General features: G+C 40.2%; 45 protein-coding genes and 1 riboswitch (2 of these 46 only partly in view). Of the genes, 30 read left to right on the top strand and 15 right to left on the bottom strand.

Annotated elements, in window-relative coordinates; translation table 11 throughout:
• The 7 genes from murG to lpxC form a co-directional block, all read left to right on the top strand.
• Positions 1 to 178, top strand: partial view of an undecaprenyldiphospho-muramoylpentapeptide beta-N-acetylglucosaminyltransferase gene (murG, locus tag AC1M9H_RS03130; protein WP_481612739.1) — the 3' portion only. It extends 920 nt beyond the left edge of the window; only the last 178 of its 1,098 coding nucleotides appear in the window; its start codon lies off the left edge, out of view; it ends in the stop codon at positions 176 to 178.
• Positions 179 to 193: 15 nt separating this feature from the next.
• Positions 194 to 1,642, top strand: coding sequence for a UDP-N-acetylmuramate--L-alanine ligase (gene murC / locus AC1M9H_RS03125; RefSeq protein ID WP_481608661.1), 1,449 nt, complete (start codon positions 194 to 196; stop codon positions 1,640 to 1,642).
• 55 nt (positions 1,643 to 1,697) lie between these two features.
• Positions 1,698 to 2,627, top strand: coding sequence for a D-alanine--D-alanine ligase (locus tag AC1M9H_RS03120; protein ID WP_481591844.1), 930 nt, complete (start codon positions 1,698 to 1,700; stop codon positions 2,625 to 2,627).
• Positions 2,628 to 2,630: 3 nt separating this feature from the next.
• On the top strand, positions 2,631 to 3,485 hold the full coding sequence (locus AC1M9H_RS03115) for a cell division protein FtsQ/DivIB (protein WP_035265833.1): 855 nt from the start codon (positions 2,631 to 2,633) through the stop codon (positions 3,483 to 3,485).
• 61 nt (positions 3,486 to 3,546) lie between these two features.
• Positions 3,547 to 4,809: a cell division protein FtsA gene (gene ftsA / locus AC1M9H_RS03110; protein WP_035265831.1), complete on the top strand. Its 1,263-nt coding sequence runs from the start codon at positions 3,547 to 3,549 to the stop codon at positions 4,807 to 4,809.
• A 163-nt stretch (positions 4,810 to 4,972) separates the two neighbouring features.
• Positions 4,973 to 6,151 carry a cell division protein FtsZ gene (gene ftsZ, locus AC1M9H_RS03105; RefSeq protein WP_035265829.1) on the top strand — a complete coding sequence of 393 codons (1,179 nt, stop codon included), beginning with the start codon at positions 4,973 to 4,975 and terminating at the stop codon, positions 6,149 to 6,151.
• A 123-nt stretch (positions 6,152 to 6,274) separates the two neighbouring features.
• Positions 6,275 to 7,177 (top strand): UDP-3-O-acyl-N-acetylglucosamine deacetylase, encoded by a 903-nt coding sequence (gene lpxC / locus AC1M9H_RS03100; protein WP_481612738.1) that lies wholly within the window; start codon positions 6,275 to 6,277, stop codon positions 7,175 to 7,177.
• Positions 7,178 to 7,274: 97 nt separating this feature from the next.
• Here the strand turns inward: lpxC and AC1M9H_RS03095 are convergent, their stop codons facing one another.
• Positions 7,275 to 7,718 (bottom strand): DciA family protein, encoded by a 444-nt coding sequence (locus tag AC1M9H_RS03095; protein WP_035265826.1) that lies wholly within the window; start codon positions 7,716 to 7,718, stop codon positions 7,275 to 7,277.
• 107 nt (positions 7,719 to 7,825) lie between these two features.
• Between AC1M9H_RS03095 and AC1M9H_RS03090 the strand changes: the two genes are divergently transcribed.
• The 9 genes from AC1M9H_RS03090 (at position 7,826) to recJ (ending at position 20,462) form a co-directional block, all read left to right on the top strand.
• On the top strand, positions 7,826 to 8,533 hold the full coding sequence (locus AC1M9H_RS03090; RefSeq protein ID WP_481612737.1) for a M23 family metallopeptidase: 708 nt from the start codon (positions 7,826 to 7,828) through the stop codon (positions 8,531 to 8,533).
• Positions 8,534 to 8,835: 302 nt separating this feature from the next.
• Positions 8,836 to 11,538: a pyruvate dehydrogenase (acetyl-transferring), homodimeric type gene (aceE, locus tag AC1M9H_RS03085; protein WP_092766512.1), complete on the top strand. Its 2,703-nt coding sequence runs from the start codon at positions 8,836 to 8,838 to the stop codon at positions 11,536 to 11,538.
• 2 nt (positions 11,539 to 11,540) lie between these two features.
• A complete protein-coding gene (locus tag AC1M9H_RS03080; protein WP_481612736.1) occupies positions 11,541 to 13,520 on the top strand; it encodes a 2-oxo acid dehydrogenase subunit E2 in 1,980 nt (659 codons plus the stop codon).
• Between the two features lie 88 nt (positions 13,521 to 13,608).
• Positions 13,609 to 13,751: riboswitch (yybP-ykoY riboswitch) on the top strand.
• A 75-nt stretch (positions 13,752 to 13,826) separates the two neighbouring features.
• Positions 13,827 to 14,402 (top strand): TMEM165/GDT1 family protein, encoded by a 576-nt coding sequence (locus AC1M9H_RS03075; RefSeq protein WP_481612735.1) that lies wholly within the window; start codon positions 13,827 to 13,829, stop codon positions 14,400 to 14,402.
• 214 nt (positions 14,403 to 14,616) lie between these two features.
• Entirely contained in the window at positions 14,617 to 14,982 is a 366-nt protein-coding gene (locus tag AC1M9H_RS03070) for a YkgJ family cysteine cluster protein (RefSeq protein WP_481612734.1), read from the top strand.
• Positions 14,983 to 15,159: 177 nt separating this feature from the next.
• Positions 15,160 to 16,626 carry an IMP dehydrogenase gene (gene guaB / locus AC1M9H_RS03065; protein WP_035265814.1) on the top strand — a complete coding sequence of 489 codons (1,467 nt, stop codon included), beginning with the start codon at positions 15,160 to 15,162 and terminating at the stop codon, positions 16,624 to 16,626.
• Positions 16,627 to 16,751: 125 nt separating this feature from the next.
• On the top strand, positions 16,752 to 18,086 hold the full coding sequence (gene glmM, locus AC1M9H_RS03060) for a phosphoglucosamine mutase (RefSeq protein WP_035265813.1): 1,335 nt from the start codon (positions 16,752 to 16,754) through the stop codon (positions 18,084 to 18,086).
• Between the two features lie 15 nt (positions 18,087 to 18,101).
• Positions 18,102 to 18,758, top strand: a complete 657-nt coding sequence (gene pdxH / locus AC1M9H_RS03055; RefSeq protein ID WP_481612733.1) for a pyridoxamine 5'-phosphate oxidase — start codon at positions 18,102 to 18,104, stop codon at positions 18,756 to 18,758.
• The gene (gene recJ, locus AC1M9H_RS03050) at positions 18,759 to 20,462 is read left to right on the top strand and encodes a single-stranded-DNA-specific exonuclease RecJ (protein ID WP_481612732.1); all 1,704 of its coding nucleotides are present in this window, start codon (positions 18,759 to 18,761) and stop codon (positions 20,460 to 20,462) included.
• A 38-nt stretch (positions 20,463 to 20,500) separates the two neighbouring features.
• Here the strand turns inward: recJ and AC1M9H_RS03045 are convergent, their stop codons facing one another.
• The 3 genes from AC1M9H_RS03045 to AC1M9H_RS03035 form a co-directional block, all read right to left on the bottom strand.
• Positions 20,501 to 21,262, bottom strand: a complete 762-nt coding sequence (locus AC1M9H_RS03045; protein ID WP_481612731.1) for a putative porin — start codon at positions 21,260 to 21,262, stop codon at positions 20,501 to 20,503.
• 173 nt (positions 21,263 to 21,435) lie between these two features.
• Positions 21,436 to 22,218 carry a putative porin gene (locus AC1M9H_RS03040; RefSeq protein ID WP_035265806.1) on the bottom strand — a complete coding sequence of 261 codons (783 nt, stop codon included), beginning with the start codon at positions 22,216 to 22,218 and terminating at the stop codon, positions 21,436 to 21,438.
• Between the two features lie 289 nt (positions 22,219 to 22,507).
• The gene (locus tag AC1M9H_RS03035) at positions 22,508 to 23,359 is read right to left on the bottom strand and encodes a putative porin (protein ID WP_481612730.1); all 852 of its coding nucleotides are present in this window, start codon (positions 23,357 to 23,359) and stop codon (positions 22,508 to 22,510) included.
• 177 nt (positions 23,360 to 23,536) lie between these two features.
• Between AC1M9H_RS03035 and prfB the strand changes: the two genes are divergently transcribed.
• The 5 genes from prfB (at position 23,537) to AC1M9H_RS03010 (ending at position 28,347) form a co-directional block, all read left to right on the top strand.
• Positions 23,537 to 24,632, top strand: a protein-coding gene (prfB, locus tag AC1M9H_RS03030) for a peptide chain release factor 2 (RefSeq protein WP_481591851.1) whose coding sequence is annotated in 2 segments (ribosomal slippage) — positions 23,537 to 23,608 and positions 23,610 to 24,632 — 1,095 coding nt in all. Because the reading frame shifts where the segments join, the coding sequence is not laid out codon by codon here.
• Positions 24,633 to 24,848: 216 nt separating this feature from the next.
• A complete protein-coding gene (locus AC1M9H_RS03025; protein ID WP_035265803.1) occupies positions 24,849 to 25,151 on the top strand; it encodes an ArsR/SmtB family transcription factor in 303 nt (100 codons plus the stop codon).
• Between the two features lie 26 nt (positions 25,152 to 25,177).
• Positions 25,178 to 26,242, top strand: coding sequence for an alkene reductase (locus AC1M9H_RS03020; protein WP_481612729.1), 1,065 nt, complete (start codon positions 25,178 to 25,180; stop codon positions 26,240 to 26,242).
• Positions 26,243 to 26,340: 98 nt separating this feature from the next.
• A complete protein-coding gene (locus tag AC1M9H_RS03015) occupies positions 26,341 to 27,621 on the top strand; it encodes a 3-deoxy-D-manno-octulosonic acid transferase (protein ID WP_481612728.1) in 1,281 nt (426 codons plus the stop codon).
• A 12-nt stretch (positions 27,622 to 27,633) separates the two neighbouring features.
• Entirely contained in the window at positions 27,634 to 28,347 is a 714-nt protein-coding gene (locus tag AC1M9H_RS03010) for a 16S rRNA (uracil(1498)-N(3))-methyltransferase (RefSeq protein ID WP_481612727.1), read from the top strand.
• Here the strand turns inward: AC1M9H_RS03010 and AC1M9H_RS03005 are convergent.
• The gene (locus tag AC1M9H_RS03005; protein WP_481586863.1) at positions 28,321 to 29,304 is read right to left on the bottom strand and encodes a mechanosensitive ion channel family protein; all 984 of its coding nucleotides are present in this window, start codon (positions 29,302 to 29,304) and stop codon (positions 28,321 to 28,323) included. The genes AC1M9H_RS03010 and AC1M9H_RS03005 overlap by 27 nt on opposite strands.
• Before the next feature lie 454 nt (positions 29,305 to 29,758).
• Between AC1M9H_RS03005 and acs the strand changes: the two genes are divergently transcribed.
• Both acs and AC1M9H_RS02995 read left to right on the top strand, forming a co-directional pair.
• Complete coding sequence (acs, locus tag AC1M9H_RS03000; protein WP_035265794.1) at positions 29,759 to 31,702, top strand: acetate--CoA ligase; 1,944 nt, start codon at positions 29,759 to 29,761, stop codon at positions 31,700 to 31,702.
• 149 nt (positions 31,703 to 31,851) lie between these two features.
• On the top strand, positions 31,852 to 33,033 hold the full coding sequence (locus AC1M9H_RS02995; protein WP_035265792.1) for an acyl-CoA dehydrogenase family protein: 1,182 nt from the start codon (positions 31,852 to 31,854) through the stop codon (positions 33,031 to 33,033).
• A 44-nt stretch (positions 33,034 to 33,077) separates the two neighbouring features.
• On the opposite strand, the gene AC1M9H_RS02990 is transcribed toward AC1M9H_RS02995, so the two are convergent.
• From AC1M9H_RS02990 to msuE, 4 genes are all read right to left on the bottom strand, one after another.
• The gene (locus tag AC1M9H_RS02990; protein WP_481586860.1) at positions 33,078 to 33,692 is read right to left on the bottom strand and encodes a riboflavin synthase subunit alpha; all 615 of its coding nucleotides are present in this window, start codon (positions 33,690 to 33,692) and stop codon (positions 33,078 to 33,080) included.
• A gap of 69 nt (positions 33,693 to 33,761) precedes the next feature.
• Entirely contained in the window at positions 33,762 to 34,919 is a 1,158-nt protein-coding gene (locus AC1M9H_RS02985) for an MFS transporter (RefSeq protein ID WP_481612787.1), read from the bottom strand.
• 308 nt (positions 34,920 to 35,227) lie between these two features.
• Positions 35,228 to 36,337 (bottom strand): dimethylsulfone monooxygenase SfnG, encoded by a 1,110-nt coding sequence (gene sfnG / locus AC1M9H_RS02980; protein ID WP_035265790.1) that lies wholly within the window; start codon positions 36,335 to 36,337, stop codon positions 35,228 to 35,230.
• Positions 36,338 to 36,366: 29 nt separating this feature from the next.
• A complete protein-coding gene (msuE, locus tag AC1M9H_RS02975; RefSeq protein WP_481594495.1) occupies positions 36,367 to 37,104 on the bottom strand; it encodes an FMN reductase in 738 nt (245 codons plus the stop codon).
• Between the two features lie 376 nt (positions 37,105 to 37,480).
• Between msuE and AC1M9H_RS02970 the strand changes: the two genes are divergently transcribed.
• On the top strand, positions 37,481 to 38,131 hold the full coding sequence (locus tag AC1M9H_RS02970; protein ID WP_035265788.1) for a response regulator: 651 nt from the start codon (positions 37,481 to 37,483) through the stop codon (positions 38,129 to 38,131).
• A gap of 61 nt (positions 38,132 to 38,192) precedes the next feature.
• On the opposite strand, the gene AC1M9H_RS02965 is transcribed toward AC1M9H_RS02970, so the two are convergent.
• Complete coding sequence (locus AC1M9H_RS02965; protein WP_481612726.1) at positions 38,193 to 38,960, bottom strand: hypothetical protein; 768 nt, start codon at positions 38,958 to 38,960, stop codon at positions 38,193 to 38,195.
• Positions 38,961 to 39,385: 425 nt separating this feature from the next.
• Positions 39,386 to 42,877, bottom strand: coding sequence for a hybrid sensor histidine kinase/response regulator (locus AC1M9H_RS02960; RefSeq protein WP_481586858.1), 3,492 nt, complete (start codon positions 42,875 to 42,877; stop codon positions 39,386 to 39,388).
• A 183-nt stretch (positions 42,878 to 43,060) separates the two neighbouring features.
• Here AC1M9H_RS02960 and AC1M9H_RS02955 point away from each other — a divergent pair, with 183 nt between their 5' ends.
• The 4 genes from AC1M9H_RS02955 to betT all read left to right on the top strand — a co-directional run bounded on the left by AC1M9H_RS02955 (position 43,061) and on the right by betT (position 48,124).
• Positions 43,061 to 43,393, top strand: coding sequence for a DUF485 domain-containing protein (locus tag AC1M9H_RS02955; RefSeq protein WP_035265779.1), 333 nt, complete (start codon positions 43,061 to 43,063; stop codon positions 43,391 to 43,393).
• A gap of 1 nt (position 43,394) precedes the next feature.
• Positions 43,395 to 45,101 carry a cation acetate symporter gene (locus AC1M9H_RS02950; RefSeq protein WP_180028478.1) on the top strand — a complete coding sequence of 569 codons (1,707 nt, stop codon included), beginning with the start codon at positions 43,395 to 43,397 and terminating at the stop codon, positions 45,099 to 45,101.
• A gap of 137 nt (positions 45,102 to 45,238) precedes the next feature.
• A complete protein-coding gene (locus tag AC1M9H_RS02945) occupies positions 45,239 to 45,928 on the top strand; it encodes an ion channel (protein WP_481608657.1) in 690 nt (229 codons plus the stop codon).
• 225 nt (positions 45,929 to 46,153) lie between these two features.
• Positions 46,154 to 48,124 carry a choline BCCT transporter BetT gene (gene betT / locus AC1M9H_RS02940; RefSeq protein ID WP_481612725.1) on the top strand — a complete coding sequence of 657 codons (1,971 nt, stop codon included), beginning with the start codon at positions 46,154 to 46,156 and terminating at the stop codon, positions 48,122 to 48,124.
• 63 nt (positions 48,125 to 48,187) lie between these two features.
• On the opposite strand, the gene omp33-36 is transcribed toward betT, so the two are convergent.
• Positions 48,188 to 49,123, bottom strand: coding sequence for a porin Omp33-36 (gene omp33-36 / locus AC1M9H_RS02935; RefSeq protein WP_481591857.1), 936 nt, complete (start codon positions 49,121 to 49,123; stop codon positions 48,188 to 48,190).
• An 821-nt stretch (positions 49,124 to 49,944) separates the two neighbouring features.
• On the opposite strand from omp33-36, the gene blaOXA reads away from it, so the two are divergent.
• Positions 49,945 to 50,838: a class D beta-lactamase gene (blaOXA, locus tag AC1M9H_RS02930; RefSeq protein WP_481612724.1), complete on the top strand. Its 894-nt coding sequence runs from the start codon at positions 49,945 to 49,947 to the stop codon at positions 50,836 to 50,838.
• Positions 50,839 to 51,325: 487 nt separating this feature from the next.
• On the top strand, positions 51,326 to 53,032 hold the full coding sequence (locus AC1M9H_RS02925) for a GGDEF domain-containing protein (protein ID WP_481612723.1): 1,707 nt from the start codon (positions 51,326 to 51,328) through the stop codon (positions 53,030 to 53,032).
• 818 nt (positions 53,033 to 53,850) lie between these two features.
• Here AC1M9H_RS02925 and uvrA read toward each other — a convergent pair.
• The 3 genes from uvrA to tenA all read right to left on the bottom strand — a co-directional run.
• On the bottom strand, positions 53,851 to 56,682 hold the full coding sequence (gene uvrA / locus AC1M9H_RS02920; RefSeq protein ID WP_180028471.1) for an excinuclease ABC subunit UvrA: 2,832 nt from the start codon (positions 56,680 to 56,682) through the stop codon (positions 53,851 to 53,853).
• A gap of 255 nt (positions 56,683 to 56,937) precedes the next feature.
• Positions 56,938 to 57,309, bottom strand: a complete 372-nt coding sequence (locus AC1M9H_RS02915; RefSeq protein ID WP_481612722.1) for a hypothetical protein — start codon at positions 57,307 to 57,309, stop codon at positions 56,938 to 56,940.
• A gap of 172 nt (positions 57,310 to 57,481) precedes the next feature.
• On the bottom strand, positions 57,482 to 57,671 hold the 3' portion of the coding sequence (gene tenA / locus AC1M9H_RS02910) for a thiaminase II (protein WP_481586851.1). The gene runs 485 nt beyond the window's last position; 190 of the gene's 675 nt are visible here — the last part of the coding sequence; its start codon lies beyond the right edge, outside the window; the stop codon is at positions 57,482 to 57,484.

Below are 57,671 nucleotides of genomic sequence, written 5' to 3'. Positions count from 1 at the left end.
AGCAGATATTAATGCTGCAAAAATTTGTCCACAAGCGACACTCACTCCTGATTCATTAAAAGCAGTTTTATTGCCACTCATGAACCGTACATTGTTGATGGAAATGGCTGTTAAAGCACGTCAACAAGCTCAACCAGATGCAACTCAGCGTGTGGTTGGTTTAATTCAAGATTTGTAAGTTTTAGAGAAAATTATGTCTTCAACGAACCCAGCTGATAAAGCAAAAAACCTGATTAAGATTCCTGAAATGCGCCGTATCAAACATATTCATTTTGTGGGTATTGGTGGTGCAGGAATGTGCGGGATTGCGGAAGTCTTAAAAAACCAAGGCTATAAAGTTTCAGGGTCGGATATTAAAGCCTCTAAAACCACTGCACAGCTTGAAGAAAATGGCATTAAAGTTCATATCGGACACGCTGCTGATAATATTGACGGTGCGAATGTATTGGTTGTATCGACTGCGATTGACCAAGAAAACCCAGAAATTAAAGCAGCGATTGAAACACGCATCCCTGTAGTGCGTCGTGCGGAGATGTTGGGCGAGTTGATGCGTTACCGTCATGGTATTGCAGTTGCAGGTACACATGGTAAAACCACTACGACAAGTTTGGTGACCTGTATGCTTGCTGAGGAAAACATGGATCCGACATATGTGATTGGTGGTTTGCTTAATCGCTCTGGAGTAAATGCTGCTTTAGGTGCGAGTCGTTATATTGTAGCTGAAGCAGATGAATCTGATGCTTCATTCCTATATTTAGAACCAATGGCCGCTATTGTCACCAACATTGATGCTGATCATATGGACACTTATGGTGGTAGCTTCGATGTTTTGAAAGATACTTTTGTACAATTCTTGCAGAAGCTTCCATTCTACGGTTTAGCCGTAGTGTGTGGCGATGATCAAAATATTCGTGAAATTATGCCACGTATTGGTCGACCTGTTTTAACTTATGGGTTTAACGAAGATAACGATATTCGTGCTGTAGATGTGATACAAGAAGGGATGCAATCACATTTTACTGTGCTTCGTAAAAACAAAGAGCCACTCAAGTTAACCATTAATATGCCTGGTTTGCATAACATCCTTAATGCGTTAGCTGCGATTGGTGTGGCAACTGATGAAGGTGTATCTGATGCTGCAATCGCTCGTGCTTTAGAAAGTTTTAGTGGTGTAGGGCGTCGTTTCCAAATTCAAGGTGAATTTGAGTTAGGTGATGGAACGGTCAAACTGGTTGATGATTATGGTCACCATCCAAAAGAAGTTGAAGCAACGATTAAAGCTGCGCGTGCAAGTCATCCTGATCGTAGACTTGTGATGATGTTCCAACCTCACCGTTTTAGCCGTACACGTGATTGTTTTGATGATTTCGTTGATGTCTTGTCACAAGTCGATCAATTACTGCTATTAGAAGTATATTCTGCAGGTGAAAAGCCGATTGTTGGTGCAGATAGTCGCTCACTGGCAAGAAGTATCCGATTACGTGGTGATGTTGAACCAATCTTGATTGATCCAGTAGAAGGGAATTTGCCAAATGTGATACAAAAAGTGTTACAAGCAAATGACTTGTTATTGACTCAAGGTGCGGGTAACGTTGGAGCAATTTCAATTGAGCTTGCTCAGAACCAGCTCTATTTAAAATAATCGTCGTTTGATGATTTGGCTAAATTGAAAATTTTATAAGTTTAAGGAACTAAACGTGTCAAATGCTTCTAAATTCGGCAAAGTTGCTGTATTGCTTGGTGGTAAATCTGCAGAGCGTGAGGTGTCATTAGATAGTGGTAAGGCTGTACTTGAAGCATTGGTACGTTCAGGGGTGAATGCAGAGGGTTTTGACCCTCAAGAACGCAGTGTGACTGAATTGGTAAATTACGATCGTGCATTTATTGTGTTACATGGTCGTGGTGGAGAAGATGGTCAAATCCAAGGCGCATTAGAGTGGTTAAATATTCCATATACTGGAACTGGTGTGCAGGGGTCGGCTATTGGAATGGATAAAGTAAAGACCAAGCAAATTTGGCAAGGTTCTGAACTTCCTACAGCACCATACCGCATTGTTTCTAAAGATACTGATGCACAAGCACTCGTTGCAGAGCTTGGATTACCACTGATTATCAAACCCGTGCACGAAGGCTCGAGTGTAGGCATGAGTAAGGTTGAGAAAGCAGAGGATTTAGCTGAAGCAATTAAAAAAGCCACTCAACATGATGCCGTGGTCATGGCTGAGAAGTGGATTACAGGTCGTGAATTCACGATTTCATTTTTAAATGGACAACCATTACCAGTCATCCGTTTACAACCTCCAGCCGATGTAGCCTTTTATGACTATGAAGCTAAATACCAACGCAATGATGTTGAATATGGTATCCCTTGTGGTTTGAGTGAAGCTGAAGAAAGAAGTTTACAAGCGCTTTGCTTACGAGCGTTTCAAGCTGTTGGGGCAAGTGGTTGGGGTAGAATTGATGCTATGCAGGACGAGCAAGGTCAATTTTGGTTGCTAGAAGTGAATACTGTTCCAGGCATGACCAGTCATTCATTGGTACCAAAAGCAGCTCAAGCAGTAGGTTATAGTTTTGAAGATTTGTGTTTGGCTATTTTAGAGCAAACCTTAGCGAAAGAATCACACTAAGTTATGGCTCAACTACCTCCATCGATGCGTCGCAAACGTGCGGCGATTACATCGATTCATGACAAACCACCGACTCGCAAAGAGAAAATGATTAATGCGGGTGGTTGGGTCATGCTTATTTTTGCATGTTGTGTACTTTTGGTCGGCATTTATGGCTTATATAGCGTCATGACCAGTGCAAAGGTAGCATCTTTGGATGTGGTTGGTCTGCAAGCCGAGCCTGAAATTAGTCAAGTGAAACAGCAGTTAATGCCTACCATTACAGGCAATTATTTTACTGCTGATCTTGAGCAAATTCGTGATAAGGCATTAGAGATTTCTTGGGTAGATCGAGTGGTCATTTCTAGAGCTTGGCCAGACGGTATTAAGGTTCGTGTTATTCCGAAACATCCGATTGCGCGTTGGGGAACAGGACGTCTGTTAAGTGATCAGGGTGTGGTGTATACAGAGGCATATTCTAGAAATCACGCAAATTTACCACTTATGCATGGTCCGTCAGATCAGTCAAAAGTCATGATGAGACGTTATCATGAAATTAATCAACTGTTTAGTCCAGTGAATCTGCGTTTGAAAGAGCTATATTTAACAGATCGTCGGACATGGTTTATGCAGTTCGATTCGGGTTTACGTATTATTGTGGATCAGGATCAGACCATGAGCAAACTGCAACGATTGAGTCACTTATCTCAAGCAGATCTGAAAGTGGTTTGGCCAAGAGTTTCTGCGATTGACTTACGTTACCGTAATGGCTTGGCGATTCAATGGAAAAATGCGACACCACCAAAGATTATAAATGGTCAGTTTGTTGTAACCATTAATGACATTAACATTGCAGATTCAAGAGTTGCAAAGCCATAATACGTGGCTTTAAAAATAGGCATAAGCCAGATATAAACAATGAAGAAAATGGTAGTGAATCATGAATGAGGCTGTTCCCTCAGTTGTTGCGATAGACATTGGGACACATAAAGTTTCAGTTCTAATTGGTAAAGTGCATGCGCCGGATAATATCCAGGTCATCGGTATGGCGACTGCGCGAAATAAAGGCATGAACAAAGGAAAAATTGTTAGCCTTGAGAAGGTGATCTCTGCGATTAAGAATGCGGTACAAGAAGCAGAAGATATGGCGGAGTGTCGTGTGCATTCGGCATGGGTATCGATCCCGAGTACAGAACTGCAAAGTGCTTATGCGACAGGCCGGACACCGATTTCTAATCCAGAACGCACCATTACGACTTCAGAAGTGGTTAAAGCTTTAGAAATGGCAAAAGCTAGTCATTTAACTTCTGATCATTATCTTGCAAGTGCAGTCCCATTGGGTTTTGAGTTGGATGATTCACCTGAGTGGGTGCATAATCCAATTAACCTTTCAGCAAATAGCATGACGGCGCATTATCAACTCATGATGCTACCAATCAGCACCATGCAAAATTTAGATCGTGCAATGAAAGGCGCCAATATTTTTGTCGAAAAGATGGTGATTTCATGTTTAGCAACGGCTGAAGGTGCATTGCTGAAAGATGAAAAAGAGTATGGGGTATGCTTATTGGATATTGGGGCTGGTACAACCAATATTGCAGTTTATATTGAAGGTCATTTAGTGCTAGCACACACCATTCAACGTGGTGGTGAAAATGTAACGCGTGATATCGCTGCAGTATTGCAAACGACGACCGAAGAAGCTGAACGACTCAAATTGCTTTACGGTTGTGTTGATTTACAGCAAGTCAAACCTGAACATATGATCGAGTTTGAAGCGATCGATGGTCCTCAGGCGATCAGTCGGATTGAGCTATCAGAGATTATTATTGCACGTTACGAAGAAATTCTTTCTATGGTGCGTGATGAGTTACAACAACGTGGTGCGCTACAAAGTTTATACCACGGGGTAGTTTTAAGTGGTGATGCATGTCAGATTGAGGGTATGATCACATTATCACGTCGTATGTTGGGTGTTTCTGCTCATTTAGGCAACCCTCCGCTACAAGTATATGCGGATGATCAACATTTACCTGCATTAAGACGTTCAATGTATTCTACCGCAACGGGACTGCTGTTATTTAGTCAAAGCGATTTACAAGAATCGGTTGAGCAACCTGAAGAAGTGAATAAGCGTCCATTATTAGAGCGCATAGCGAATGGTTGGAATGCGTTTAATAACAAATTGAAAGGTATTTTTTAAGTTTAGTTTTTAAGGGAGTATTGTTTGCAACTTGTAAGAGCAACTTCATGTGCTTGACAAGAATGTGATTGCAACGCATCCTAAAAACAAATTTTTATTATTGAAGATCAAGGCAGTATACGGGCTTAAGTGACTGCCAAATTTATTAGGAAAAGTTAAGGTCATGGCTTCATTTGAATTTTTAGAAGATGAACAAACCGATAATAACGGTCAAGCCCGTTTTACTGTGTTTGGTGTTGGTGGCGGTGGTGGTAATGCCGTACAACACATGGTGCAATCTGATATCAAAGGCGTGAAATTTGTTTGTGCAAATACAGATAAACAAGCTTTGGATCGTATGAATGCGCCATTCAAAATCCAATTGGGCCAACAAAGTACGCGTGGACTAGGTGCAGGAGCAAATCCTGATGTCGGTCAAATTGCAGCAGAAGAAAGTCGCGAATTAATCCGTCAGCATCTGGAAGGTGCAGATATGGTATTTGTTACTGCCGGCATGGGTGGTGGTACTGGTACTGGTGCAGCACCAGTCGTGGCTGAAATAGCACAAGAAATGGGTATTTTGACGGTTGGTGTTGTCACCACTCCATTTAACTTCGAGGGTCGTCGTCGTCAACGTTCTGCTGAAAAAGGGATCGAAGAACTTGAAAAGCATGTTGACTCATTGATTATCATTCCAAACCAACGCCTACTTAGCGTTTATGGTGATATCTCGATGCAAGATGCTTATCGCAAAGCGGATGATGTCTTGCTTAACGCGGTACGAAGTATCTTTGATCTAGTTGTGCGTCCTGGTCATATCAACCTTGACTTCGCCGATTTAAAAACAGCGATGAGCACACGCGGTTATGCGATGATGGGTGAAGGTAAGAGTAGCGGTCCAGATCGTGCTGAAGATGCAGCGCGTCTTGCGATTCGCAGTCCGTTGCTTGACAACGTAAATATTATGAACGCGAAGGGTGTTTTAATTAATATCACTGGCGGTAATGATGTTACCTTACGTGAAACTGAAATTATCACAGATGTTGTCAATCAAATTGTTGATCTGGATGAAGGTGAAGTCTTCTTTGGTACTGTATTTGATCCAGATGCGCGTGATGAAATCCGTGTTACTGTGATTGCGACAGGTTTAACTCGTAATGCGAATGAAACGGAAGTGAAGCGCCGTGCGCCAGTGAGTGTAAACCCATCAGTTGGTGGACAAGCTGCTGCTTTGGATGAAGATGATGTTCCAGCAATCAGTAAACGTCAGAATCAAGAGAGTGTAGCCCCAGAGCCTTCTGCAGCGCCTCGATCTGCACCAATGAGCATTCAAGATTATCTTAAAAATCAACAGCGTAAATAACATGTAACATAATGTGTTTACGATGATCAAACAGAAAAGGTGGCGCTTATGCCACCTTTTTGATTTTTATCAATGGCTAAATGTGCTAACGTATACTAGATTTTAGATGAATATTGAAGAAACATGTTGAAGCAACGCACCCTGAAACGAGTCGTGAAAGCGAGTGGTATCGGATTACACAGTGGGCAAAAAGTAATGATTAACTTTGTACCACATGTCGCTGATGGGGGTATTGTTTTTCGCCGTATTGATTTAAATCCGCCCGTAGATATCCCTGCTAATGCGATGCTGATTCAAGAAGCATTTATGTGTTCAAATTTGGTACAAGAAAATGCCAAAGTTGGGACTATCGAACATATTATGAGTGCGATTGCAGGTCTTGGTATTGATAATCTGATTATTGAAGTATCAGCTTCAGAAGTTCCAATTATGGATGGAAGCGCCGGTCCATTTATCTATTTACTCATGCAAGGTGAGTTGATGGAGCAAGAAGCGCCTAAAAAATTTATAAAAATATTAAAGCCTGTAGAAGCATTAATTGACGATAAGCGCGCTATTTTTAATCCGCATGATGGTTTTCAACTTAATTTTACGATTGATTTCGATCACCCAGCCTTTGCCAAAGAATATCAGTCTGCCAGTATTGATTTCTCAACGGAAACATTTGTTTATGAAGTCAGTGAGGCACGTACTTTCGGCTTTATGAAAGATTTGGATTATCTTAAGGCGAATAATTTAGCTTTGGGTGCTAGTTTAGAGAATGCAATTGGTGTTGATGATTCAGGTGTCGTGAACGAAGAAGGCTTACGATTTGCTGATGAATTTGTACGTCATAAAATATTGGATGCGGTGGGTGATCTTTATTTACTCGGACATCAAATTATTGCGAAGTTTGATGGTTACAAATCTGGACATGCACTCAATAATCAACTGCTTCGCAATGTTCAGAGTGATCCATCTAATTATGAAATTGTAACATTTGATGACGAAAAGTCTTGTCCAATTCAATATGTAAGTGTGATCTAAGTCATTGTCTTCAGGTTAAATGTTATAGTGTAACATTGTTAAGTGTGACTTAATTCGCTTTTAAAGTAGTGAATGACGTTTAAATCAAATGGTCCAGTTACTTTTTATTGCTTGCCAAACGTATCATAGCTTGGCTAAGCTTAGGATCGTTCACAAAACTAGCAGCGTTGAGTAACATTTCTTGCGTTGTCGGACATAAAGAAGTTTTGGAATTTTCAGTTTGTGTTTGGGGAATTTCTTTTTTTGCTCGAAGACGAACTTGGATTTTTTGTAAATCTTTGAGTTCAGGGATTTGTGATAACTGAGAAATATACTGTTTTTGAAGGTAACCGAGTTGACTAATCATGGCTTGATTTTCACCGGTGATGGTCAAAATACCGTATTGATAACAGACAACTTGCCATTGCTCATTTTTGGGCAATAGCGGTTGAATTAATTTTGTAAGTCTCTGCCAGTCAGCAACTTGCTTTGTGAGAAACGATAAGTTTCCTGTTTTTATGTGTTGTCTTGTTTGTTGAAACATATTTTTTGGTTCTGACATACATTGTTCCTACATTGTTTTGTCTTAATCTTAAACGCTTGTTTCTTTCGATATCAAGGAAGAGATCACACAAGAGACTTGAGTAAGAACAGTTTAATGAGGTTTATATGTATACGCGACGTATTTTATTAGCGTTTTCTTTAGCAGCTTCAGCAGCTTCGGTTGCATTTGCAGATTTAGTTCAATTAGATGCCACACAAGCCTCCAATCCTGATCGATTGGAAGAGTTAACAAGAACACTATCACAAGGTTCTTATAGTCATCCTGATGACATGGACATTCCAGCGACAGCACAAGTCGATGTGACAGTTCGAGCGAAGGAGGATCCAATCGAATTAAATAATGCGCTGCTTAATAGTAAATACCCTGCTCAAAAAACTACAACGACAAGTTCAAATCGTTACTCTTCAAATAATGCATATTCATGGTTAGTGACACACCCGCTTCCAACTGGTCGTGTCAGTTCAAATTATGGCGGCCGAACAATGGGCGGTCGTGCTGAAAACCATTCAGGCTTAGATCTTGCTGCACCAACAGGCACTCCAATTTATGCAACTGGTCCAGGTATAGTGACCAAATCAGGTTGGGGTACAGGTTATGGTCAATATGTTGAAATCAACCACGGTAATGGGTATATCACACGATATGCACATGCTTCACGCTTGATTGCTAAAGTAGGTGATAAAGTCACTGCTGGTGAGCATATTGCCAATGTGGGTTGTACTGGACGTTGTACTGGTCCTCACTTACATTATGAAGTGGTCAAAGATGGTCAGCGTAAAAACCCTTCAACTTACCTAGCGATGTTGCCTTAATTAATTATCAAACCTCATTAATACACATCCATTGTTAAGTCGTTTGAATAAATCGCCAAGCAAAGTCTTGGCGATTTTCGTTTTTGCTGTCAGGTCACTTGATTAAATTTAAGATTAGAATAAAGCTTTGTATAAAAAAACAGCAATATTGGCGTTTTAGTGTTAATTTGTGTAATAAATGGTCAAGTACTATTTATTATTGAAATATTAGTCTAATGTCGTATTCATTTATAGCCATAACTGCGTATCGCGAAAATATGTTAAATATAGGGCATACAAATAGGCATGAATATAGGTGTAATATGGCGTATTACGGTGATACCGACGCACAAGAAACCCAAGAGTGGCAGGACGCTTTTGACTCTGTTTTACAGCATATGGGGACGGAAAGAGCAGCCTTTCTTCTTGAAAAACTGTATCAACGTGCGATTGCGAAACATGTTCCCATTCAGCGTCTAAATACTCCTTACTTAAATACGATTTCAGTAGAAGAGCAACCTGCAATGCCTGGCGATCCAGATATGGAGCGCCGAATTCGTGCTTTGATTCGTTGGAATGCTTTAGCAATGGTGCTTCGCGCCAATAAAACAGGCGACGATCTTGGTGGTCACTTAGCCAGCTTTGCATCTTCTGCAACTTTATATGATGTTGGCTTTAACCATTTCTTCCGTGCGAACAGTGATAACTTCGGCGGTGACATGATTTATTATCAAGGTCACTGTGCACCAGGGATTTATGCGCGTTCATTCTTGGAAGGTCGTTTAACTGAAGAGCATCTAAACAATTTCCGTCGTGAAGTTGATGGTATTGGTTTGCCTTCGTACCCACATCCATACTTAATGCCAGACTATTGGCAGTTCCCAACGGTATCGATGGGTCTGGGTCCAATCATGTCCATTTATCAAGCACATATTCAAAAGTACTTGATGAACCGCGGTTTGATTAAAGAAGAAGATCGTAAGGTTTGGGCTTATCTTGGCGATGGTGAGATGGATGAGCCAGAAAGTACTGGTGCAATCTCGTTGGCAGGTCGTGAAAAGTTAGACAACTTGGTTTGGGTTGTAAACTGTAACTTGCAACGTTTAGATGGTCCAGTTCGTGGTAATGGTAAGATCATCCAAGAACTTGAGTCTTTATTCCGTGGTGCAGGTTGGCGCGTGATTAAAGTAGTATGGGGTCGTCATTGGGATCCACTACTTGCTAAAGATGAATCTGGTGCGCTTAAAGCCATTATGGAAGAAGCTGTAGATGGTGATTATCAGCGTTATCAAGTGAAAGGTGGTGCTTATACACGTGCGCACTTCTTTGGTAAATATCCTGAAGCTGAAGAGTTAGTTAAACACTTAAGTGATGAAGATATCGATAATTTAAATCGTGGCGGTCACGATCCTTACAAAGTATATGCTGCTTATGCAGAAGCCATGAAATCTACAGGTCAGCCAACGGTTATTCTCGCGAAAACTGTTAAAGGTTACGGCTTATCTGAAGAAATTGAAGCGGTCAATAAAACGCATCAAATCAAGAAAATGCAACTTGAATCGCTTAAATATGTACGTAACCGTTTCAACTTGCCATTTACCGATGAGCAACTTGAAGAAGTTCCATTTTATCGCCCAAGTGAAAACTCGCCTGAAATTAAGTATATGAAGGCTCGCCGTGAGGCATTAGGTGGTTACTTACCAGCACGTCGTAAAGAGAGCGAATCTTTAGCGATTCCTGAGTTGTCTGTATTTGATGCAGTGTTAGCTGGTTCTAATGGTAAGCAACAATCAACGACCATGGTGATGGTACGTTTAATCTCTGCACTACTGAAAGAAAAAGCAATTAAAGACCGTGTGGTACCAATTGTTCCAGATGAGGCGCGTACTTTCGGTTTAGAAGGGATGTTCCGTCAATTGGGCATTTATGCCGCGCACGGTCAAAAATATACCCCTGAAGATCAAGAGCAGTTGATGCATTACCGTGAAGCGAAAGATGGTCATATGCTTCAAGAGGGGATCAATGAAGCAGGTGCAATGAGTGCTTGGGCTGCTTTAGGAACAAGTTATTCAACCAATAACCTTCCTATGATCCCGATGTACATGTATTACTCAATGTTTGGCTTCCAACGTATTGGTGATATTGCATGGGCGGCAGGTGATGCACAGGCGCAAGGTTTCTTATTGGGTGCAACTGCTGGTCGTACTACGCTGAATGGTGAAGGTCTACAGCATCAAGATGGTCACTCACATATTCTTGCGAATACGATTCCAAATTGTATTTCTTATGATCCATGTTTCGGATATGAACTTGCGGTGATTGTACATGACGGTCTAAAACGCATGTATGTGGATCAGGAGCGTGTGTTCTATTACTTAACTGTAATGAATGAGAACTATGAGCATCCAGCGATGCCACAAGGTGCTGAAGAAGGCATTAAACGTGGTATGTATTTACTTGAGGAAGATGAAAAAGCCACAGTTCAGCTTTTAGGTTCAGGTGTAATTCTGCGTGAAGTGATTAAAGCGGCTCAAATCTTACGTGATGAATATCAAATTCATTCGAATGTCTACAGCGTAACAAGCTTTAATGAGCTTGCGCGTGATGGTATGGCGTGCGAAGAATATAATCGTTTACATCCACTTACTGAAGATGTAAAAGAAGCATGGGTGTCGAAGCAGTTGCGTGGTACGAAAGGTATCGTCGTTTCTGCAACAGATCATATGCGTGCTTACAGTGAGCAAATTCGCGCTTACCTTCCAGATAACCGTCCATTTGTAGCATTAGGAACAGACGGTTATGGTCGCTCAGATACACGTGCAAAACTTCGTAGCTACTTTGGTGTAGATGCTGCACATATTGTTGTTGCGACCCTGAAGAAACTTGCTGACGAGGGTGAAGTAGATGCGCGTCTAGTTAAAGATGCGATTTCTAGCTTTGAATTAGATACTGACCGTCCAGTCGCTTGGGCACCTCAAACAACGCCTGAACTTCACGCTGTAGCTGACTACAAAGAGGAGAACTAAGCATGCAAATTACGACTCCTGATATTGGTGTAGATAAAGCTACAGTGGCTGAAATTTTGGTCAAAGTGGGTGATACGATTAGTGTCGATGACAGCATTGTTTTGTTGGAGTCTGACAAAGCATCTGTTGAAGTGCCAAGCACTTCAGCAGGTGTGGTGAAAAGTATTTTGGTGAGCCTTGGTGACGAAGTTGCTGAAGGTGCGGTTTTGGTAGAGCTTGAAGCGGAGGGGCAAACGTCATCTGAAGCACTTACAGCACAAGTTGAAGAATTGAAAGCACAAGCTCACGCAGAACCTGTAGCCCAATCTCAAGTGGAAGCACCAAAAGCAGCAACGGCATCTGAAACTGTTGATGTTCAAGTACCAGACATTGGTGTTGAAAAAGCCACTGTGGGTGAGATCTTGGTTGCGGTTGGCGACGAAATTGATGCCGATCAAAGTATCATTGTTGTTGAGTCTGACAAAGCGACAGTCGAAGTTCCAAGTGCTATTGCGGGTACAGTTGAATCGATTGAAATTTCAGTCGGTGATACAGTGAAAGAGGGTGTTGTGATTCTGAAAGTGAAAACAGCAGCTTCAGCATCAACCGCGGCGCAAGCTGCTGCAGAAACCACACCGACGACTGTTCCATCTGCAGAGGCACCACCTGCAGAATCAACAAAAGCGACAGTTGCTTCAGCGCCAGCAGGTAAAGTTGAGATCGCTGTCCCTGACTTAGGTGTAGACAAAGCTGCTGTAGCTGAAATTTTAGTGGCTGTTGGTGATAAGGTTGAAAAAGACCAAAGCATCATTGTGGTTGAATCAGATAAAGCGACTGTTGAAGTACCAAGTACCACCACAGGTGTGATTACCGCAATTCATATTGAATTGGGTCAAAATGTGTCTGAAGGTGTGGCTTTAGTCACGATTGAAGCTGAAGGTCAAGCAACCCCAGTTACAGAAGCCCCTGTATCAGCACCAGTGACTACAAAAGCGGAAGCACCAAAAGCTGCCCCTGCGCAAGCAGCGGTTGCTCCTGTACAAACAGCAGCCCCTTCAGCAGATAAACTGACCAAAGAGCAAAATGCAGCAAATGCCAAAGTATATGCTGGTCCTGCGGTACGTAAGTTGGCGCGTGAGCTTGGTGTTGTGTTGGCAGAAGTCAAAGCTTCTGGTCCACATGCACGCTTAATGAAAGAAGACATCTTTGCGTATGTGAAAACACGTTTAACTGCACCAGCACCTGTAACTGCTGCACCGACAGTTGCTGCACCAGCAGGATTGCCTAAATTACCAAGTTTTGACGCCTTTGGTGGTGTAGAAGAAAAAGCGTTAACACGTTTACAGCAAGTGTCTATTCCACAGTTGTCATTGAACAATTATATCCCGCAAGTGACCCAATTCGATGCGGCAGATATTACGGAGCTTGAAGCATGGCGTAATGAGCTTAAAGGCAACTTTAAGAAAGAAGGCATTAGCCTGACCATTATGGCATTCATCATCAAGGCTGTAGCGCATTTGCTAAAAGAAGAACGTGAGTTTGCAGGTCACTTGTCTGATGATGGCAAAACCGTATTACTGCGTAAAGAAATCCATATGGGCATTGCTGTTGCTACACCAGATGGTTTAACAGTGCCTGTGCTACGTAATCCAGATCAAAAATCAATTAAGCAAATCGCAGTTGAACTCGGTGAGTTGGGTCAAAAAGCACGTGATAAGAAATTGTCACCGAAAGATCTGCAAGGTGCCAACTTCACGATTTCAAGCCTAGGCGCAATTGGTGGTACGGCATTCACTCCGCTTGTCAACTGGCCGCAAGTGGCAATCTTGGGTATTTCACCTGCAACGATGCAACCTGTGTGGAATGGACAAGGTTTTGATCCACGTTTAATGCTTCCATTGTCATTGTCTTATGACCATCGTGTCATTAATGGTGCTGATGCTGCTCGCTTTACTAATAAACTGACGAAGCTGCTTAAAGATATTCGTACATTGCTCATTTAAATATTTTTAACGTATTTTGTGTGCAGAATCAAAACCTCACTTCGGTGGGGTTTTTATTTGTAAAAACAAAAAGCCAGGCTTATAATGGATAAACTTCATTGGGGAGTAGCCGCTGTTCTGCAATAGAACAGGTGATGGTCAACATATTTGCTCTAAAACGAGCATGGTCATCATAGCAAAGAACCAAATGAGCTCTATTTGAGCTTTCTTTTGTTGGCAAGACCTTTGATTTACCATTCTGCGGATTTTTGGCTAGCAGGGATGGTGGGTCATTGGTATTTGTTATGCTAGCCAGAGAAAGACATCATGTATGAATTCCTTCTGTCTACAGGTATCGTCGCACTAGCTGAAATGGGTGATAAAACCCAATTGTTAGCTTTACTTCTTGCCGCACGCTTTCGTAAACCGGTTCAAATCTTAATTGCTATTTTGTTAGCGACAATTGTCAATCATGGAGTTTCCGCTGCTCTAGGACAATGGGTTACAACAATTTTAAGTCCCGAGATCCTCATGTGGATTCTAGCAATAGGATTTATTGCTATGGCTGCTTGGATGCTGGTCCCTGATGAACTAGAGGATGAGTCAGGAAGTATTCAAAAATGGCAAAAATTTGGCGTTTTTGGAGCGACATTTATTTTATTTTTCTTGGCTGAAATTGGCGACAAAACGCAGATTGCGACAGTGGCACTTGCTGCACGTTTTGACAGTATCTGGTGGGTGATGGCTGGAACGACATTAGGTATGATGATCGCTAATGCGCCGGCAGTATTTATTGGTGATAAATTGGCGAATCGATTACCTATTTCCTTGATTCACAAAATTGGCGCAATAATTTTCCTTGTCATTGGTGTGGGCACTTTAGTGCAACATTATTGTTTATAAATGGTTGTATACGCATAAAGATCTGAATCTTCAAAAGATTTAGTTTATTTATAAATAGTATTGAAATAATGCACCATGAAAGTGATTCATAATGGTGCATTTTTTAATAGAAGTTATTGATTAGTAAATAAATATAATAAAAATAAATCTTGTTTTTGAAATTAAGTTTTTTTAGGATTTCGTCACTAAAAAATTATTTTTAAGAGATTTAAAAATGCTCTCTCAGATTTCTGCACAGGATGCGTGTTTAAGTTGTGGTGCTTGTTGTGCCTATTTCCGTGTTTCATTTTATGGTGCGGAAGCGATGAACATCCCTACCGAGATGGTTGAGGATATTAACCCTGTATATGCTTGTATGGTGGGGACTAATCAAACTAACCCGCGATGCGTTGCTCTAGAAGGAGAAATAGGGAAGCAGGTCTCTTGCTCGATCTATACGGTTCGCAGTTCATCGTGTATAGAGGTCCAAGCCGGAGATGCGCAATGTGCCAAAGCTCGACAAGCCCATCATCTGATCCCATTAATTGATATTGAAATTGTTCCATCGTCGAATGATGACGATTACGATCAGGTCAGTTAATTTGAATGATTTAAAATATGCTTATGTTTTATATGCTCTTATTATGATTTTTTCGGATAGTAAATTGCATAAAAATAGGGGTGGTGGGTAAATTTCATAAAATTGTCGATAATAAGAAATGAAATTTACCTTAAAATTTGTATATAATGGCGCACGGAAATTACCAGTGAGACTGTTATGTTGACCATCGTTCAAGACGCGTTAACTTTTGATGATGTCCTATTACTCCCTGCCTACTCTACTGTTCTCCCAAAAGATGTCTCTCTAAAGACACGTTTAACTCGCGGCATTAATTTGAATATCCCTCTTGTGTCTGCAGCAATGGATACGGTGACTGAATCCCGTATGGCAATTGCAATGGCACAAAATGGCGGTATTGGTATCCTTCATAAAAATATGGATATTGCAGCGCAAGCTGCTGAAGTACGCCGTGTGAAAAAATTTGAAGCAGGCATGGTGAAAGATCCAATTACAGTAACCCCTGAAACGACTGTGCGTGAGTTAATCGCAATTACGCAAGCGAACAATATCAGCGGTGTGCCAGTGGTGAAAGATGGCAAAGTAGTTGGTATTGTGACAGGTCGTGATACACGCTTTGAAACTAATCTTGAACAGCCAGTAAGCAACATCATGACTGGTCAAGATCGTTTGGTCACCGTTCGCGAAGGTGAATCGAAAGAAAACATTCAGGCACTTCTCCAAAAAAATCGCATTGAGAAAGTGATTGTTGTTGGCGAAAACAACGAACTAAAAGGTTTAATCACTGTAACAGATTTTAATAAAGCTGAGCTTTATCCAAATAGCTGTAAAGATGACTTAGGTCGTTTACGTGTGGGTGCTGCAGTTGGTACAGGTGTTGAAACTCCAAGCCGTGTTGAAGCATTGGTTGATGCGGGTGTTGACGTGATTGTAGTCGATACTGCACATGGTCACTCTGCTGGTGTTATCGAGCGCGTACGTTGGGTTAAAGCCAACTACCCACAAGTTCAAGTCATTGGCGGTAACATTGCGACTGGCGATGCTGCATTGGCTTTACTTGATGCAGGCGCAGATGCTGTGAAAGTAGGTATCGGTCCTGGTTCAATCTGTACGACTCGTATTGTTGCAGGTATTGGTATGCCACAAATTTCGGCGATCGATTCTGTTGCTAACGCACTGAAAGATCAAATTCCATTGATCGCAGACGGTGGTATCCGCTTCTCAGGTGATATGGCAAAAGCGATCGGTGCAGGTGCAAGTACGATTATGGTGGGTTCTTTACTTGCTGGTACTGAAGAAGCACCAGGCGAAGTTGAATTCTTCCAAGGTCGTTATTACAAAGCTTACCGAGGAATGGGTTCATTGGGTGCAATGGCGGGTGCAACAGGTTCTGCGGATCGTTATTTCCAAGACTCTAAAGCAGGTGCTGAGAAGTTGGTTCCAGAAGGTATTGAAGGCCGCGTACCTTACAAAGGGCCAATGGGCAACATCGTGCATCAAATGATGGGTGGTTTACGTTCATCTATGGGTTATACAGGCTCTGCAGTGATTGAAGATCTTCGTCAAAATGCGAAATTCGTGAAAATCACGTCTGCGGGTATGTCTGAATCACACGTTCACGATGTGACCATTACTAAAGAAGCACCGAATTACCGTGTTGGTTAATTGCCTGTTATAAAACAATTTTTAAAAAAAACCGTCATGTAAATGACGGTTTTTTTATTTTGGTGTAAAGTGGTGCGCATTGAAAAAGGATGATGTTAATCACCCGCTAAGAAGTGAGAGAATGAATGAGTTATTTTGGTACTGATGGTATTCGTGGGAAATTCGGTGTATTTCCAATCACACCTGAGTTTGCACTCAAATTAGGGTTTGCTGCGGGTAAAGTACTTAAGCGTAGAACAAAAAGAAATAAACCGATTGTGGTGATGGGCAAAGATCCTCGTTTATCAGGTTATATTTTAGAAGCGGCTTTACAATCGGGTTTAAACGCAGCTGGTGTTTATGTGCATTTATTGGGGCCATTACCTACGCCGGCCATTGCTCATTTAACTCGTGCCTTGCATGCCAGTTTAGGGATTGTCATCTCAGCTTCACATAACCCTTATCATGATAATGGCATTAAGTTTTTTTCTTCAGAAGGAAAAAAATTACCAGACGAGTTTCAAGATGAGATTAATGCTGAACTCGAGAAAGATATTGTCATTGATGATATTGCGAGTCTAGGAAAAAGTGTGCGTGTTGATGATGCTCCAGGTCGTTATATTGAATTTTGTAAATCAACGTTCCCATACCATTATGATTTAAACAATTTAAAGATTGTCGTCGACTGTGCCAATGGAGCAGCATATAACGTGGGTCCTGCGGTATTCCGTGAGCTCGGTGCCAAAGTGATTGCGATTCATAATGAACCGAATGGTTTGAATATTAACCAAGGCTGTGGCTCAACTCATCCTGAGAGTTTACAAGCTGCTGTAGTTGAGCATCAAGCAGATTTGGGTATTGCATTTGATGGCGATGCAGATCGTGTCATTCTAGTGGATCAGAATGGAAAGCTGATTGATGGCGATCATATTCTATATATCTTGGCGACACAAAGTGCCAATAAACCAGCGGGTATTGTCGGTACGCTCATGAGCAATATGGCACTTGAATTAGCACTTGAAAAAGCAGAAGTTCCACTGCTTCGTGCCAAAGTTGGTGACCGTTATGTACTGCAAGGTTTAGAGGAAAACGGTTGGGTTATTGGTGGTGAACCTTCAGGTCACATTTTAACTCTAGACAAGAGCACCACAGGTGATGCGATTATTGCAGCCCTACAAGTCTTAACTGTCATGGTTGAACAGAAGAAAGCATTGCATGAGTTGGTTGCTGACTTTAAATTACTGCCAAACGTGCTTGTAAATGTCCGTTTAGATGCAATGTTTGATCCATACTCAGTACCTGCATTGGCTGCAGAATTTGCCAAAGCCGAAGCGCAACTTAAAGGTCGTGGTCGATTACTGATTCGTAAGTCAGGGACTGAACCTGTAATTCGTGTGATGGTTGAAGGTGATAATCTTCAAGAAGTTACTGCACTGGCACATGCTTTGGCAGATGCTGTACGTGCTAATGCAGCAGCTTAATCGGGGATTGATCTCATGAGTGATTTGATTAAAGATCTCAGTGAACTGCGTCTAAATTATCAAAAAGGCGAATTACATGAGGATCAAGTGAATGCTAATCCACATGAACAGTTTTTATTGTGGTTTAACGATGCGTTAGAAGCTCAGCTTCACGAACCGTATGCCATGTCATTAGCTACAGCAAATGCTGAGGGTCGACCGCACGTACGTACCGTATTACTTCGCGGTGCCGATGAAAATGGTTATGCGTTTTATACCAATTATGATAGCCAAAAAGGACTCGACTTAGTAGCCAATCCTTATGCGCAAATTCTGTTTTATTGGGCTGAACAAGAACGCCAAGTTCGCATTTCAGGTCGAGTGGTAAAAATTTCAGAACAAGAATCCGCTGATTATTACCATAAGCGCCCGCGTGATAGCCAAATTGCAGCGCATATTAGTACCCCACAAAGTAGTGTGATTGCGAGCCGTGACGAGCTACAGCAACGCTTTAATGAATTGCATGAGCGTGTGGCAGATCAACAAACTTTAGATAAGCCTGACTTCTGGGGTGGTTACCGTATAGAGCCAGATTATTATGAGTTCTGGCAAGGTCGCCCAAACCGTTTGCACGACCGTTTGTGTTATGAAAAAATCGACGGTGCGTGGAAATTACAACGATTGATGCCATAAATGCCAAAATTTGAAATCAAGCAACGTCCATTTTTAACACGCCCTGAAAATTTTCAGGGCGTGCCTTCATTTATTGCCGAAATTTTGGCACGTCGAGGCGTTGAATCTGAACAAGAACTAGAACTGAAATTAAAATACTTATTAGCGCCAACTATGAAGGGGTTAGATGCTGCAATTCAGTTGATCGACCAAGCCATTGATCAACACAAAAAAATTGTGATTGTCGGTGACTATGATGCTGACGGTGCGACCAGTACAGCACTGATGATGCTTGCACTACGTGACATGGGGGCAGATGTTGATTATTTAGTCCCTGATCGCTTTAAGTATGGCTATGGTTTGACACCTGCTATTGCAGATCTTGCGTTTGCCAACTTTACGCCTGATTTGTTGATTACGGTCGACAATGGCATTTCAAGTCATGATGGAGTTAAGCAAGCTCAAGATCATGGGATGCAAGTAATTATTACCGATCACCATCTCACAACCAAGCCAACGCCTATGGCTGAGGCAGTGGTGAATCCGAATCAACTCAGTTGTGAGTTTCCAAGTAAAGCTTTGGCAGGAGTAGGAGTTGCCTTTTATGTGTTGGCGAACCTATCCAGTCATCGTAAAAAAATGGGCAAGTCTTTTGCACAAATGATCAGCTATTTGGATTTGGTTGCGCTTGGGACCTATGCCGATGTTGCCAGTTTGGACTATAACAACCGAATCTTAATCGACAGTGGTCTAAAGCGGATTCAACAAGGATTATGTCGCCCTGGGATTTCAGCCTTATTAGATATTGCCAAACGTGATCCTGCAGGACTGAAAGCGCAAGACTTAGGTTTTGTGATTGGACCGCGAATTAATGCGGCAGGGCGTATGGAAACCATGGATATTGGCATCGAATGTCTCTTGGCATCCGACTTGGCTACAGCATATCCTTTAGCGGAACAGCTGAATCAACTCAATGTGGAACGTCGTCAGGTAGAAGGTAAAATTAAACAAGAAGCATTGACTGCATTAGATCAAATTCAGCTAGATAAGGATGCAATACCTGCAGCGTTAATTATGTTTGAGCCACATTGGCATCAAGGTGTGATTGGAATTGTGGCAGGACGCTTAAAAGAGCAGTTCCATCGTCCGAGTATCGTTTTTGCCCGTGATGAAGATGGCATACATATCAAAGGTTCAGCGCGTTCAATTGAGGGAATTCATATTCGGGATGCGATTGAGCGTGTGGCTGAGCAATATCCACATATTGTCAGTCACTTTGGTGGGCATGCTGCAGCTGCAGGTCTAACCATTAAAAAAGAACATTTTGCTGAGTTTAAGCAGGTATTTGAGCAGTTGATTGCCAGTCAAGATGAAAGTCTGTTTACTGCAACCTTATGGACGGATGGGGAGTTGCCAGCTTCAGCTTTCCAAATTGAAACGGTGGACGTATTACAAAATTTAAGTCCTTGGGGGCAAAAGTTTCCTGCGCCTGTATTCGAGGGAGTATTTAAAATTTTGGATTATCGCTGGCTTAAGGATGTGCACTTGAAACTGCGTGTAGCTTTAGAAAATGGTCAAGTGGTAGAGGCAATCGCCTTTAACGCAGCAGATAAATATCAGTTTGATCCGATGCTCAATGAAATTCGCTTGGTCTATGAGCTGGATAAAAATACCTTTAATGGTAATACCAGTTTACAAATGCGCATTGTACATATGCATCAATAAAAAAACCGCTCATCAGAGCGGTTTTTAGCACTCAAAGATCAGAAGCGGTATGCACCACGTACAGCAAAAGTATTGCCGTCATCTGCAAAACCAATTCGTCCTTCGACACTTATTTGCTGATTGAAGAATTTTTTAGCATTTACACCAAACTCATCAAAAGATCCGCCATTGAAATCTTGATTGAAATAGTCAACACCCACGCTGAGTGTTTTATCAATATAATAATCGCCTCTTAACGAGAACTCGTCTAGATCACCAAATGCAGCTCCAGCCTCTAAATTCACATCATTTGTGCCAATTTGAGTGACATATTTTGCTCGAATAGTAGGGTCAATACCATCATCGTTGTCATCATCCCAACCACGTAAACCAGCTGCGACCAATAAAGATGGTGCTAAGAAATAACCAGCTTCAATTTTATAGTTTGTGACATCATTATCAGTGGTGTTAGGTATTTTTTGAGTTTCCTGAGAAAGATTGGCATTTAGATAGAAATCAGTATTTGGAACAAAGTATTCAATTCCAACACCATAATTCCAGTATTCGACTACATCAAAGTCGTCATAAGATACTTTTGCATTCACGTTGCTCGAACGATTTAAAAATGCAGCTTCGTTCAATGGAGAGTTCTTGATTTGAACAGGATTAAAATAATATGTGCCATCAAGCGCAAAACCTGCAGAATTGCTACCATTATCAGGATCGATCAATTTGGCTGTAGCCCCAACTTCAGCTTGATACGCATGTGCAGTTCCTAAGCTTGCAATAAGTGCAGTCGCAAGTGTAATTTTTTTAAACATATATTGACTCTCTTTGTTATAGAAATATGACTGTTTTGTGACAGCTGATTTCTATTGTAAGAACAAAAGGGGATGAGTCAATGCACAAAAAATGACATTCCATCGGGATTTTGCACAAAAAAAGCCCATCATTAAGATGGGCTTTTAAGAAACACTAAATTTTAATTAAGATATTAGAAGCGATATTTAGCAGCTAAACCGAACTTGTTGTAATCATTATTTGCAAGTTCACCGAAACCTACACGACCTTCTAAGCTTACTTGAGGTGTGAAGAATTTACGTGCGCTTACACCAAACTCGTTTGTATCTGCAGGACCAGTATCTTTACTATAGTAATCCACACCAACACTTAAAGTTTTATCGATGAAGTAATCAGCAGCTAGATTATATTCATCAAGGTCACCGAATGCAGCGCCAGCTTCTAAGTTGATATCTTTACCGTTAGACAATGTAGTTACATATTTAGCACGTAATGTTGGGTCAACACCATCATCATAGTCGTTATCGTAACCCTTAAGACCTGCTGCAATTAATAAGCCAGGTGCAGGCAAATAACCTACTTCAGCACCATAAACTGTCTCATCAAAATCAGGTCCAATATCAAATTTACGATCATCACGACCAACATTACCGCTTACATAAAAATCAGAATTAGGTACGAAGTATTCAACACCTACGCCGTATTGATGTCTTTCATCATCACCAACTTCGCTGTATTGGTATTTCGCATTTACATTACTTGCACGATCAAGGAATGCAGCTTCAGCTAGTGGAGCATTGCGTGTTTGAACTGGTTGGAAATAATAAGTACCATCAACACCAAATGAACCACTTGTACTACCATTATCAGGATCGATAAGACCTGCAGAAGCACCTACTTCAGCTTGATATGCATTTGCAGTTCCAGTTACAGCTAAAGCAGAAAGAAGTGCAGACGCGATTGCTAATTTTTTCATGGATACTTCCCCTCAATAGAGTTAGTTGTTAATACATTTTTTGTTACAAGTTCAGTGTAGGGGAAAATCATGAAGGATCAATCAAGCAAAAGTAACAGTAATGTATCTTGTGTAATTTTTATGTAAAAATAAAAATTTAAGTTATTGATTTTAAAAAATAAAAAAACATGTTAATTCATGTGAAAGATAAGGTGTTTTAGTCATTTTATGTTGCTTTTGAATATGAATTGTATGCAATTTGAACGAAAGTAGCAGTTTTGGGACTGCTACTTCCCCCTGTTGAATGGAATTAGAATCGATATGTTCCGTTTACATTAAACTTATTTTCATCATCACTGAATCTTAAAATACTCCCAAGAGAGAGGTTATTATTGATAAAGTATTTGCCACGTAATTGGTATTCGTCTTTATGAATTTTACTAGTGCTATTCGTATCTCGCGTATAAGCACTACCTAGGCTTAAGCGTTGAGTTAAATAATAATCCCCACCAAATGTAATCGAATCAATATCATGTCCAAAACTACCATCCAATTCTAAATTGAGATATTGACCATTTTGGCCTAATGGGGTGACATATTTGGCTTTTAAAGCAAAAGCATTTTCATCAAAGCCTTCACCTTTATAAGCATTAATACCTACTGCTATCAGTAAATTTTGAATAGGAGTATAACCAACGAGAGCTCTATAGGTGGTTATATCGAAACGCTGCTTAGCATGAGATGAACCGTTTAGTGAGCTTGAGCGTGACTCCACTTTATAATGTTGACGACCGACCTCACCTGTGAAGTACAGTTGATCAATATAATATTCTCCCCCTATTGAATAGCCGTGCAGCTCTTGTTTGCTTTGTGCAACTGTTTCATTTATATACACTTTATCGTCTTTAATATGCTGAAAACTATATTTCGCTGAAACGCGATTATGGTGGCCAAGAAATGCAGCCTCATTAAGTGGTTTATTTTCAGTATCAACTGCTTTGAAGTAATAAGTACCTTCTGTTTCAAATACACCGTGATAATCAACCTTGAGACTATCATGGTCAAAATAGGTATATCCAGCATCAATTTGAGCTTGGTAGGCCATAGCTGAAGTTGTCAAAGGGAGGATGGCCAAAGCCAAATAGGTTTTGTTCATTTTCATAAGTCTCTGCTTATTGTTGTAAAAATAAAGTAAGTATTTTTTAATAATTAAATGTATTGTTAATAATAACTAAACAATGGTCAAGAGAATATTGAATAAAAAAGCAAACTCTCAAGTTTTACTTGGCTGTGTTAAAATATTGCCAATTTTGATATAGACATATTTAGGATCTACACCGTGGAAATTAATCCTTATCTTCTCCAGCTGAAAGACTTGAACGAACGTGGTCAAACACTACGGGGGTATCTTTGACTACGATCTAAAGAAAGAGCGTTTAGAGGAGGTTCTCCGCGAACTTGAAGATCCAGCAATTTGGAATGATCAAAATCGTGCTCAAGCGATGGCAAAAGAAAAAGGTGAGCTCGAAAACGTTTTAAATGTTTTAGATGGTTTAGCAACACAACTTGATGATGCACAAGCGATGCTTGATCTTGCTGTAGAAGCGGATGAAGAAGAAATGCTTGCAGATGTTCAAGCAGAACTTGATTCAGCTGAGGCTGAACTAGCTAAACTTGAATTCAGACGTATGTTTAGTAATCCAATGGATCCAAATCCTTGCTATGTCGAAATTCAAGCGGGGTCAGGTGGTACTGAAGCTCAAGATTGGGCATCTATGCTATTACGTATGTACTTACGTTGGATTGAGCGTCATGGCTTTAAAGCTGAGTTAATGGAAGAATCTGACGGTGATGTGGCTGGGATTAAATCGGCCACTATTCGTGTAGAAGGCGAATATGCTTATGGTTGGTTACGTACTGAATCAGGTGTACATCGCTTAGTTCGTAAATCACCTTTTGACTCAGGCAACCGTCGTCACACTTCATTCTCAGCGGTTTTTGTGTCTCCAGAAATTGATGACAACATTGAAATTGAGATCAATCCAGCAGATGTTCGAACGGATACATACCGCGCTTCAGGTGCAGGTGGTCAGCACATTAACAAAACAGATTCTGCCGTGCGTTTAACCCATGCACCTACTGGAATTGTGGTGGCTTGTCAGAACCAGCGTTCACAACATGCTAACCGTGATCATGCTTGGAAACAGCTTCGTGCTAAATTGTACGAATTGGAAATGAATAAGCGTAATGAAGCAGCTCAAGCACTAGAAGATTCTAAATCGGATATTGGGTGGGGGAGCCAAATTCGATCTTATGTGTTGGATGATTCACGTATTAAGGACTTACGTACTGGCGTTGAAAATTCAAATACGGGTGCCGTGTTAGATGGTGATCTTGATAAATTTATTGAAGCTAGTTTGAAACAAGGGCTTTAATATTTTTTTAAAAAAAGGCAGGGCAAAAGCCCTGCCTTTTTCGTTCTAGCACGAAGCTTGCTAGATTAAATCAGTTCAATGTTAGAATCAGAATTATTCGGCACAGTCATTCATAAACTCGATTTGTTAAATATCGTAATAATTCGATATTAATATCTATAAAAATCGATATAATGAGTTCAGCACAGTGCAGATCATTAACTTGAGTGAAATGAGATGGATACTGAAGCAATTTTCAAAGCCTTATCGAACCCGATACGCCGCCAAATTTTACAATGTTTAAAAGATCCAGAGCGCTTTATTCCACAAGATGAGTGCGTGCAAGATTTTAGTCGTGGCGTATGTGCAGGACAGATTGAAAAAATTGCAGATGTATCTCAGTCAACCATGTCTAATCATTTATCTGTTTTACAACAAGCAGGTTTGGTTCATGTTACTAAGCATGGTCAATGGTCTTATTTTTCTCGTAATGAAGCACTGATAAAAAGTTTTGCAGAACACCTTCAACAATCACTCTAACGATAATGAGTGAAGAGGATAGATGAATGACTGATTTTAGTAGCCCAGTAGTCTTTGGTGAATTAAAGCTCAAAAATCGCGTGGTTATGGCACCTTTAACGCGTAGTCGTGCGACAGATGATCGTGTACCAACAGAAATGATGGCTGAGTATTATGCGCAACGTGCAAGTAGTGGATTAATTATCTCAGAAGCGACCGTAATTTCTGAGGAGGCGAATGGCTATTTAAATACGCCAGGATTATTTACTGATGCTCAAGTAGAAGGGTGGAAGAAAGTAACCCGAGCTGTTCATGATAAAGATGGCTTAATTGTCGCTCAGCTTTGGCATGTTGGACGTGTGTCACATCCAGATTTACTGAAGGGTGATATACCCGTTTCGGCGAGTGCTGTTCAACAAGCCGGACATGTCAGTTTGTTGCGTCCGAAACGTCCTTATGTCTTGCCACGTCCATTGGAAATTTCTGAAATTCACGCGATTACAGCGCAATATAAACAAGCAGCAATTCGTGCTAAAGAGGCAGGATTTGATGGTGTGGAATTGCATGCGGCGAATGGTTATTTAATTGATCAATTCTTGCAATCGAAAACCAATCAGCGTGAAGATGAATATGGCGGCTCGGTGGAAAATCGTGCGCGTTTCTTGTTAGAAGTCGTGGATGAGCTAATTGAAGTTTGGGGTGCTGGTCGAGTAGGTGTACATTTAGCTCCTCGTGGTGATGAACACGATATGGGTGATGATGATCCACGTGAAACTTTTGGTTATGTGTTAGAACAACTCGGTCAAAGAAACATTGCATTTTTCTTTACACGTGAATATTTGGCAGAAGACAGTATTAGTCAAGAATTAAAAGCGCGTGGACAAGGTATTCCTTTTATTGCAAATATGCGTTTAAGTCGAGAGGATGCTTTACAACTTCTCACTTCAGGTCAAGCTGATGCAGTGTCTTTTGGTAAAGATTATATCGCCAATCCTGATTTATATGAGCGTTTGGTACAGAATGCTCCTTTGAATGAATTGAAGTTAGAAAATATGATCGGGACGAATGTGGCTGAAGGCTATATCGATTATCCTTTTTTACAAGGAAATTGAAATTTAAGATAAGTATTTGAACCGAAAAAATTCGCAGGGTATGATCTCAACTTCGTGGTCATGCCCTATTTTTTTAAGAAAGCTCGAGGTCTTACGTTTTGACAACTCCATTTTGGTATAATGCAGCATTGGCTTTATTAAAGCCAATTTATAAATGGCGTATAAAAAAGCGAGCAGACAATATTGAGCAATTTCATCAAGAGTGCTTAGAGCGCTTCGGTCCGTTTCAATCTCCAAAAAATCTTAATACGATATGGTTTCACGTGGTTTCAGTTGGAGAGACCAATGCTGCACAACCTCTGATAGAACATTATTTAAAGCTTGGACATGCTGTGTTGGTTACGAATACCACCAAAACAGGTCAGGCACGAGCTAAATCCTTATTTTCAAAAGCACCATATGTAGATCTTTTTCAAGCAGTATATTTACCTGCAGATCAAAAAAAATTAGTCAGTGCTTTTTTTAAAAAATATCAACCTAAAATGTTGGTTTTGGTTGAAACAGAACTATGGCCCAATTTAATTGATCAGGCGAAAATTAGTAAAATACCCACTTTTTTGGTGAACGCACGTTTATCTAAAAAGTCAGCGAAAGGATACGCCAAAGTACCAAGTATTACTCAGCCTATGCTCAGCAGTCTGACTCAACTTTTGGCTCAAGATGAAGCTTCACTGAATCGATTTAGGGCTTTAGGTGCTGCTACAGCGCATAGTCAAACAGTGGGCAGTATTAAGTTTGATATTCATGCGCCCGAAGAAATGTTATTGAAAGCGCAACAAATTCATCAAGATTGGGATTTGCAAGCACGCCAAATTATTACGATTGCAAGCACACATCATCCTGAAGAGAAAAATCTGTTATCCAAGTTTAAAGACTACTTAAATGATCATCCTGCCGTCTTGCTGATTATTGTACCGCGTCATCCAGAACGTTTTGATGAAGTTGCACAAGCCATTCAAAGTAATGAGTTAAAAATGCATCGACGTAGTTTAGGTGAAATCATTGAGGCTGATACACAAGTTTATCTTGCTGATAGTATGGGTGAAATGTGGATTTGGTATGCATTGAGCCAAGCAAGTTTTGTGGGTGGATCATTGAATGAACCTGGCGGTGGGCATAATATCTTAGAGCCAATATCACTCAATGTCCCGACTGTGATTGGACCGAACTACTTTAACTTTCAAACCATTGTCGATGAATTTGTGGAAGAAAAAGGGATTCTAATCGGTCAAACTACGGAAGAGGTGGTGAATCATCTTATTCAGTGCTTATCTCAGGATGAAACGATTTTAGCAGTACAAAATCAGGCTCAAAAGATCATGCAACGGAATACAGGGTCGTTGCAAAAACATATTCATGTCCTGAATCAATACCTTTAGTTTTTTTAGTATATGAATATTGTATTGCTTGATCCTGCATCAGCACAGGATGACCTCTGGACGATTCAATCTGCACGCCAAATTGAGCATCTGAAGCATCAATTTGATATTAAAATTGGAGATACTTTAAAGGTTGGTATTAGAGGTGCTGGTCGATATACAGCTGAGGTCATAGAAATTTCTGAAAGGAAAATCTTAATTCAGCCACTTTATGAAGAGCCTGTACCGAAGAAATTACCTGTAACGTTAATCGTTGCTATGCCTAGACCGAAAGTATTGAGACGATTGATTCAAGATGCTGTAACTCTAGGCGTAGAAAAAATCATTTTGCTGCACAGCTATCGGGTCGATAAAAGCTATTGGCAAACACCATTTTTACAGCAAATTAATCACTATGTTCAACTGGGCTTAGAACAAGCGGGTGATACATTTCCACCTGAAATCGAAATATATAAACGCTTTAAACCTTTTGTGGAAGATGTTCTTCCTCAAATGATTTCCGTTGAACGACCAGCTTATGTAGCACATCCTTATGCAACCCACAGTATGCCTCATGCGATTGAGCACCCATGTACGATATTGATTGGGCCTGAAGGTGGTTATATTCCTTATGAGATTGATTTACTCATAAAAAACGGCTGCCAAGCTGTCAGCTTAGGCAACCGAATTATTCGTACTGAGACGGTGATTCCTTATGTGTTAGGTCGTCTGTTTAGCACGTGGTGATTCATCTTCTTGTGAAGAATCTCCGCGATAGACTTTAACCTCTTGAACTGGATATGGAATCGAGATTTCATGTTCAGCAAAAGCTTGAATGACTTTTTCTTGAACTAAACTAATAGATGTAGATGTCGCAGTTTCACCCGTATTCACCCACCAACGTACAGTGAGGTTGATTGAGAAATCAGCTAAGGCAGAGACATTCACGCTAAATGCAGGTTGACTGAGGATTTGTTGATCCCGGTCTAAAATGCTCAAAATAATATCTTTCGCTTTTTGAACATCATCTTCGTAACCAATACCGACCACGAATTCACAACGACGACGTGGATATGCCGTATTAACAGTAACTGCATTGGTATAAACCGTTGCGTTGGGAATGACGATACGGCGACCATCAGGTGAACGTAAGTAGGTTGCACGAATTTGAATATCTTCAACGGTCCCCTCTAAACCATTCACAATGATATCGTCGCCAATTTTGAAGGGTTCACCGAGTAGAATTAAGATACCAGAGAGCAGGTTTTGAAAAATATCTTTAAATGCAAAACCAATTGCGACAGATCCGATCCCCAGTGCACTCATCAGCTGTCCAGGTGTAAACCCTGGAATTGCAATAACCATCGCAATTAAGAAGCCAAAGAAAATAATAAAAGAGCTACCGACGCGGTTGAGGACGAGCACTAAATTTTGTTTGGTATATGAACGCTCTGAAAGTGCTTTTCTGACAAATAATTTGAACAGCTTAGACAACAACCAAAATAAGGTAAATACAATCAAAGCAATACAGATATAAGGGATTCGTTCCCAAAAGCCATCCATGATTTTATCAATGGTGGTATATGCATCATTGTATTTCGCAGTATGTGCAATGACGGTTTGAGCCGTTTTCTCACTTGCATCTTGTAGAAGTTGAGTCGTACCTTGAGCCACCTGACTCAAAGAATTTTGTTGTTCAGCCACGAGTGTTCCAAATGTATTGAATGTTTACATTTTGCCTGAAAATACAGTGAATAAAAATCACGTTCGCAGGTTTTATCGTCATTTTTATTCATTGAATAAACTGAAAATAACAAAAAAATTGCATGTTTTTATAAACATTCAGCACCTTGTCCAACAAAAAAAATCGAAATGGTATTTATTGATAAAAAAATGGAGTTTTTTGACAACGACAGATTTTACTTGCTTATGAATGATGATCAGCAATGATTCGGATCATTGATTGTTAGATATTTTAGGTTGTTCAATTGGCAAGAAGATACGGATAACTTTTGAAATAAATGAATGCTCAGTCTACGACCAAAGCATGATTGTTTGAAATTTTAAAGTATAGTCATACTCAAGATATAAGACAAAAAATGATCAGTATGATCAAGACAACTCTCGAGATGAGAAACATAAATCAAGGATGCGAATTATGAATGAAATATATCCAGTACCCGAAGTTTTTAAAAAAACTGCACGAACCAATGAAGAGCAATATTTCGAGCGGTATAAAGCATCTATTGAAAACCCCGAAGCATTTTGGACCGAAGCAGCCAAGAAACTAGACTGGATTAAGCCTTTTACACAAGTCAAAAATACCAACTTTGATAAAGAGAATTACAAAGTTGAATGGTTTGCAGATGGCCAATTAAATGTCAGTGAAAACTGTCTCGATCGACATTTAAAAGAACACCCACATAAACCTGCGATTATTTGGGAAGGTGATCATCCATCACGCCATAAAATTATTTCATTTGAAGAATTACACGATGAAGTTTGTCGTTTTGCCAATGTTCTCAAGAAGCATGGCGTGACCAAAGGCGACCGTGTTGTTCTGTATATGCCAATGGTCCCTGAAGCAGCCATTGCGATGTTGGCATGTACGCGTATTGGCGCAGTACATTGCGTGGTGTTTGGAGGTTTTTCACCAGATTCTTTAGCAAGTCGTATTGATGATAGCCAAGCAAAAGTCATCATTACAGCAGACTCGGGCATGCGGGGTGGTAAGCCAATTCCACTGAAAGAAAACGTTGATGCAGCGATGGAGCTTGAAGGGACGAGCTCTGTACAAAATGTCATTGTGGTGCATCGTACTGGTAACCCAATCACAATGCATGAAGGTCGTGACCTGTGGTATCACATGGAAATCATGACAGTCACAGATATCTGTCCACCTGAACCAATGAATTCAGAGGATCCGCTGTTTATTTTATATACTTCAGGCTCAACGGGTAAACCTAAAGGTGTGCTACATACTACAGGCGGTTATCTGACTTACGCGAACTTTACCTTTAGGGAAGTATTTGATTTAAAACAAGACGATATTTTCTGGTGTACCGCTGACGTCGGTTGGATTACTGGTCACTCTTATGTGTTGTATGGTCCGCTTTCAAATGGGACGACAACATTGATGTTTGAGGGTGTTCCACAATATCCAACTTGGGCACGCACAGGACATATTGTAGATAAGCACAACGTCACAATTTTATATACGGCACCAACGGCGATCCGAGCGATGATGCGTGAAGGTGATGCATTTATCCGTGAAAGTGACCGTAGTAGTTTACGCTTGTTGGGCTCCGTCGGAGAGCCAATTAATCCTGAAGCTTGGAACTGGTACTACACCGTAGTTGGTGAAAGTCGTTGTCCAATTGTAGATACATGGTGGCAAACTGAAACAGGTGGCTTCATGATTTCGCCTTTACCGGGCGCAACTGCACTTAAACCTGGTTCTGCAACACGCCCATTCTTTGGTGTACAACCTGCTTTGGTTGATGCTGATGGTAAAGAGCTAGAAGGAGAGGCTGAAGGTAATTTGGTGATCAAAGATTCTTGGCCAGGACAAATGCGTACCATTTGGGGTGATCCAGATCGTTTTATCGAGGCATATTTCTCAACTTATCCAGGGAATTATTTCACGGGAGATGGTGCACGCCGTGATAAAGATGGTTATTACTGGATTACGGGGCGAGTGGATGATGTTCTGAACGTTTCGGGACACCGCTTGGGGACTGCAGAGATTGAAAGTGCATTGGTTGCACATGAACATGTTGCAGAAGCAGCCGTTGTGGGTATGCCACATGACATCAAAGGTCAAGGGATTGCAGCCTATGTAACTTTACAGGCAGATACGCCAGAGTCAGCAGAACTCAGGAAAGAGCTAGTAGGTTGGGTAAGAAAAGTTTTAGGACCTGTGGCTACACCAGATGCAATTTATTGGGCGCCAGCATTGCCAAAAACACGTTCAGGCAAGATTATGCGCCGAATTTTGAGAAAAATTGCTGCTAATGAGCTAGATAGTTTGGGGGATACCTCAACTTTGGCAGATCCACAGGTCGTGGATCAATTAATTGCTGAAGTGAAATCACAGCAGTAATCCCGATTAAACAGACGAAGTCATGTTTTAAATACCGTTAGTTCAACTAGCGGTATTTTTAGTTCAGTGATAAGAAAAGCAGGCATTGTGATAAGTCAAATCATGTTGATCTGCTAAGCTTATCAGCAGATGCGATACGGAACATAACAATGAATTCTCCCCTAAATTTTAACCCTGAAACGCCACTTGAGACTGCGCAAATACTTGCATCTGAGTTTGCGAAGACCGCAGCAGAACGCGACAAACAGGGTGGAAATCCAAAGGCTCAGCGAGATCTAATTCGACAAAGTGGTTTATTGTCTTTATCTATTCCAAAAGAACTTGGTGGGCAAGGTGCAACATGGAGCACGATTTTTAAAACCATTCAAACCATTGCTCAAGTCGATAGTTCGCTTGCGCATGTATATGGCTTTCATCATTTGCTTATAGCGACGGTACAACTTTTTGCACAGCCAGCTCAATATGGAGATTGGTTTAGACAGACCGCCAAACACAACTTATTTTGGGGAAATACGTTAAATCCATTAGATCGTAGAACAACCGCGAAACAAGTTTCTGACGAAGAATTTATCTTCCATGGTGATAAAAGTTTTTGTTCTGGATCAATTGATTCAGATATCCTGCTCTGTTCGGGATTTAATGAAGATGGAAAGTTACTGATTGGCGTGATTCCAACAGCACGAGAGGGTGTGAGCTTTCTTGGGGATTGGAATAATATGGGGCAACGTCAAACGGATAGTGGTACCAGTCATTTTGAACAGGTCAAAATTCGCAAGGATGAATTACTCCTCAATCCCGGTCCTTTAAGTACACCTTATTCAAGTTTGAGACCGCTAATTGCTCAACTGATTTTCGTGCATTTATTTTTAGGTGTTGCTGAGGGAGCGTTCAATGTTGCGAAAGAGACAGTTCAAACACAAAAAGCTTGGTCGAAATCACTGGTTGAACAAGCGGTGAATGATCCATTTACCCAAAAGCATTTCGCCGAATTTTATGTGCAACTTGAAGGTGTGCGCTTGCTCGCGGAAAAAGCGATCAATACATTACAAAAGGCGTGGGATGAAGGGGAAACATTAACTGCGGAGCAACGTGGTGAAGTCTCAATTACAATCGCTACCGCCAAAATCGCAGCGACTCATACTTCACTTTATGTGACACAAAATATTTTTCAAGTGATGGGCGCACGCGCCACTACTGCAAAACTGAATTTAGATCGATTCTGGCGTAATGTACGAACCCAAACCCTGCATGATCCAATTGATTATAAATATCAGGAAGTCGGAGAGTGGGCATTAACTGGAAAAGTTCCAGATCCGAGTTTCTACTCTTAGATCGAATTGATTATGAAAAAAGCCTCTATCGTAGAGGCTTTTATTTATTTTTGATGAATATTTTCTAAAGTATCGACAAGCGTACGTGTCATCTGATCAATTTCGTAATTGACTTGATCGCCGACTTGAACATATTTCCATGTGGTTAAGCGTAAAGTTTCTGGAATAAGATCGATTGAGATTTGATTGTTTGCACGATCAACTCGATTGACTGTCAAACTGCAGCCATTTAAACCGATAAAGCCCTTTAAGAAGAAATATTTGATATTGCCATTTGGAATTTCAAGGTCGATATGAAACGTTTCACCATTTTTGCTTAAATGCTTTACGGTTGCAGTGCCTTCAATATGACCATATAAATTATGCCCACCATTCTCAGCACCTACTTTAGCGGAGCGTTCAATATTGACCTCATCACCGACGTTGAGTTGACCTAAAGTGGTTAATTCAAGTGTTAGATTTGAAACATCAAAATGCACTTGACCAGCGATCAGATCAATTTGTGTAGCGGTTAAGCAAACACCATTAATCGCAACACTGGCACCGATAAATACATCATGAAAAAGATTGAGCGCATTAGAAATAACAAAAGTCCGATATCCCTCTTTATGCTGTATATCTAATACTTTTTCTAACCCTTGCACGATACCTGTATACATAATAAACCTTTGCCTAAAAATAAACCTTAATTGCTTTTAATCCTAACTGAGATCGTAGAGATGATCATCTTACGCAGATTGATTGGTTCTGGGTAAAAAGAAGGTCAATAAACCCAGTAGTGGTAAGTATGAGCTAAAGTGAAATACCCAACGAATACCTTGATGATCTGCCACATAGCCCAAAGCTGCTGCCGCGATACCGCTGATCCCAAACATCAAACCAAACATCAAACCAGAGACCATGCCGACACGACCTGGCATCGCTTCTTGTGCATATACAACCATTGCTGAAAATGCGGAAGACATAATCAATCCAGTAAGAATCGCAAAGATACACGTCCACATCAAATTCACATGTGGCATGAGTAATGCAAAGGGTGCCATGCCAATGAAGGAAATCCAAATGACAGCTTTACGACCTATTTTGTCACCGATAGGGCCGCCAGCAAAAGTACCGATTGCTACTGCAGCTAAAAAAGCAAATAAATAAAGCTGAGCCTGTTGAATACTGACCTGAAACTTTTCGATCAAATAGAAGGTATAGTAATTTCCAATACTTGCAATGTACGTGAATTTTGCAAACATTAACGCACAGATAATCACAATTCCCTGTACAAGTTTAGAACCTTTCAACGGTGTTGATTGCTTGGCTTTTACTGCTGAAGCAGCTTGAACAGCATATTGAATGGTCCATCGACTGATTCTGTAAAGCAGATAAATAGCGAAAATGGCAAATATCATGAGCCAAGCAACTGAGGCTTGGCCGTTCGGTACAATAATTGCTGCGGCCAACAGTGGCCCAACGGCAGAGCCGCTATTACCACCCACTTGAAAAGCGGATTGAGCAGTTCCGAAGCGACCACCTGATGCTGTTCTCGCTACTCGTGAGGCTTCTGGGTGAAAGGCAGATGAGCCCACACCGATGAGTGCTGCTGAAATCAGTAAGATTGGAAAAGTCCATGCAAATGCCAGCAGAACGATACCTAGCAGTGTAACGCACATACCCAAAGGGAGGAGGTAGGGCTTAGGATGCTTATCAGTGTAGAGTCCAACCCAAGGTTGCAGAATAGATGCAGTCATTTGATAGACCAAAGAAATAATCCCGATTTGGGTAAAGCTCAAGTCAAAATTAAGTTTCAGCATGGGATAAATGGCAGGTAAGCAAGACTGGATCAGATCATGTAATCCATGCGCTAATGCAATAGCGAAAATAATATGAACCGCCATTTTATTCGCTGAAGCACCAGAGGAATTGTTTGAATGTTCTATTGATTGAATTGAACCCATAAGGCTGTGCTGTCTTCATTTTTGAGGTGATTATAACCGTGCAACAGCGGAACAATGTACGATTTATTCAATTTTCGATGTACTGTTGCTGATCAGATTATATGAACTATCCAATAAAAAGCCCCCAAGCCGAGCCTTGGGGGGTAAGTTGCTACTGCATGACGCTATTATTATAGTTATCAGGGTCAAAACAAGACTGAACAAAGCGCTGATTTCATTCAGATCGTTGTTAATTAATCGAAGACCAATTAAGCTGATTTAGCGGTGATGTGTTGTTGCTGTTCAGCTTCGAGTTTTCGAACTAAAGGCAGTACTTTTTCACCAAAATATTCAACTTCCTCTATAAAATGTAAGAAGCCAGATAAGATCAGGTCCACACCAACTGATTTTAATTCAACGATACGTTCAGCAATTTGTTGCGGTGTACCGATGAGATTTGTTCTGAACCCGTCGTTGTATTGGACAAGATCTTCAAATGTTGATTTTGCCCAGTTACCTTCACCTTCTTGAGTTGCGGCACCAGCTTCACGAGTTGCATCACCAAAGGCATTGACTGCTTCTACATTTGCATTGTCAATGATTTCTTGAAGTACAGCTTTTGCTTCCTCTTCAGTATCGCGAGCAATGATAAAGGCATTCACCCCAATTTTGACTTGATGGTGATTCAGCTTGGCTTTTTCACGGATGTCATCAATCTGCTTTTTAATTTCAGCAGGCGTGTTTCCATTGGTGAAATACCAATCAGAAACACGAGATGCCATATCACGTGCGGCACGCGAGCTACCCCCTTGGAAAATTTCAATATGTGGGCTTTGAACAGGTTTTGGCTTCAAGGTGTAGTCTTTAAATTGATAATATTTTCCATCAAAACTAAAGTTATCCTGCGTCCAAATGCCTTTTAAGCTACGAATAAACTCCTCTGAACGTGCATATCGTTGATCGTGTTCAGGCCATTCTTCACCGATGGCATCAAATTCACCACGGAACCATCCGCTCACAACATTAATAGCGATACGACCATTGGTTAAATGATCAATTGTCGCGAGCTGTTTAGCCGCCAGCGCGGGTTTCCAAGGGCCTGGTAAAATTGCTGCGATTACACGTAACTTTTCAGTTTTTGCCAATAAGCCATGACTAAAGCTTACAGATTCATGCTGATTCTCAGCACCGTATCCTGCCGTGAATCGAATCTGTGTCAAAGCATATTCAAATCCACTTTTTTCAGCAGCTTGCGCGAGTCGAACATTGTAGTCGTAGCTCCAGTCTGTTCGTTGTTCAACATTACTGACGACAAGACCACCACTGACATTTGGAACCCAATAGGCAAATTTAATCGCTTGTTTTTCTGCATTAGACATGGCTTATACCCTCATTGATTCAATTATATTTATGCCACTTCAATTTTTGGGGCAGCATTATTCTTGTGATGCAAGCGTGACTCTGCTGCATCTAAACTTGGTACTGCTGCTGAAGGCAATACTTCTTCTTGTTCGATTTGTTTGTTAATGCCCAAGTTTTGATTGGCTTGTTGGGTTTTATCTTTCACAACCTCAGCACGTTTACCTTTGGCTGGTGCCCACTCTAAAATTGGTAAAGCACGAGCAATGGCTAAGGTAATGCGCGCACGTAATAGTTCACTGTGAATGGTGTATTCAGGCGTAAAATCACGATCAGTTGCATAAACGCCAATTGGCAAAGTCTGTGCTTGGAAGAAGCTAAATAAAGGACGCAATTGATGCTCAAGTACTAAGGCATGGCGATCACTGCCCCCTGATGCAGCTAGTAATACAGGCACATCAACCAGCGCAGTTTGTTCTACAAAGTCAAAGAAATGTTTAAATAAACCTGTGAAAGATGCGCGATATACGGGCGTTCCCACAATCAATGCGTCCGCGGCTTCAACAGCAGCAAGATCATCTTGAACACGTTGCGGCAGCTGATTGCGATAAATGGCACCACCTAATAAATGACCGATTTCGCTAAATTTAATAAAATGCACATGAATTGGTGTTGCTTCACCTAACTCATCCAAAATCGCTTGAACAAGCGCTTCAGTTTTTGAAGGATTATTTAGACCGCCAGAGACAGCAACGATATTTAATGGTTTTTGTTGAGCAGTAGACATAGTACAAACCTAAAAATTTAAAATTAATCTCGGATGCACTATTTATGTGGATTTATGCTTATTCTGTAAAATAAGCAAAATAAGAATAAATATCATTTTTGCTTATATAGCAATAATTTAATCTTTTTGAGATATAAATAAGTGATAAATAATTGAATAAACGTATATTTATGATTATGAATAAGCTATTTCAATATTTGAATAAATTTTATATTTAAAAGTGATGTGCTTATCGAATTTTCAAAATTACATAAAAAAATCGCGTTTGTAAGATTTAGCCCGACATTTTCTGCAAAAATTCGTTAATATTTATATATCCTTAACAGCTATAGCACAGTTAGTATATTGATTGTGTTTGAGATCTCTCGCCTCGCTTATGAATATTTTAATCGTTGATGATCATCCACTGTTTCGTCATGCTTTAATTCAAGCAGTTCGTTACAGCTTACCGCAAGCCCAAATCCATGAAACAGCTGCTGTTAATGAATTTTATGAACGTTTAGAAAAAGGTCCTGAACCAGATTTAGTGCTTTTAGATTTGAATCTTCCAGGTGCATCAGGCTTCTCAGCGTTGGTGCATGTGCGTGCACAGTATCCATCGTTACCAATTATTGTCGTATCGGCGCATGAAGAAGTTTCAATTATTCAACGCTCGATTGCACATGGTGCAATGGGCTATATTCCAAAATCAGCGCATCCAAGTCACATTGGTGAAGCGATTCGTCAGGTATTAGAAGGGGATATGTGGTTACCACCAAACCTGCCTGCGAATTTAAACTTTGATCCACGTGCTGCAGATGAAACAGCTTTAGCAGAACGTATTCAATCTCTAACACCACAACAATTCCGAGTGTTAATGATGGTTGCGGAAGGTTTGTTGAATAAACAGATCGCATACGAACTTGATGTTTCTGAAGCAACGATTAAAGCGCATGTGACCGCGATTTTCCGTAAATTAGGCGTTCAAAATCGTACTCAGGCTGTATTAGCGATTAATGCATTAAACATCGAAGAAAAACGTGTTTAATTGATTCTTAGATTTGAAAAAAAGACCTAATCAAAGGTCTTTTTTTCGATGCGTATCTACTTTAGGCTAAACAGTCCTGTTTAGGTGTCAACTCATTACAATATAGAGGATTGAGTGCACATTGAAGTTCATCAATTTGATCTTGTGTTACATAGCCCTTGCGTTTTAAATGTTCTGCAACGCGATCATCTCTAAGACTTAAAAAAGCGGCATCATAAACTTTCAGATCAACAAAGAGTGCAGCCGTTTCAAGTCCATTAAAACGATCTAAAAATACCTCATTGCCATACATGAGAAAAATATGATCGAAATCTGCATATGCATCGATGCCCAGTTGTTCTGCGAGTGCAAGCGGCGGTGTTTTGATAAAGAGTAAATCTGAAATTTCATCAAACTGCGTGGTATCCAGCGTATTTTCACCAGTTTTCACTTTACCAAGCCAAGCTTTAAAGACCAAAACGGCACCACCACGCAACAACATACTCCACACTTGATGACGCGTATGTTCATCTAAATCTCGGCATTCTGATGCTAAACGTTGAATAAGTTGATTTTCTTGTTGTGCCAATTTATCAAATAAACCTAAGCCTTGAGGGTGATAAGCTGCTGGTGTAAATACATCAAATTTTAATTGTTCAAAAACCTGTAAAGCCAAAGGTACTGCAGTTTGGTAAATCTGTTCCAAGGCACGTACATGTACATTTTTTAAGGATGTAGATGGAAAAATTTCTTGCCACTTGATTTCAGGCAAAATTGCATTGGCACCATATTGGCGATGAAATTCGTGATTACGATCTAAACCATGTGGCATAGCTTCTGAAATGTTCATTGCAAGACTCCATTTGATACTTTTATTCTCGAGAAAATTTGAGGCACTTTGATTTCTTTAATCGAAAGAAGATGTGCTGATGGCTAGATTTAGAATTATGTTGATTGCAATAAGAATAAGACTAAAGTATTAATTTTTATTTGATGAGTAAATTTGTCATCTAAAAACATGATGTTAGTAAACTTGTAACTATTTGTTTTAAATGATATTTCAACTTTTGATGTGTTTTGCCATAGAAAATCGGACTTTGATTTTTTTGGTCAATTGCCAATGCTCTTTTTAGCTTTATTTTGTTCTCTTTTGCCACCTCTAAAGCTGAGATCTGCCAATCATTGTAAAGTACGGTGTGAATATGTATAAAAATCACCCAGCTTTTCGTGGAAAAACTGGGTGATGAATGTATCAAAATGTGACTATTTCGAATCTTATTTTGAAATTTTTAAACCTGATAACCATGAACGTAGAGAGGCAGGTTTGAGAGGTTTTTTCAATAGGACAATATTCAGCTCTTTGAGTCTTTGCGGAAGCTCAGGATCTGAATCAGCTGTAATCAATGCCACAGGCACATTTTCTTGACGATGTTCTACAATAAAATCTAATCCTATTTTATTTGAATTCAGGTGTTGATCGACCAACCAAACTTGAATGTTCTCTTGTTGAATAATCTCAAGCGCTTGTTCAGGTTCTGTGGCTTTAAACACTTGATAACCCCATTTAGTAAGCAAAGTTGCCATGCCTTCTAAAATAGTTTCATCATTGTCTAAACATAAAATTTTATACGCTGCAGATTTTAATGGTGTGGCTTGAACTGGTGCGGTCACAACCTTTGGTGCATCGATGAGTGGGACTTCAATCATAAAACATGAACCCTTACCCAACTCGGAATACACATGCACAGGATAACCCAACATGCTGGTCATTCTCTGAACGATGGCGAGTCCAAGACCTAAACCTTGTTCACCCCATGGCGAGGTATGTCCACAACGTTCAAACTCTTGGAAGAGTTTAATACGTTGTTGTTCAGCAATCCCTGGACCAGTATCCCAAACACCAATACGAATATGGTTTGCTCTTTCTGCTGAACGTAACACCCCAACAATTACACGACCTTTTGCTGTGTATCTTAGGGCATTACTGACAAAGTTTTGAATAATACGGCGAATCCATTGAGGATCTGTATCAATCCAGAATTTCACGTCATGCACTCGGAAGGAGATCGCTCGTTGTGCTGCAATTGATTTAAATTGTAGTTCTAAGTCACTCAATAGGTCATGTAATGGATAGGCTTGTCGTTTAGGTTGTATTGTTCCACCTTCTAAACGTGCAATGTCTAATAATGCAGAAAGCATACTCTCTGCACCATGTAAGGCACGATCGAGTTGCTGTAGCGTTTTAGCATCTTCTTCATTTTGAATGCTTTGTTCTAATGCCGTACTGAATAACCGTGCAGCGTGCATAGGTTGAAGTAAATCATGACTTGCTGCAGCAATGAATCGACTTTTTGACATATTGGCTTTGTCAGCTTGTTCACGTGCCAATTGTTGTTCTGCCAAGGCATTGGCAAGTTGTTGAGTGCGATCTTGAACGCGTCCTTCAAGTAGTGCTTCAGTTTCTCGGAATGCCGTAATATCAGCAAATGTCGTCACGAAGCCACCGCCTTCGATTGGATTTCCTCGCATTTGGATAACACGACCATCTTTACGAATACGTTCAAACTCATGAGCGCTACCTACTTTCATCCAATGAATACGTTTACGTACGTGCTCTTCAACGGAACCAGGTCCACATTCACCGCGCTCTGCGTTGTATCGGATCAAGTCTGCAATCGGGCAGCCCACATATACCAAATCTTTTGGATAATCGAATAAAACGAGATATTGATTATTCCATGCGACTAAACACATGTTTTCATCGACAACACTTACCCCTTGGGTCATGTGGTCGATCATGGTCATAATTAGATTTTGGTTAAAGCGTTGCCATTGTGATGCTTGGTCTAGAATATTAGCGACCTGTCCAAGTGCTAATCCATTGTTAACCATGGCTGTAGTGAGTAGGGTACGTGCCGATGCAGCTCCAATTGTGCCAGCAAGATATTGTTCAGTGAAACGCCACCACATCCCATTGGCACTGCTGTTTTCGTTTAATATCACATTATTGGATAAGCAGAATTGATTAAACGCATGCATGGTCGGACCTTCACCCGTAATCCGTTTGGCAAGCGTGATCAGGTCACCCACTTTTAATCGTGCGACATCATGATGTAAATAATTAACTTCATTTGAGGTTTGTTGCGTTTGTAGGGGTTTAGTTTCGTAATAGAAGAAACTTTCTGCCTGTATTTGCTCAGCAATACTTGGACGATAAATTCGTGAGATCCAGATGTAGAGCACGATATTTAAGCCAAGTGACCAAATTACACCATGTGTTAATGGCGCAAATGATTCAAAACCAAGTAATGCTTCAGGCTTTAATAAGTCAAATCCCAGAGGACCAAACATTAGAAACGAATAAGTAAATTGATAATATTCATCTGGTAAACTTCTTAAAATTGTTGGTAAGAGCAGTGTGTAACTCCACATCACAAAACCAACGATGAGACCTGCATAGACCCCTTGCTTACTTCCACCACGCCAGTACAACCCCCCAATAAGTGCAGGTGCAAACTGTGCAACAGCACTAAATGCCAAAAGACCAAATACTGACAGCTGATCAATGTCATTAAAGAAATGGAAGAACAAGAATCCAAGTAGCATGACCGCCAAAATACATACGCGACGTGTGAATTTCAGCATTCGAGGTAAACGCTTGTCATGACGAGAAATCCAACCCAAGCGCCATAGCGCAGGCATAATCAAGTCGTTACTGAGCATGATTGAGAGTGCGACTGAAGAGACTAAAAGCATACCAGTTGAAGCCGAAAATCCTCCAAGGAATGCTAAGAGCGTCAGCCATTCTTGGTTATAGCTCAAAGGCAGTGACAGCACGGCAACATCAGGGACTGCCATGTATTCTGGTGCAGCATGAAGTGCCCAACTTGCAATCGGAATAATCGCGACAACGGTTAAAATGATGTAAGCGGCAAACCATCTGCGCGCACCACGAATATGTTTTTCATCACGTAATTCAACTACAGCAACATGAAACTGGCGTGGCAAACATATAATCGCTAATGCTGCTAAAAGTGTTTGAATCCAAAAGGTATCTGGCACGCCCATCAGTTGAATTTCATGGAAGGTTTTGGATACGTCTGCGGAAACTTGAATGAGGTTTTCGGGGCGTTCAAATAAAAAGAAAAAAGCGACACAGAGGAGTGCAAATAATTTAACAAAGGATTCAAAAGCGACTGCCAGCATTAAACCACCATGCTGTTCGGTGTTGGCAATCTGACGTGTACCAAACATCATAGCCAAAATTGCGAGAACCCCTGTAAGTGCAAGTACACCATTGGTGGTCAGATTCATCACTTCTGAATCTTGTTGCAACATCACGGATGCACTGAGTGCAATGGCTCTCAGTTGTAAGGCAAGATAAGGAATGATGGCGATCACGGCTAAAATGGTGACGAGTGAGGCGAGAGGTCCGCTTTTGCCATAACGTGCTGCCACAAAGTCAGCAATTGAGGAAATAGCATGGTGCTGACGTACCCGACCTAAGCGACGCCAAATATCATAACCAAACCAGACAAACAGAAGTGGGCCTAAGTAGATTGGAAGGAAAATGATCCCTTCACGAACAGCAGCACCCGTTGCGCCGTAGAATGTCCAAGACGAACAGTACACGCCTAAGGTCAAACTAAACAATAACATGCGTCCACGTGGGCTGAGCCGACTGGCATGTTTTTCACCAAAAAAGGCGCAAATAAAAAGGATGAGGATGTAGAGGGCGAGTACCCCAATAATCAACCAACTGTTCATAGGACTTACACTTGAGAATCTCGTGTAATGATAACGCATCCATGAACTGTCACGTTCAAATTGATCAAAATTTAGCGACCAAAGTCTAAATTACAACCAATGCAAAATCTTGCTAATTTAAAAATCGGAATAATTTAAATAAAAAAAATGACCTACGGTTGGGTCTCATATGGAGTCTTGTTTATGGATGAGAGACAAGTAGAGCAAATTCTACAGAATCCCAAATTCAAAGAAATGGTCAAAAAGAAAAGCACACTGAGCTGGACATTGACAGGCATTATGCTGTTTGTCTACGTTGGTTTTATGCTTTTAGTTGGCTATAACAAAGAATTTTTATTGTCATCGCTTTCAGGTGGTGTAACCACTTGGGGGATCCCTCTAGGATTAGGCATCATCGTGCTGTCTTTCTTGTTATGTGGTGTGTATTCGTACATTGCCAACAATAAGCTCGATCAATTAAACGAAGAAGCTATGCGCGAAGTTGAAGCCATCACTCACGAGAAGGGACTACACTAAGATGAAATGGAATTCTTTACTCACATTTGCAGGGACTGCAATGTTATCTGGATTGGCATTCGCAGGTCCTGATTTAGGTGCAGCAGAACAACAAGCAACAAATTGGCCTGCGATTATCATGTTCTTGATTTTCGTCGGTGCAACGCTGGGGATTACCAAATGGGCAGCTAAACAAACCACAAACACCAAAGATTTCTATACCGCAGGCGGTGGAATTTCTGGTTTCCAAAATGGTTTAGCCATTGCTGGTGACTATATGTCCGCAGCATCGTTCCTTGGTATTTCTGCGATGGTTTTCCTGTCAGGTTTCGATGGCTTACTCTATTCACTTGGTTTCATGGTAGGTTGGCCTATCGTACTTTTCTTGATAGCAGAGCGTTTGCGTAACTTGGGTAAATACAATTTATCTGACGTTGTATCATTCCGTTTACAAGAAAAACCTGTACGCACACTGGCAGCGTTAAGCTCTCTTGTTGTTGTTGCATTCTACTTGATTGCCCAAATGGTCGGCGCTGGTCAGTTGATCAAGCTTCTGTTTGGCTTGAACTATAACATTGCTGTCGTCATCGTCGGTCTGCTCATGATGGCATACGTTATGTTTGGCGGTATGTTAGCGACAACATGGGTGCAAATCATTAAGGCAGTGATGTTGTTGTCAGGTGCTACCTTCATGGCATTTATGGTGATGAAAGGCGTTGGCTTTAGCTTCACCAATATGTTCGAGCAATCGATTCAAGTCTTCTCTAAAGTACATGATTTAACCTTAGATGATGCAACCAAAATCATGGGACCAGGTAGTCTGGCATCAAACCCAATTGATGCGATTTCTCTTGGTTTAGCATTGATGTTTGGTACAGCTGGTTTACCACATATCCTCATGCGTTTCTTCACAGTAAAAGATGCGAAAGAAGCACGTAAATCAGTTGTTGTTGCAACAGGCTTTATCGGTTACTTCTATCTTTTAACTTTCATCATTGGTTTCGGTGCGATTCTCTATGTATCGAACAACCCACAATTCCTTGATATTGCGAAAATGGCAGTAACTGGCAAGCTAGAGCTTGTTGGTGGTAATAACATGGCTGCGGTTCACTTGTCTGATGCTTTAGGCGGTGACTTGTTCATGGGCTTCATTTCAGCGGTTGCATTTGCCACGATTCTCGCAGTTGTTGCAGGTTTAACGTTGTCAGGTGCTTCAGCAATTTCACATGACTTATATGCGAACGTATTGAAAAAAGGACAAACTACACCTGAATCTGAACTTCGTATGTCTAAAATCGCGACTTTAGGTCTTGCGATCTTTGCGATGATCTTGGGTATCTTGTTCGAGAAACAAAACGTTGCCTTCATGGTAGGTTTAGCATTCTCTGTTGCTGCATGTGCAAACTTCCCAGTGCTTGTACTTTCAATGTTCTGGAAAGGTTTAACAACGCGTGGTGCAGTTGCCGGTGGTGTTGTTGGATTAGTTTTAGCGGTTGTACTCATCGTACTTTCTAAAGCAGTTTGGGTAGATACGCTTGGTATTTCTGATACACCAATTAATCCATATAACGGTCCTGCATTATTTGCGATGCCTTTAGCATTCTTCTTCTGCTGGTTGTTCTCTGTGACAGACAATTCTGCACAAGCGCAAGCAGAACGTAAAGCATTTGATGCACAGTTTGTACGTTCACAAACAGGTATTGGTATTTCTGGTGCATCAGACCACTAAACCATACTGATCATGATAAAAAGCCCCTTTAAGGGGCTTTTTTTCTTTACCAAATTTCTATTTTAAATGACATACAAGTCATCAACTGTCCGCTATGCTTTCATTCAAACAAAACAATAAAAATAGTTGGAGTTGAGATGAGTTTAATATGCCGCGTGATACGTGATCTCGTACGTTTACCATCCGCGTGTCTACTGATTTTACAGCTGCTGATTTTATTCCTCGCAGTGATATCAAGTCATGATTTGGCTTATCGCTCCATGACTTGGATTCTCGGCGCTTTAGTCCTTCTTATTATTGCTAAAGTCATCAAAATGACCCCAATTTTTAGTGCTGTAGGTTTATTTGGGGTATTAGGAGCTCTCATTTTTTCTTTCTTGATTCTGATTGGATATCATCAAGCCTATATTCAAATTACAGCGCATGTATTTGAAGTTATCGCGTATACGACAGCGGCTTATGGTTTGGTTCGATATATGTTCGAAGACCGCTATTTGACCAAAGATGAATTATTTGCGGCAGCAGCTGTTTTTACTTTAATTGCATGGAGCTTCGCATTTTTATATAGCATCTGCCAGCTATATGACCCACTGAGTTTTAGCATAACGCCTGAACAATCTGTTCAACATAGTTGGTTAGATTTGTTGTTTCTCAGTTTTAGTATTCAGTCGGCAACAGGTCTTTCAGATATTATGCCCTTGAGTCCGCTGGCGAGACTGATTGCCATGATTCAAATGTTTAGTGGAGTCATGTATCTGGCTTTGATTGTTTCGCGCTTAGTTGCACTGCAATACATTGCTCATTTGCCAAAGCATCAGGATGATTAAAACAGAACGTTACATCTTGCTAACGGCATTCATCTGCAAAATCATGAATAATAAGTACTTAGATCAAAAAATAATCTCCAACCCTCGATATTGAGTCGATTTTCTATTCTGTTTTTGATGAAACTAACCCGGCTTTATATGAGGTTGAGGATAAATGATCTCAATTCATATAGCGTTTTATCCAGTTTGAAGCGTTTCACCGAAAAATAAATATATAGGGGAATTATGTCTTCTCAGCATCCTCCATGGTATTCAAATGTAAATCCACGTGTTTTTATCAGCACGGTACTCATCATTTTTGTATTTTTGGCCACTGTGGTGTTATCTCCTAATGGTTTTGAATTAGTTACTCAGCAACTGAACCAATGGATTACGGATTCTTTTAGTTGGTTCTATGTTTTAGCAGTTGCCATATTTCTGATCGTGCTGGCTTATATCGCAATTTCTGACTACGGCAAAATCAGGCTCGGTCCAGATCATAGCCAACCGAGTTACAGTAATGGCTCTTGGTTTGCCATGCTCTTTACCGCAGGTATGGGGATTGGCCTGATGTTTTTTGGGGTAGCAGAACCTGTAATGCATTATGTCTCTCCGCCAGTCGGTGATGGAGAAACGGTTATGGCAGCGCAGCAAGCGATGCGAGTGACTTTCTTCCACTGGGGACTTCATGCATGGGGAATCTATGCATTGATTGGATTGTCCTTGGCCTATTTTGCTTATCGACATCAATTGCCTTTAAAAGTACGTTCCGCGCTTTATCCGATCATTGGAAAAAAAATTCATGGTCCAATGGGGGATGCCGTAGACACATTTGCCACGATTGGAACAGTATTTGGTGTGGCGACAACATTGGGTTTTGGTGTAACGCAAATTAACTCAGGCTTGAATTATTTATTTGATGTTCCTCAATCAGCAAGTACACAAGTGATACTGATTATTATCGTCAGTACATTGGCATCACTGTCCGTTTTTCTAGGTTTAGAAAAAGGAATTAAACGGTTGTCTGAGTTGAATTTGGTATTGGCATTAAGTTTATTGCTCTTTGTATTCTTCGCGAGTTCTACCATTTATCTTTTGCAAACCACAATTCAGAACATGGGTCAGTATGTTTCTAATCTCTTTACCATGACATTTAATTTATATGCTTATCAACCGAATGGTTGGATTGGTGGTTGGACGGTTATGTATTGGGCATGGTGGATCTCGTGGTCACCATTTGTCGGGATGTTTATCGCACGTGTGTCACATGGAAGAACCATTCGAGAGTTTATTGTTGGGGTTATGTTGATTCCTACTGGATTTACACTCATTTGGATGGGCTTTATGGGGAATGCTGCGCTCTTCAGTATTATGCAAGAAGGCAATGAAGCACTGATGCTAGCAGTACAGAAGGATTCTTCCGTTGCATTATTCGAATTTTTAAATAGCTTACCACTCGCTTCAATCATGAGTGTAGTAGCAACATCGCTGGTTATTTTATTCTTTGTCACTTCAGCGGATTCAGGTGCATTAGTTACAGACTATTTGACGGCTAAAGGTGAAGGTTCACCGACATGGCAACGACTCTTTTGGACTGTGCTTATGGCGGTATTGGCAATTGTATTATTATTGGTCGGTGGGCTTGGTGCTTTACAATCTGCGACCATCATGAGTGCGTTGCCATTCTCCGTCATTATGCTTTTTATTTGTTGGGGATTACTCAAAGCCTTAAAAGTAGATTTAATTAAAATGAATGCTCTGCAAGAGGCGAGAATTACACCTCGAGCAATTCATCAACCACGGAGTTGGCAAAAACGCTTAGGATTGATTATGCACTATCCTCATTCTAAGGAAGAGGTTGATGTATTTATTGAATCTCAAGTATCTCAAGCATTAGAGCAAGTGCAGAAAGAGTTCAAGAGAAGACAGTTTAAGGTTAGTGTAAATCGATTGGCTGAAGGGGTAGAGTTGAGGGTAGATCATCATGACGAGTTGAATTTTGTATATCAAGTGATGTCACAAAGAACAACGCCACCGAGCTTTATGCCAGATACAATGGTGACTGAGCAGGATTATTATCAAGCGGAAGTGTTTTTAAGAGAGGGTGGACAGGCCTATGATGTAATGGACTGGACACAAGAAGACTTAATTCAAGATGTTATTGATCAATACGAAAGACATTTACATTTTTTAAGTGTAATTCGTAGCCCTGAGTAACTAGTGACTGATAAAAAAAGGACGCATTATGCGTCCTTTTTTGATTCTGTATCTAATAACTTATTAGAAACGGAATTTAGCATTTAAGCCAACAGTTTCAGTATCACGGCTAGAACCATTTTCAGCGTTAGCATTTACATAACTTGCACCAACAGCTACAGCTGGAGTGATGAAGTAGTTTACGTTAGCACCGATAGCTGAGCTTGGAGTGTCATTAAAGCTTGATTCAGTATAAGATACGCCTGCGCTTAACTGTGGATTGAAGTAAAGGTCAGATTTTAATTGGTAAAGTGTATCTTCACCGTATACTAAACCAGCTTCAAAGCCAATAGACATATTTGTATCAGTGATACCGCCTACATATTTAGTACGTGCTGTGATCGCATCTTGATCTTCAGCAATAGTACCTGTTTCAAGTGCTGAGAATACGCTACCGTTGTTGATTGCTTTAAAGACATCAAAAGAGTATTGATCAGCAACGCTTGTATAACCTACAGCAACCAAGAAGTTTGGAAGTAACATTGCACCAAGTTCTAATGCATAACGATCGCCGTTACCATCTGCTAATTTAGCAACTTGTGGGTGGTTAGATGGATTGGTTGCAGTGAATTCATTTTTAGCATCAGTTTTTGAGTGGCTATATGACGCGCTTGCATATAAAGGAATAAGTTTAGTTGGGATATAAGCTTCAGCTTTTGCACCATAGTTATGTTGCTGAGCTTCAACTTTCTGATTAGCAGCTTTAATATCAGCAGAATATTCACCGAAGTTATAAGCAACAGAAACATTAGATGCTTGATTTAAGAAAGCCGCTTCAGCTAAAGGACCTTTAGTTGAGTCTACATTCTTGAAGTAGTAAGTACCTTGAACAGAACCAGTATAGTTATCATTGTTCAATGAGTCATCAAAGTATTCAGCAGCGCCTTGTACTTCAACTTGATATGCGTGTGCCCCAGTCATTGCTACTAATAAAGCAGTGGCTAAACTAATTTTTTTCATAATAGTTACCAAATAAATGTCGAATGAATATGCAGTAAATATTGTATTGTAACAATGTATTAAGTCAATGATCTTTAAGGTAATAGTCTGCTGGTCTAAATTTATTTTGTGTGTTATGTCTTGATACAAGAAGATTAAGAACATGAATTTTTGAACATTTTATTCAAAAATAACAATGTGATAAGGAGATTTTCAACGTCGATTAAGCTTAAAAAATTGCATCGAAATTATACAAAAAAAAGATTATTAGAATCGGATAAAACGTATAAAGAAAATGTTAATTTACATGAAATTTAAGATTTTCGTTTAATTTTAAATCATTTGAAAATAAATAATGTGACTTTTTTCACCTACTTGGTAGTAAAGTGTTAGGTTGATTCGGAATTTCAAAGGGTTACGATGTTTGCAATTTAAGTTAATTTTCACATAATTACATGCTCCTTAACTAAGTTTTTTTTTATATTTAAATAAATTGAGTTTTGCCTTTTAGATTTACTAAATATTATAGTGGTTATTTCTCTTATATGCCCAGCTTTCCCCAAGGCTGGGTTTTTTTTAACTTATATTTATTTGCACTATTATAGTGCATAATCAGGTGTATTCTTTATCAATACTGAGCAAAAAAAAACCTAGTTTTCTATGAAAACTAGGTTTTTTCGCCAAAACTTGGGGGAAATACAGAAATTCTGCTGAGGTATATTTCTATCTCGCCCTAATGTGGGGCATTATGCACCAGCATATTGCACATGTAAATAATATTTTTAAAAAAAGTGTTAAAAATAGACAAAAAAATTAGAAATAATCTGTCAAAATTGAATTAAATGCATTGGTCAAATTGGAACATTGAATTGAAAGGAATCTACGTTGTTGCACTTGTTTTAACGTCTGTTTTTCTATCTGCCTGCCAGGCCTTAGATCATATTAATCCGAGAACAAAAGCATACGATTTAAAAGATGATTCAATGCTGAATAGCAGTGAATTAAAGAATCAGCATCATATTGAGACCCTATTTAATCAGCAAAATATTCAAGGTGTATTTATCACCTATGATGGCAAACACGTTAAAACTTACGGTTCTGATCGAACAAGAGCAAAAGAAAATTTTATCCCTGCATCCACTTTTAAAATATTGAATGCTTTGATTGGATTAGAACATCATAAATCAACTCGGTATGAAGTGTTTAAATGGGATGGAAATAAGCGTTCATTTGATAGTTGGCAACGTGATTTTACGCTTGGTGAGGCCTTACAAGAATCTGTTGTACCTGTGTATCAAGCCTTAGCACACCGTATTGGACTAACATTGATGCAGCAGGAATTAATTCGAATTCAGTATGGAAATGCAAAAGTCGGGGATCAGATAGATCAATTTTGGTTAAAAGGTCCTCTAGAGATTACACCTGATCAACAAGTTAAATTTGTTTATAGATTGGCACAGTTGTCATTGCCGTTTCGTAGAGATGTACAACAAGATGTAAGAGACATGATGTATGTCGAATCACGTGGTGCGAATAAGCTATATGCCAAAAGTGGTTGGGGAATGGATATTGAGCCTCAGGTGGGCTGGTATGTGGGTTTTGTAGAACAAGCCAGCGGTCAAGTCACTGCCTTTGTATTAAATTTAGAAATGAAAAATGGTGATAAAATTCAGCAACGGAAGGAAATCACTTTAGATATTTTAGATCGACTTGGTTTATTTCATTATTTACGTTAAAAGTCATATAAAAGATAAAAAAAACCCAGCCGATTGGGATGGCTGGGCTGAAAAAGGATGTTCTGTATGTGGGAGAAACATCCGAGGGTAGAACAAAATTCATTAAGCAAATCTGATATGAATCAGTGTCTTTGCAATGTAAGCATTATGGTTTAAAGGATGAGGTTTGTATAATGATTAAAAATTATGCGCATGATCTATTTTTTCGATGCTGATTAAGTGATCAAAATAATCATCTGATTTTAATTCAAAAAAGTAAATACTGCCAAATATGTCACTTGTATATTGGTGGAAAAATAATTTAAATATTGAACAAAAAAAATTTACGGCATTACAATAGTGTGATATTTATCACATTGTTTCTTAAATAAAAACTTGTGCTTTAAGTGCTTTTTAAGCATGGTTATATTGTAAAATATAACTAAGTTCAAAGAAATTTTATAAATCTCACCGCTTTATACGGTCTTTTATTTTAGAGGTAGTTTGGATGTTAAAATCACATTCCGAGCAAATTGGTCGCCGCCTATTTGTGTTCGTGATGATTATCGTCTTATCTATCCTCTGTATTTCAATCCCATTGGTCATTAGCCATTATCGCGAATATCAGAAATCACAAACAGCATTGATTGAAATAGAAAATCTTCGTGCCGTTGCTGCTCTAGCGAATCGTATTTCACGCGAGCGTGGCCCTGCGAACATGGCAATGTCGAGTTCACAAGAAGAGTTTGAAAAAAATAAACAAGCGCTTATTGAGTATCGCGCGGGAGTAGATGAACAAATTAAGGTCTCGATTCATCGATTAGATCAGTCTGGATATGATGGGTTAGAAGAGTACGTCGCTCAATACCTAAATCCAAAATTAGCGGAAGGTCGTAAACAAGTCGATCACTATATTTCGTTGCCATTTGCAGAGCGTACGCCTGAAGCTTTAGATCAAGCTATTCTTACAATGTTTAATGCGTGGGATAGCAGTCATGATTTACTGAAGAAACTGGTAATGCAGTCTAAAAGTAAAGATAGTTCGATGGGGCATTATTACACCATGATTTTGGTGTTGGCTGATTTGCGAGATCAGGCTGGACGTGTTGCTTCAAATGTAACTGCACATGTGACATTTCAGCAGCCGTTACCAAGTGACAATATTGCACGCGCATTACAAACGCAAAAACAAGTTCGCTATTTGTGGGATTTAGTGAATACCATCCAACCCGAACGCCATCGTACAGCTGAATTCGCTCGCTTACACAAAGAAGTGAAAACTCAGTTTATTGATCAAGGTTTACCTATCATCATGCGATTAATTGATGAAAGCCGAAAGGGACAACCTTATTTTTTATCAGGGACTGAATTAAGTGTAGCTGTATCTGGTAAATTCTTAACAGTTATCGATTTACAAGACTATTTGCTCAATAAGAGCGTTGAAATCGCAAAGTCAGAAAAAGACGCGAATCAATTGAACTTCCTACTCACGTTGATAGTCTCTTTAATTTCACTATTGGCTGCTTTATTTACGATGATCTATGTTCAACGTAAAGTTATTTCGCCGCTTATCATGGTGAGAGATAAATTAGTTGAATTGTCGTATGCCAATGCTTTGGTCGATAGTCATTTTATTGAAGATCAGCAGAAGCAAGTACATTCATTACACGAAGCGATGCAAAAACTTCAGAAAATGTTGCATCAACGTGATGAGTTTGAATTTGAATTAAAGAATATTGCCAATACTGATAAATTAACAGGTGTTTCAAATCGTTTTGCTTTAGAAGCCTATACCAAACTTATGGAAGCTCAGCCCAATAAGTTTACCCAAACGTGTTTGATGATTGTAGATATTGATTATTTTAAACAGGTTAATGATCAGTATGGTCATGTGGCAGGGGATCAAGTCATTCAGCAGGTGGCAAATTGTTTAAGTCATAATGTTCGATCAACTGATTTAGTCGTTCGCTTTGGTGGGGATGAATTTTTGGTGTTGATTGAAAATTTAGACCTTGAACATGGGTTACGTGCTGCAGAAAAGATGCGTAAGGGTATTGGTGATTTACAATTTACAGATGAGCAAGGTCAATCATTTACGGTTTCGATCAGTGTGGGTGTTGCGGTAGGTGCTGATTCTTGGAAAGCATTATTTGCTAAGGCAGACCAAGCATTATTTAGAGCGAAAGCGCAGGGACGCAATACGGTTTCAAGCTAAGATTATGTGAATATTGGCTGTAATCACGTCCTCAATTGTCAGTTAGATTTTTTATTAAATTTGCGTAGTAGTTTCCTACTTTTGAAAGAAAAAAGTAGGCAAAATGCTTTTGTTTGATTGAGGATACATCCTTATATCTTAATCAAACGGGCGACATCCAGGTCGCTTTCATGTGATTGGATTTCAGTTAAAAATTATTTAGGAATGGCTTTATTTAAACTTTGATAAAGTTGTTTTCTAGTCTCTAATATACTTGCTTTATATTCAGCAGTTTTCTCAATTGAAACAGATTCTTTACGAAAACATGTATAGGAATTAAAAGCACCTACAAGTTCACCGTATCTTCTCAATATTTCTTGTTGATCTTTATAGTCATATAAAAGTAAAAGCCCTTCATTTTTACTTAATAGATTAAAGTCATCAAATAGGTTTTCTCGCAGAGGAGAGAGTCTGTCGCTAATTACTTCTTTATCTAATACAGGCTTTTTAATTTCAAAATCAAATATAGCCCAAATTTTTAAAATTAAATGATTTATTTCCTCTATATAGAAGAAATTTTTGTTAAAAGATTACGATTAAACTCTTTGTTTTCCTTATTTTGTTGTGCCTTCAAATTTGCCTTTTGATTGAAATAAGTAATGATCCCTGTAATGAGCGCACCTAAACCAATTTTAATAGCTGTATCTAATATTTCTAATAAAGTCATAAGAAAAAAAAACGGTGAATGAATCACCGTATTAGCATAATAAATTATTATTTTGAAACCTCCCTAACCCTCCTTTTCAAAGATGAGGAGCATTAATCCGTAAGGGGGGAGATTATTTCAACATCGGCTTTAAGAATCTCGCCGTATGCGAAACCTTATTTTTCGCTACTTCTTCAGGTGTACCTTCAGCAATAATCATACCGCCACCAGCACCACCTTCAGGACCTAAGTCCACAATCCAGTCGGCAGTTTTAATCACATCTAAGTTATGCTCAATCACCACAATGGTATTACCTTTATTGCGTAGCTCATGAAGAATATCTAAAAGTTTGGCAATATCGTGGAAATGCAAACCTGTGGTTGGTTCATCCAGCACATACAGGGTTTTACCCGTATCACGTTTGGCAAGTTCGCGCGCAAGTTTCACACGCTGTGCTTCACCACCTGAAAGCGTGGTTGCCGACTGACCCAAACGGATATAACCTAAACCAACTTGATGTAAAGTTTCTAAACGACGATGAATGACAGGAATCGCATCAAAGAAATGCATTGCATCTTCAACGGTCATCTCGAGTACGTCAGAAATGTTTTTACCTTTATAGCCGACTTCCAAAGTTTCACGGTTATAACGCTTGCCGTGGCAGGCATCGCATGGCACATACATATCCGGTAAGAAATGCATCGCCACTTTAATCATACCGTCGCCTTCACAAGCCTCACAGCGACCACCTTTCACGTTAAACGAGAAACGACCTGCGGCATACCCACGTGCTTTGGCTTCTGGGGTTTGAGCAAAGAGTTCACGAATTGGCGTAAACAAACCTGTATAGGTTGCAGGGTTTGAGCGCGGTGTACGTCCAATTGGGCTTTGGTCAATATCCACGACTTTATCGAGGAATTGTAAGCCATCAATCGAATCAAACTTTTCAGCGGTTAACGTGGTTGCACCGTTCAATTGTGTTGCTGCAAGCGGTAATAAGGTGCGGTTAATGAGGGTTGATTTACCTGAACCCGAAACACCTGTTACACAAGTCATAACACCCAATGGAATAGTCAAATCGACATTCTTTAAGTTGTGACCACATGCACCCATCAGCTTAATTTGCTCATCAGGTTTTGGTGGTTGTACACGCGTTTTTGGCACTTCAATTTTTAACTTGCCTGACAAGTATTTGCCGGTCAGAGAGTCTTCATTGGCTGCCAATTCATCATAAGTCCCCTCGGCAATGACATGACCACCATGCACCCCTGCACCAGGACCAATATCAATAATATGATCCGCTGCACGAATGGCATCTTCATCATGCTCTACCACTAAAACGGTGTTGCCCAAGTCACGTAAACGAACCAAAGTCTCAAGCAAACGGTCATTATCACGTTGATGCAAACCAATCGATGGCTCATCCAGCACATACATCACGCCCATTAAGCCAGCACCAATTTGCGAAGCTAAACGAATACGCTGTGCTTCACCGCCTGATAAGGTTTCGGCTGAACGAGATAGACTTAAATAGTTCAAGCCTACGGATACAAGGAAGTGCAAACGCTCACGAATTTCTTTAAAAATCTTATCGGCAATTTCACCTTTGGCGCCTTCAAGATTGAGATCTTGATAATAGCTTTCAGCATCGCCAATCGACATTTTGGTGATTTCGGCAATGGTTTTGTCTTTGACACGCACATGACGTGAAATTTCATTGAGACGTGAACCGCCACAAGCGTCACATGCAGCATTCGATAAATACTGAGCTAAATCATCACGTACATAGTTTGATTCAGTTTCACGGTAACGACGTTCTAAATGTGGTAAAACCCCTTCGAAAGCCATCACACGGTTATGACGGCGACCACGTTCATCGATATAGCTTAAGTCAATTTTTTCTTTGCCTGTACCGTAAAGGAATTTCTTTTTGGTATCCGCATCAAGTTCATTCCACGGCGTATCAAGAGAGAAGTCGAAGTGTGCAGCGACTTTTTCAATCATGCTGTAATAGTATGGACGCTGACGATCCCAACCACGAATTGCCCCTTGGCTAATGCTGACTTCGGGGTTTGGAATGAGTTTGTCAGAACTAAAATGGCTGCGTGTCCCTAAACCATCACAGACGGGGCAAGCACCAAATGGGTTGTTAAAAGAAAACAGACGAGGTTCTAATTCGGCAACGGCACGGTCACATTCAGGACATGAGTGTTTTGCTGAGAACACACGATCAGATTGTTCGCCTTTCATCCATGACAAAATTGCAATATCGCCACCTAAACGCAGTGCGGTTTCAAAACTTTCTGCAATACGGTTGCCTAAGTCATCGCGGACTTTAAAACGGTCGACCACGACTTCAATGGTATGTTTTTTCTTCTTATCCAGTTCAGGCGGTGGATCAATTTCCATGATTTCACCGTCTACACGTGCACGGACGAAACCTTGGCTTTGTAATTGCTCAAATAAATTGGTGTATTCCCCTTTGCGCTCACGTACAACAGGAGCAAGTAACAATAAAGCCGTACCTTCTTCAAGTGCTTTAACCGCATCAACCATTTCCGACACGGTTTGTGCCACCATCGGCAAGTCATGCTCAGGGCAGTAGGGTGTACCCACTCGAGCATACAACAAACGTAAATAGTCATAAATTTCAGTAATCGTACCGACCGTTGAACGTGGGTTATGACTGGTTGATTTCTGCTCGATGGCAATAGCTGGGCTTAAACCTTCAATCGAATCGACTTCAGGTTTTTCCATTTGTGACAGGAATTGGCGTGCATAGGCAGATAAAGATTCCACATAGCGACGTTGACCTTCTGCATATAAGGTGTCGAAAGCCAGTGAAGATTTACCTGAACCTGAAAGTCCCGTAATCACCACGAACTTATCGCGTGGAATATCAAGGTTCACATTTTTTAAGTTATGGGTGCGTGCGCCTCGAATACGGATATGACTTTGGCTCATAAAACATCTCGAAAATATGCTGAGTGAAGGTGATATATGATAGCGATTTAATTTTGTTCAAGCACAAATGAAAAATAAAACACGACAAATTATGTCGGTAAAATTTCATTGAACAGCAAAAGTCCAATGTAAAGTGCTTTGAGAGCTCCTGCAATCTGATTTTAAATAGATGAACAAGACAGAATCAATTCGCAAATTTGATGTCATGATGAGCCATAGGATGTTAAATATAAGTGAATTTCGGGTGAATATTGATCAGCAAGCACGTGAATAGTGACGTTCGAAAATAGAGTCCACCTGTTCAAAACATATATGTCTTTCAATAGCATGATGTTGACGTGCGTAAAAATTTACTTCTTTTTCTAAGTGTTGAAGAAAATTGTTATATTCGGCTTCGAAATGTTGTAAATCTAGAAAATCAAAACGTATAGAGCTTGAACAAGAGTATTGAGCAATGAAGTCGAGCATTAAATTTTGAATATGATGATTGGTAAAATAAATGAGATATGTGGCAGCAGATCCACAGTGTGTACAGCCTTTTTCTAAATAAACTTCTTCATTATTTAACCAACAGCATTGTAAAGTGAAATATGCACGGATTGCTTCTGTTCCCAGTGAATGTTGCATAGAAAACCTCAAGTAAATTTTATTTATGATAATGAGAATTATTATCAATAATAATTGTGCTTGAAGTTTGCTTTAAAATCCAGTCTTAAATCCATTTAAATCGAAATGAGCCTGAAAGTCGGCAATGCAGTTTAGATCACCGACCTTTAATTTGGTTATGCAGGTGATAGCATCATGAGTGATCTAGGCTTAACCATTGACGTTGATGATAGGCACTATCCCAGAATAAATATTCGAGTTCAGCTCCTCGTGTGTAAGCTTGATGCATTTTTTCAATGGTATGTTGATCGCTTTCTGCCGCAACACGGTCAATAATTTCAATGACTTTTCGTACTTCTTCGTTGAAATGCTCGCCAGCATAA

Source organism: Acinetobacter sp. ANC_7512, from assembly GCF_056779935.1.
Note: the sequence above shows the minus strand (reverse complement) of the source record. Positions and strands in the feature narration are given on the sequence as shown.

Excerpts from the sequence above, each read along its gene's own strand:
- msuE (WP_481594495.1), bottom strand. The coding sequence starts at position 37,104 with ATGTCTACTGCTCAACAAAAACCATTAAATATCGTTGCTGTCTCTGGC.
- AC1M9H_RS02990 (WP_481586860.1), bottom strand. The coding sequence starts at position 33,692 with ATGTATACAGGTATCGTGCAAGGGTTAGAAAAAGTATTAGATATACAG.
- murC (WP_481608661.1), top strand. The coding sequence starts at position 194 with ATGTCTTCAACGAACCCAGCTGATAAAGCAAAAAACCTGATTAAGATT.
- AC1M9H_RS03080 (WP_481612736.1), top strand. The coding sequence starts at position 11,541 with ATGCAAATTACGACTCCTGATATTGGTGTAGATAAAGCTACAGTGGCT.
- AC1M9H_RS03045 (WP_481612731.1), bottom strand. The coding sequence starts at position 21,262 with ATGTTTAAAAAAATTACACTTGCGACTGCACTTATTGCAAGCTTAGGA.
- acs (WP_035265794.1), top strand. The coding sequence starts at position 29,759 with ATGAATGAAATATATCCAGTACCCGAAGTTTTTAAAAAAACTGCACGA.
- AC1M9H_RS02955 (WP_035265779.1), top strand. The coding sequence starts at position 43,061 with ATGGATGAGAGACAAGTAGAGCAAATTCTACAGAATCCCAAATTCAAA.
- AC1M9H_RS03075 (WP_481612735.1), top strand. The coding sequence starts at position 13,827 with ATGTATGAATTCCTTCTGTCTACAGGTATCGTCGCACTAGCTGAAATG.
- AC1M9H_RS02985 (WP_481612787.1), bottom strand. The coding sequence starts at position 34,919 with ATGGCGGTTCATATTATTTTCGCTATTGCATTAGCGCATGGATTACAT.
- omp33-36 (WP_481591857.1), bottom strand. The coding sequence starts at position 49,123 with ATGAAAAAAATTAGTTTAGCCACTGCTTTATTAGTAGCAATGACTGGG.
- AC1M9H_RS02970 (WP_035265788.1), top strand. The coding sequence starts at position 37,481 with ATGAATATTTTAATCGTTGATGATCATCCACTGTTTCGTCATGCTTTA.
- AC1M9H_RS03010 (WP_481612727.1), top strand. The coding sequence starts at position 27,634 with ATGAATATTGTATTGCTTGATCCTGCATCAGCACAGGATGACCTCTGG.
- pdxH (WP_481612733.1), top strand. The coding sequence starts at position 18,102 with ATGAGTGATTTGATTAAAGATCTCAGTGAACTGCGTCTAAATTATCAA.
- blaOXA (WP_481612724.1), top strand. The coding sequence starts at position 49,945 with ATGCATTGGTCAAATTGGAACATTGAATTGAAAGGAATCTACGTTGTT.
- AC1M9H_RS02950 (WP_180028478.1), top strand. The coding sequence starts at position 43,395 with ATGAAATGGAATTCTTTACTCACATTTGCAGGGACTGCAATGTTATCT.
- betT (WP_481612725.1), top strand. The coding sequence starts at position 46,154 with ATGTCTTCTCAGCATCCTCCATGGTATTCAAATGTAAATCCACGTGTT.
- AC1M9H_RS02965 (WP_481612726.1), bottom strand. The coding sequence starts at position 38,960 with ATGAACATTTCAGAAGCTATGCCACATGGTTTAGATCGTAATCACGAA.
- AC1M9H_RS03095 (WP_035265826.1), bottom strand. The coding sequence starts at position 7,718 with ATGTCAGAACCAAAAAATATGTTTCAACAAACAAGACAACACATAAAA.
- AC1M9H_RS03090 (WP_481612737.1), top strand. The coding sequence starts at position 7,826 with ATGTATACGCGACGTATTTTATTAGCGTTTTCTTTAGCAGCTTCAGCA.
- lpxC (WP_481612738.1), top strand. The coding sequence starts at position 6,275 with ATGTTGAAGCAACGCACCCTGAAACGAGTCGTGAAAGCGAGTGGTATC.
- AC1M9H_RS03020 (WP_481612729.1), top strand. The coding sequence starts at position 25,178 with ATGACTGATTTTAGTAGCCCAGTAGTCTTTGGTGAATTAAAGCTCAAA.
- recJ (WP_481612732.1), top strand. The coding sequence starts at position 18,759 with ATGCCAAAATTTGAAATCAAGCAACGTCCATTTTTAACACGCCCTGAA.
- AC1M9H_RS03025 (WP_035265803.1), top strand. The coding sequence starts at position 24,849 with ATGGATACTGAAGCAATTTTCAAAGCCTTATCGAACCCGATACGCCGC.
- AC1M9H_RS02995 (WP_035265792.1), top strand. The coding sequence starts at position 31,852 with ATGAATTCTCCCCTAAATTTTAACCCTGAAACGCCACTTGAGACTGCG.
- ftsA (WP_035265831.1), top strand. The coding sequence starts at position 3,547 with ATGAATGAGGCTGTTCCCTCAGTTGTTGCGATAGACATTGGGACACAT.
- AC1M9H_RS03035 (WP_481612730.1), bottom strand. The coding sequence starts at position 23,359 with ATGAAAATGAACAAAACCTATTTGGCTTTGGCCATCCTCCCTTTGACA.
- aceE (WP_092766512.1), top strand. The coding sequence starts at position 8,836 with ATGGCGTATTACGGTGATACCGACGCACAAGAAACCCAAGAGTGGCAG.
- AC1M9H_RS03070 (WP_481612734.1), top strand. The coding sequence starts at position 14,617 with ATGCTCTCTCAGATTTCTGCACAGGATGCGTGTTTAAGTTGTGGTGCT.
- AC1M9H_RS03040 (WP_035265806.1), bottom strand. The coding sequence starts at position 22,218 with ATGAAAAAATTAGCAATCGCGTCTGCACTTCTTTCTGCTTTAGCTGTA.
- sfnG (WP_035265790.1), bottom strand. The coding sequence starts at position 36,337 with ATGTCTAATGCAGAAAAACAAGCGATTAAATTTGCCTATTGGGTTCCA.
- glmM (WP_035265813.1), top strand. The coding sequence starts at position 16,752 with ATGAGTTATTTTGGTACTGATGGTATTCGTGGGAAATTCGGTGTATTT.
- guaB (WP_035265814.1), top strand. The coding sequence starts at position 15,160 with ATGTTGACCATCGTTCAAGACGCGTTAACTTTTGATGATGTCCTATTA.
- AC1M9H_RS02960 (WP_481586858.1), bottom strand. The coding sequence starts at position 42,877 with ATGAACAGTTGGTTGATTATTGGGGTACTCGCCCTCTACATCCTCATC.
- uvrA (WP_180028471.1), bottom strand. The coding sequence starts at position 56,682 with ATGAGCCAAAGTCATATCCGTATTCGAGGCGCACGCACCCATAACTTA.
- AC1M9H_RS03115 (WP_035265833.1), top strand. The coding sequence starts at position 2,631 with ATGGCTCAACTACCTCCATCGATGCGTCGCAAACGTGCGGCGATTACA.
- AC1M9H_RS02915 (WP_481612722.1), bottom strand. The coding sequence starts at position 57,309 with ATGCAACATTCACTGGGAACAGAAGCAATCCGTGCATATTTCACTTTA.
- AC1M9H_RS02945 (WP_481608657.1), top strand. The coding sequence starts at position 45,239 with ATGAGTTTAATATGCCGCGTGATACGTGATCTCGTACGTTTACCATCC.
- AC1M9H_RS02925 (WP_481612723.1), top strand. The coding sequence starts at position 51,326 with ATGTTAAAATCACATTCCGAGCAAATTGGTCGCCGCCTATTTGTGTTC.
- ftsZ (WP_035265829.1), top strand. The coding sequence starts at position 4,973 with ATGGCTTCATTTGAATTTTTAGAAGATGAACAAACCGATAATAACGGT.